Annotated in this window: 63 protein-coding genes and 2 pseudogenes (1 of these 65 only partly in view); 34 read left to right on the forward strand and 31 right to left on the reverse strand. The window is 66.7% G+C overall.

What is annotated here, in order from left to right; translation table 11 throughout:
• Positions 1-182 precede the first annotated feature (182 nt).
• The gene (yaaA, locus tag CEX87_RS21690) at positions 183-929 is read left to right on the forward strand and encodes a peroxide stress protein YaaA (RefSeq protein WP_094289082.1); all 747 of its coding nucleotides are present in this window, start codon (positions 183-185) and stop codon (positions 927-929) included.
• An 11-nt stretch (positions 930-940) separates the two neighbouring features.
• Here the strand turns inward: yaaA and CEX87_RS21695 are convergent, their stop codons facing one another.
• On the reverse strand, positions 941-1,450 hold the full coding sequence (locus CEX87_RS21695) for a hypothetical protein (RefSeq protein ID WP_064394156.1): 510 nt from the start codon (positions 1,448-1,450) through the stop codon (positions 941-943).
• A 96-nt stretch (positions 1,451-1,546) separates the two neighbouring features.
• Positions 1,547-3,178, reverse strand: a complete 1,632-nt coding sequence (locus tag CEX87_RS21700) for a fatty acid--CoA ligase (protein ID WP_094289112.1) — start codon at positions 3,176-3,178, stop codon at positions 1,547-1,549.
• A 97-nt stretch (positions 3,179-3,275) separates the two neighbouring features.
• Here CEX87_RS21700 and CEX87_RS21705 point away from each other — a divergent pair, with 97 nt between their 5' ends.
• From CEX87_RS21705 to CEX87_RS21715, 3 genes are all read left to right on the forward strand, one after another.
• The gene (locus tag CEX87_RS21705) at positions 3,276-3,653 is read left to right on the forward strand and encodes a hypothetical protein (RefSeq protein WP_064393795.1); all 378 of its coding nucleotides are present in this window, start codon (positions 3,276-3,278) and stop codon (positions 3,651-3,653) included.
• Positions 3,654-3,737: 84 nt separating this feature from the next.
• Positions 3,738-4,586, forward strand: a complete 849-nt coding sequence (locus CEX87_RS21710) for an acyl-CoA thioesterase domain-containing protein (protein ID WP_064394155.1) — start codon at positions 3,738-3,740, stop codon at positions 4,584-4,586.
• Between the two features lie 38 nt (positions 4,587-4,624).
• Positions 4,625-5,548, forward strand: a complete 924-nt coding sequence (locus CEX87_RS21715; protein WP_064419206.1) for an alpha/beta fold hydrolase — start codon at positions 4,625-4,627, stop codon at positions 5,546-5,548.
• 31 nt (positions 5,549-5,579) lie between these two features.
• Here CEX87_RS21715 and CEX87_RS21720 read toward each other — a convergent pair whose 3' ends face one another.
• The 3 genes and pseudogenes from CEX87_RS21720 to CEX87_RS21730 all read right to left on the reverse strand — a co-directional run bounded on the left by CEX87_RS21720 (position 5,580) and on the right by CEX87_RS21730 (position 7,274).
• Positions 5,580-5,801, reverse strand: a complete 222-nt coding sequence (locus tag CEX87_RS21720; RefSeq protein ID WP_064393793.1) for a hypothetical protein — start codon at positions 5,799-5,801, stop codon at positions 5,580-5,582.
• A 74-nt stretch (positions 5,802-5,875) separates the two neighbouring features.
• Positions 5,876-5,980, reverse strand: a pseudogene (locus CEX87_RS21725) (2OG-Fe dioxygenase family protein); the annotation flags it as partial.
• Positions 5,981-6,014: 34 nt separating this feature from the next.
• Positions 6,015-7,274, reverse strand: a complete 1,260-nt coding sequence (locus CEX87_RS21730; protein ID WP_094289086.1) for a competence/damage-inducible protein A — start codon at positions 7,272-7,274, stop codon at positions 6,015-6,017.
• 58 nt (positions 7,275-7,332) lie between these two features.
• Between CEX87_RS21730 and CEX87_RS21735 the strand changes: the two genes are divergently transcribed.
• A complete protein-coding gene (locus CEX87_RS21735) occupies positions 7,333-7,719 on the forward strand; it encodes a PaaI family thioesterase (protein WP_094289088.1) in 387 nt (128 codons plus the stop codon).
• A gap of 149 nt (positions 7,720-7,868) precedes the next feature.
• Here CEX87_RS21735 and CEX87_RS21740 read toward each other — a convergent pair whose 3' ends face one another.
• Complete coding sequence (locus CEX87_RS21740; RefSeq protein ID WP_064393791.1) at positions 7,869-8,603, reverse strand: glucose 1-dehydrogenase; 735 nt, start codon at positions 8,601-8,603, stop codon at positions 7,869-7,871.
• Between the two features lie 77 nt (positions 8,604-8,680).
• On the opposite strand from CEX87_RS21740, the gene CEX87_RS21745 reads away from it, so the two are divergent.
• The 5 genes from CEX87_RS21745 (at position 8,681) to CEX87_RS21765 (ending at position 12,594) form a co-directional block, all read left to right on the forward strand.
• Positions 8,681-9,757, forward strand: coding sequence for an NAD(P)H-dependent amine dehydrogenase family protein (locus tag CEX87_RS21745; protein WP_064393790.1), 1,077 nt, complete (start codon positions 8,681-8,683; stop codon positions 9,755-9,757).
• Positions 9,758-9,769: 12 nt separating this feature from the next.
• Positions 9,770-10,546: an HAD family hydrolase gene (locus CEX87_RS21750; RefSeq protein ID WP_094289090.1), complete on the forward strand. Its 777-nt coding sequence runs from the start codon at positions 9,770-9,772 to the stop codon at positions 10,544-10,546.
• A 161-nt stretch (positions 10,547-10,707) separates the two neighbouring features.
• Positions 10,708-10,983 (forward strand): VOC family protein, encoded by a 276-nt coding sequence (locus CEX87_RS21755; protein ID WP_233151471.1) that lies wholly within the window; start codon positions 10,708-10,710, stop codon positions 10,981-10,983.
• 45 nt (positions 10,984-11,028) lie between these two features.
• A complete protein-coding gene (locus tag CEX87_RS21760) occupies positions 11,029-12,162 on the forward strand; it encodes a nitronate monooxygenase (protein WP_064393787.1) in 1,134 nt (377 codons plus the stop codon).
• Positions 12,163-12,261: 99 nt separating this feature from the next.
• Entirely contained in the window at positions 12,262-12,594 is a 333-nt protein-coding gene (locus tag CEX87_RS21765) for a DUF6766 family protein (protein WP_064393786.1), read from the forward strand.
• On the opposite strand, the gene CEX87_RS21770 is transcribed toward CEX87_RS21765, so the two are convergent.
• Positions 12,578-13,135: a TetR/AcrR family transcriptional regulator gene (locus tag CEX87_RS21770; RefSeq protein WP_064427741.1), complete on the reverse strand. Its 558-nt coding sequence runs from the start codon at positions 13,133-13,135 to the stop codon at positions 12,578-12,580. The genes CEX87_RS21765 and CEX87_RS21770 overlap by 17 nt on opposite strands.
• 57 nt (positions 13,136-13,192) lie before the next feature.
• On the opposite strand from CEX87_RS21770, the gene CEX87_RS21775 reads away from it, so the two are divergent.
• Positions 13,193-13,810 (forward strand): DUF2867 domain-containing protein, encoded by a 618-nt coding sequence (locus CEX87_RS21775; RefSeq protein WP_064427740.1) that lies wholly within the window; start codon positions 13,193-13,195, stop codon positions 13,808-13,810.
• Entirely contained in the window at positions 13,807-14,367 is a 561-nt protein-coding gene (locus tag CEX87_RS21780; RefSeq protein WP_174522745.1) for a hypothetical protein, read from the forward strand. Before CEX87_RS21775 ends, CEX87_RS21780 begins: the two co-directional genes overlap by 4 nt.
• Here CEX87_RS21780 and CEX87_RS21785 read toward each other — a convergent pair.
• Positions 14,283-14,858, reverse strand: a complete 576-nt coding sequence (locus CEX87_RS21785; protein ID WP_064427739.1) for a hypothetical protein — start codon at positions 14,856-14,858, stop codon at positions 14,283-14,285. The two genes, CEX87_RS21780 and CEX87_RS21785, sit on opposite strands and share 85 nt — an antisense overlap.
• Before the next feature lie 250 nt (positions 14,859-15,108).
• Here CEX87_RS21785 and CEX87_RS21790 point away from each other — a divergent pair, with 250 nt between their 5' ends.
• Positions 15,109-16,398 (forward strand): cytochrome P450, encoded by a 1,290-nt coding sequence (locus CEX87_RS21790; protein ID WP_064418642.1) that lies wholly within the window; start codon positions 15,109-15,111, stop codon positions 16,396-16,398.
• A 235-nt stretch (positions 16,399-16,633) separates the two neighbouring features.
• Here the strand turns inward: CEX87_RS21790 and CEX87_RS21795 are convergent, their stop codons facing one another.
• The gene (locus CEX87_RS21795; protein ID WP_064418641.1) at positions 16,634-16,921 is read right to left on the reverse strand and encodes a hypothetical protein; all 288 of its coding nucleotides are present in this window, start codon (positions 16,919-16,921) and stop codon (positions 16,634-16,636) included.
• A gap of 111 nt (positions 16,922-17,032) precedes the next feature.
• On the opposite strand from CEX87_RS21795, the gene CEX87_RS21800 reads away from it, so the two are divergent.
• From CEX87_RS21800 to CEX87_RS21820, 5 genes and pseudogenes are all read left to right on the forward strand, one after another.
• Positions 17,033-17,809 carry a helix-turn-helix transcriptional regulator gene (locus tag CEX87_RS21800; protein WP_064427751.1) on the forward strand — a complete coding sequence of 259 codons (777 nt, stop codon included), beginning with the start codon at positions 17,033-17,035 and terminating at the stop codon, positions 17,807-17,809.
• Positions 17,810-18,009: 200 nt separating this feature from the next.
• Positions 18,010-18,429, forward strand: a complete 420-nt coding sequence (locus CEX87_RS21805) for a lipoprotein LpqH (protein ID WP_064425708.1) — start codon at positions 18,010-18,012, stop codon at positions 18,427-18,429.
• An 11-nt stretch (positions 18,430-18,440) separates the two neighbouring features.
• Positions 18,441-18,812, forward strand: a complete 372-nt coding sequence (locus CEX87_RS21810) for a nuclear transport factor 2 family protein (protein WP_064418638.1) — start codon at positions 18,441-18,443, stop codon at positions 18,810-18,812.
• 52 nt (positions 18,813-18,864) lie between these two features.
• A pseudogene (locus tag CEX87_RS21815) lies at positions 18,865-19,585 on the forward strand (FadR/GntR family transcriptional regulator).
• Entirely contained in the window at positions 19,582-20,271 is a 690-nt protein-coding gene (locus CEX87_RS21820; RefSeq protein WP_064393776.1) for a sterol desaturase family protein, read from the forward strand. Before CEX87_RS21815 ends, CEX87_RS21820 begins: the two are co-directional and overlap by 4 nt.
• Here the strand turns inward: CEX87_RS21820 and CEX87_RS21825 are convergent.
• Both CEX87_RS21825 and CEX87_RS21830 read right to left on the reverse strand, forming a co-directional pair.
• Positions 20,268-20,999, reverse strand: coding sequence for a L,D-transpeptidase (locus tag CEX87_RS21825; RefSeq protein ID WP_068201664.1), 732 nt, complete (start codon positions 20,997-20,999; stop codon positions 20,268-20,270). The two genes, CEX87_RS21820 and CEX87_RS21825, sit on opposite strands and share 4 nt — an antisense overlap.
• 328 nt (positions 21,000-21,327) lie before the next feature.
• Positions 21,328-22,713, reverse strand: coding sequence for a DUF7159 family protein (locus CEX87_RS21830; RefSeq protein WP_082962259.1), 1,386 nt, complete (start codon positions 22,711-22,713; stop codon positions 21,328-21,330).
• 221 nt (positions 22,714-22,934) lie between these two features.
• Here CEX87_RS21830 and CEX87_RS21835 point away from each other — a divergent pair, with 221 nt between their 5' ends.
• Positions 22,935-24,401 (forward strand): peptide MFS transporter, encoded by a 1,467-nt coding sequence (locus CEX87_RS21835; RefSeq protein WP_068201666.1) that lies wholly within the window; start codon positions 22,935-22,937, stop codon positions 24,399-24,401.
• Between the two features lie 19 nt (positions 24,402-24,420).
• Here CEX87_RS21835 and CEX87_RS21840 read toward each other — a convergent pair whose 3' ends face one another.
• Positions 24,421-25,371 (reverse strand): threonine ammonia-lyase, encoded by a 951-nt coding sequence (locus CEX87_RS21840; RefSeq protein WP_068201668.1) that lies wholly within the window; start codon positions 25,369-25,371, stop codon positions 24,421-24,423.
• Between the two features lie 44 nt (positions 25,372-25,415).
• Between CEX87_RS21840 and CEX87_RS21845 the strand changes: the two genes are divergently transcribed.
• From CEX87_RS21845 to CEX87_RS21860, 3 genes are all read left to right on the forward strand, one after another.
• Entirely contained in the window at positions 25,416-25,793 is a 378-nt protein-coding gene (locus CEX87_RS21845) for a thiol-disulfide oxidoreductase DCC family protein (RefSeq protein WP_064418632.1), read from the forward strand.
• A 215-nt stretch (positions 25,794-26,008) separates the two neighbouring features.
• Positions 26,009-27,844, forward strand: a complete 1,836-nt coding sequence (locus tag CEX87_RS21855) for an MFS transporter (RefSeq protein ID WP_068201670.1) — start codon at positions 26,009-26,011, stop codon at positions 27,842-27,844.
• Positions 27,841-28,080, forward strand: coding sequence for a DUF1660 family phage protein (locus CEX87_RS21860; protein WP_064418630.1), 240 nt, complete (start codon positions 27,841-27,843; stop codon positions 28,078-28,080). The genes CEX87_RS21855 and CEX87_RS21860 overlap by 4 nt, the downstream gene beginning before the upstream one ends.
• Here CEX87_RS21860 and CEX87_RS21865 read toward each other — a convergent pair.
• Positions 28,077-28,964 (reverse strand): cyclopropane mycolic acid synthase family methyltransferase, encoded by an 888-nt coding sequence (locus CEX87_RS21865; RefSeq protein ID WP_064393768.1) that lies wholly within the window; start codon positions 28,962-28,964, stop codon positions 28,077-28,079. The two genes, CEX87_RS21860 and CEX87_RS21865, sit on opposite strands and share 4 nt — an antisense overlap.
• Positions 28,965-29,162: 198 nt before the next feature.
• On the opposite strand from CEX87_RS21865, the gene CEX87_RS21870 reads away from it, so the two are divergent.
• Both CEX87_RS21870 and CEX87_RS21875 read left to right on the forward strand, forming a co-directional pair.
• Positions 29,163-29,372 (forward strand): hypothetical protein, encoded by a 210-nt coding sequence (locus CEX87_RS21870; RefSeq protein ID WP_064418629.1) that lies wholly within the window; start codon positions 29,163-29,165, stop codon positions 29,370-29,372.
• A 67-nt stretch (positions 29,373-29,439) separates the two neighbouring features.
• Positions 29,440-29,784, forward strand: coding sequence for a hypothetical protein (locus CEX87_RS21875; RefSeq protein WP_064393766.1), 345 nt, complete (start codon positions 29,440-29,442; stop codon positions 29,782-29,784).
• An 18-nt stretch (positions 29,785-29,802) separates the two neighbouring features.
• Here the strand turns inward: CEX87_RS21875 and CEX87_RS21880 are convergent, their stop codons facing one another.
• On the reverse strand, positions 29,803-30,684 hold the full coding sequence (locus CEX87_RS21880; RefSeq protein ID WP_064394152.1) for a TIGR03854 family LLM class F420-dependent oxidoreductase: 882 nt from the start codon (positions 30,682-30,684) through the stop codon (positions 29,803-29,805).
• A 118-nt stretch (positions 30,685-30,802) separates the two neighbouring features.
• Here CEX87_RS21880 and CEX87_RS21885 point away from each other — a divergent pair, with 118 nt between their 5' ends.
• Complete coding sequence (locus tag CEX87_RS21885) at positions 30,803-31,243, forward strand: SRPBCC family protein (protein ID WP_369816266.1); 441 nt, start codon at positions 30,803-30,805, stop codon at positions 31,241-31,243.
• 25 nt (positions 31,244-31,268) lie between these two features.
• Here CEX87_RS21885 and CEX87_RS21890 read toward each other — a convergent pair whose 3' ends face one another.
• Entirely contained in the window at positions 31,269-32,228 is a 960-nt protein-coding gene (locus CEX87_RS21890) for an alpha/beta hydrolase (protein WP_064418627.1), read from the reverse strand.
• A gap of 265 nt (positions 32,229-32,493) precedes the next feature.
• Here CEX87_RS21890 and CEX87_RS21895 point away from each other — a divergent pair, with 265 nt between their 5' ends.
• The 3 genes from CEX87_RS21895 to CEX87_RS21905 all read left to right on the forward strand — a co-directional run bounded on the left by CEX87_RS21895 (position 32,494) and on the right by CEX87_RS21905 (position 35,571).
• On the forward strand, positions 32,494-32,997 hold the full coding sequence (locus CEX87_RS21895) for a Cif family virulence factor (RefSeq protein ID WP_068201671.1): 504 nt from the start codon (positions 32,494-32,496) through the stop codon (positions 32,995-32,997).
• Positions 32,998-33,096: 99 nt separating this feature from the next.
• Entirely contained in the window at positions 33,097-34,371 is a 1,275-nt protein-coding gene (locus CEX87_RS21900) for a cytochrome P450 (RefSeq protein ID WP_094289114.1), read from the forward strand.
• Positions 34,372-34,470: 99 nt separating this feature from the next.
• The gene (locus CEX87_RS21905; RefSeq protein WP_068201673.1) at positions 34,471-35,571 is read left to right on the forward strand and encodes an Rv2629 family ribosome hibernation factor; all 1,101 of its coding nucleotides are present in this window, start codon (positions 34,471-34,473) and stop codon (positions 35,569-35,571) included.
• Between the two features lie 13 nt (positions 35,572-35,584).
• On the opposite strand, the gene CEX87_RS21910 is transcribed toward CEX87_RS21905, so the two are convergent.
• From CEX87_RS21910 to CEX87_RS21925, 5 genes are all read right to left on the reverse strand, one after another.
• Entirely contained in the window at positions 35,585-36,283 is a 699-nt protein-coding gene (locus tag CEX87_RS21910) for an HAD family hydrolase (protein WP_068201676.1), read from the reverse strand.
• Positions 36,280-36,738, reverse strand: a complete 459-nt coding sequence (locus CEX87_RS21915) for a hypothetical protein (RefSeq protein WP_068201678.1) — start codon at positions 36,736-36,738, stop codon at positions 36,280-36,282. The genes CEX87_RS21910 and CEX87_RS21915 overlap by 4 nt, the downstream gene beginning before the upstream one ends.
• A gap of 259 nt (positions 36,739-36,997) precedes the next feature.
• Positions 36,998-37,396, reverse strand: coding sequence for a hypothetical protein (locus CEX87_RS21920; protein WP_064394150.1), 399 nt, complete (start codon positions 37,394-37,396; stop codon positions 36,998-37,000).
• Between the two features lie 65 nt (positions 37,397-37,461).
• A complete protein-coding gene (locus CEX87_RS27260) occupies positions 37,462-37,626 on the reverse strand; it encodes a hypothetical protein (protein ID WP_156617011.1) in 165 nt (54 codons plus the stop codon).
• 181 nt (positions 37,627-37,807) lie between these two features.
• Positions 37,808-38,719: a dienelactone hydrolase family protein gene (locus CEX87_RS21925; protein ID WP_068201680.1), complete on the reverse strand. Its 912-nt coding sequence runs from the start codon at positions 38,717-38,719 to the stop codon at positions 37,808-37,810.
• 126 nt (positions 38,720-38,845) lie between these two features.
• Between CEX87_RS21925 and CEX87_RS21930 the strand changes: the two genes are divergently transcribed.
• Positions 38,846-40,666 (forward strand): N-acyl-D-amino-acid deacylase family protein, encoded by a 1,821-nt coding sequence (locus tag CEX87_RS21930; RefSeq protein ID WP_064393759.1) that lies wholly within the window; start codon positions 38,846-38,848, stop codon positions 40,664-40,666.
• Positions 40,667-40,682: 16 nt separating this feature from the next.
• Positions 40,683-41,099 carry a nuclear transport factor 2 family protein gene (locus CEX87_RS21935; RefSeq protein ID WP_174522744.1) on the forward strand — a complete coding sequence of 139 codons (417 nt, stop codon included), beginning with the start codon at positions 40,683-40,685 and terminating at the stop codon, positions 41,097-41,099.
• Positions 41,100-41,134: 35 nt separating this feature from the next.
• Here the strand turns inward: CEX87_RS21935 and CEX87_RS21940 are convergent, their stop codons facing one another.
• The 4 genes from CEX87_RS21940 to bfr all read right to left on the reverse strand — a co-directional run bounded on the left by CEX87_RS21940 (position 41,135) and on the right by bfr (position 45,799).
• Positions 41,135-42,505, reverse strand: a complete 1,371-nt coding sequence (locus CEX87_RS21940) for a type I glutamate--ammonia ligase (RefSeq protein WP_082693815.1) — start codon at positions 42,503-42,505, stop codon at positions 41,135-41,137.
• A gap of 20 nt (positions 42,506-42,525) precedes the next feature.
• Positions 42,526-43,008 (reverse strand): carboxymuconolactone decarboxylase family protein, encoded by a 483-nt coding sequence (locus tag CEX87_RS21945; RefSeq protein WP_064425493.1) that lies wholly within the window; start codon positions 43,006-43,008, stop codon positions 42,526-42,528.
• A 61-nt stretch (positions 43,009-43,069) separates the two neighbouring features.
• Entirely contained in the window at positions 43,070-45,121 is a 2,052-nt protein-coding gene (locus CEX87_RS21950) for an MDR family MFS transporter (RefSeq protein ID WP_064418620.1), read from the reverse strand.
• A gap of 192 nt (positions 45,122-45,313) precedes the next feature.
• Complete coding sequence (bfr, locus tag CEX87_RS21955; RefSeq protein ID WP_064418619.1) at positions 45,314-45,799, reverse strand: bacterioferritin; 486 nt, start codon at positions 45,797-45,799, stop codon at positions 45,314-45,316.
• Between the two features lie 241 nt (positions 45,800-46,040).
• Between bfr and CEX87_RS21960 the strand changes: the two genes are divergently transcribed.
• Positions 46,041-46,673, forward strand: coding sequence for a hypothetical protein (locus tag CEX87_RS21960; protein WP_064418618.1), 633 nt, complete (start codon positions 46,041-46,043; stop codon positions 46,671-46,673).
• Between the two features lie 10 nt (positions 46,674-46,683).
• Complete coding sequence (locus CEX87_RS21965) at positions 46,684-46,881, forward strand: (2Fe-2S)-binding protein (protein ID WP_064393752.1); 198 nt, start codon at positions 46,684-46,686, stop codon at positions 46,879-46,881.
• 7 nt (positions 46,882-46,888) lie between these two features.
• Here the strand turns inward: CEX87_RS21965 and CEX87_RS21970 are convergent, their stop codons facing one another.
• The 6 genes from CEX87_RS21970 to CEX87_RS21995 are packed head-to-tail and all read right to left on the reverse strand — an operon-like array spanning position 46,889 to position 50,770.
• A complete protein-coding gene (locus CEX87_RS21970; RefSeq protein ID WP_064418617.1) occupies positions 46,889-47,656 on the reverse strand; it encodes an enoyl-CoA hydratase/isomerase family protein in 768 nt (255 codons plus the stop codon).
• Between the two features lie 16 nt (positions 47,657-47,672).
• On the reverse strand, positions 47,673-48,116 hold the full coding sequence (locus CEX87_RS21975; RefSeq protein ID WP_064418616.1) for a TIGR03618 family F420-dependent PPOX class oxidoreductase: 444 nt from the start codon (positions 48,114-48,116) through the stop codon (positions 47,673-47,675).
• Positions 48,113-48,838 carry an EthD domain-containing protein gene (locus CEX87_RS21980; RefSeq protein WP_064418615.1) on the reverse strand — a complete coding sequence of 242 codons (726 nt, stop codon included), beginning with the start codon at positions 48,836-48,838 and terminating at the stop codon, positions 48,113-48,115. The genes CEX87_RS21975 and CEX87_RS21980 overlap by 4 nt, the downstream gene beginning before the upstream one ends.
• Positions 48,839-48,864: 26 nt before the next feature.
• Positions 48,865-49,233, reverse strand: a complete 369-nt coding sequence (locus CEX87_RS21985; protein ID WP_064418614.1) for a hypothetical protein — start codon at positions 49,231-49,233, stop codon at positions 48,865-48,867.
• Entirely contained in the window at positions 49,230-49,937 is a 708-nt protein-coding gene (gene scnC / locus CEX87_RS21990; RefSeq protein WP_064425486.1) for a thiocyanate hydrolase subunit gamma, read from the reverse strand. The genes CEX87_RS21985 and scnC overlap by 4 nt, the downstream gene beginning before the upstream one ends.
• Positions 49,934-50,770, reverse strand: coding sequence for an SH3-like domain-containing protein (locus CEX87_RS21995; RefSeq protein WP_064425485.1), 837 nt, complete (start codon positions 50,768-50,770; stop codon positions 49,934-49,936). Before CEX87_RS21995 ends, scnC begins: the two co-directional genes overlap by 4 nt.
• A 425-nt stretch (positions 50,771-51,195) precedes the next feature.
• On the opposite strand from CEX87_RS21995, the gene CEX87_RS22000 reads away from it, so the two are divergent.
• Positions 51,196-53,142 carry an FUSC family protein gene (locus CEX87_RS22000; RefSeq protein WP_094289092.1) on the forward strand — a complete coding sequence of 649 codons (1,947 nt, stop codon included), beginning with the start codon at positions 51,196-51,198 and terminating at the stop codon, positions 53,140-53,142.
• On the opposite strand, the gene CEX87_RS22005 is transcribed toward CEX87_RS22000, so the two are convergent.
• Positions 53,114-53,740 (reverse strand): PaaI family thioesterase, encoded by a 627-nt coding sequence (locus CEX87_RS22005; RefSeq protein ID WP_068201685.1) that lies wholly within the window; start codon positions 53,738-53,740, stop codon positions 53,114-53,116. The genes CEX87_RS22000 and CEX87_RS22005 overlap by 29 nt on opposite strands.
• 107 nt (positions 53,741-53,847) lie before the next feature.
• Between CEX87_RS22005 and CEX87_RS22010 the strand changes: the two genes are divergently transcribed.
• Positions 53,848-54,102 carry the start of a tetratricopeptide repeat protein gene (locus CEX87_RS22010; RefSeq protein WP_068201898.1) on the forward strand. It continues 1,428 nt past the right edge of the window, so the window shows 255 of its 1,683 coding nt (coding positions 1-255); its start codon is at positions 53,848-53,850; its stop codon lies beyond the right edge, outside the window.

Raw genomic sequence — 54,102 nt, forward strand, 5'->3', positions numbered from 1 at the left:
GCCGCCGCCTCCGCCGCCGGGCGATCCGTTCGCCCCGCCGCCGCCTCCGCCGCCGGCTCCGATGCCGGGCGCCCCGTTGGCGCCCCCGCCGCCGCCTCCTCCGGCCGACCCGTTCGCGCCGCCGCCGCCGGCTCCGATGCCTCCGGCCTGAGCGTGACCCGCGCCCGGATAGCCTCTGCGGCGTGATCGTGCTTCTTCCGCCCTCGGAGACCAAACGGGTCGGAGGCGACGGGCCCCCACTGCGGCTGGAGTCGCTCAGCTCGCCTGAGCTCGGGCCCCTACGCGCCGAACTGCTCGACGAGCTGGCAAAACTGGCCGCCGACCGGCCTGCATGCCGGCGCGCCCTGGGGCTCTCCGCATCACAGGACGCCGAGATCGAGCGCAACGCGCAGTTGCGCGTCGCGCCGACGTTGCCGGCGATCAGCCGCTACACCGGCGTCCTCTACGACGCGCTGGACGTCGGATCGCTTCGCGGGGCCGCCGCAGCGCGGGCAAGGGCACGGCTGGCCGTCGGCTCTGCCTTGTTCGGACTGCTGCGCGCCGACGATCCGGTCCCGGCCTATCGGCTCTCGGCGGCGTCGAAGCTTCCCGGCCGGCCGTCATTGGCGACGAGGTGGCGCCCACTGCTGGAACCCGTGCTGGCCGACTGGGCCGTTGACGACCTGGTCGTCGACGTCCGCTCCGGTTCGTATGCGGCGCTCGGCCGGCTGCCCAATGCGGTACGGGTGGACGTGGTCGCCGAGCATCCAGACGGGCGCCGCAGCGTGGTGACCCACTTCAACAAGGCGCACAAGGGGCGACTCGCCCGCGTACTGGCGAGCTCGCGATCCGAACCCGCGGATGCGGCCGCGGTCGCAGCTGTGGCGCGGCGCGCGGGTATGCGGGTGGAACGCCGCGGAGACGAGTTGACCGTCGTCGTCGCCGCCTGAGCGGACCGCCGTCAGATCTTGACGATCATGTCGCTGGTGTAGAACTCCTTGGGGTCCTGGGAGAACGGGTCGGGCCGCGTGATCCACACCCACGCCCCCGTCGCTCCCGGTTCGATGCTGTCGTGGAGGCTGACGGTGCCGTGACCGACACCGTTGGTTTGCAACGGAGCCATGGCGACACCGGGATCGCTGCCGAGGCACGGCGCCGACGACGGCCGCGGAACCTGAATGAGCCGGACGTCGTAGCGCGTGTTGGGTATGGCCACGTCGAGCGTGACATCCGCGGACAGATTCGACCCGCTCGACCTGATGACGCTCGTGCCCCGCCCATAGCCGGTCGGGCCGTTGTAGTCGGTCTCGCTGAAATCGCAACGCCGCGACACCTGGTTCATCGGGACGAAGGTGTCATTGGCCGCCGCGATACCGGCGGTCAGTAACCCCAGGGGTGCCGCTGTCGTGAGCGCGGCGGCCGAGGCCATCAGTCGGATCGATCGGCGCATGTCTTCGTCCCCGTTCCTCATCCGCGGTGTGTAGCCACCGGATTGACCGTCGTCGCTACCGTAAACCACCCGCCACCCGCGCCGGAACGGTTCGCCGGGTGTTCGGCGCCTGGGCGATCAGTCCCGGCACTCGACGACGTCGTAGGCGCCGTCGGCATACCGCGCCCTGATCAACTTCTTGTCGAACTTGCCGACGCTGGTCTTGGGCACCTCCTCGACGAATGCCCAACGCTCCGGCAACCAGAATCGGGGCACGTTGTCGCTCAGATGTTTCCGCAATTCGTCGGGGGTGACGGACGCCTCGTCGTCGAGAACCACCGCCGCCAACGGCCGCTCCTGCCATCGATCGTCGGGCACCGCGACGACCGCCGCCTCGTACACGGCGGGGTGGTCCATGATGCGCAGCTCCAACTCCACCGACGAGATCCACTCCCCACCGGACTTGATCACGTCCTTGGCTCGGTCGGTCAACGTGATGAAGCCCTGCGGATCGATCTTTCCGACGTCGCCGGTGCGCAACCACCCCTCGTCGAACTTGCTCGAGTCGGCGTTGAGGTAGTACGACCCGGTGATCCACGGGCCGCGAATCTCGATCTCGCCCACGGCTTTCCCGTCGCTGGGAAGGACCGCGCCCTGGTCGTCGACGATGCGGATCTCCACACCGCACAATGCGCGGCCGGCCGCGGCCCGCAACGCCCAGTGGTCATCGCCGGTCACTTCCGGTGGCGGGACCGCAATCGCCGCGAGCGGAGAGGTTTCGGTCATACCCCAGCCCTGCCGGATGACGACGCCGAAGCGCTCCTGGTACTCCTTCATCATCGCCAGTGGGACCGCCGATCCGCCGCAGCAGACGTTGCGTAGCGACGAGATGTCCCTGTCCGGGTTGGCGTGCAAGAAGTTGAGCACGTCGTTCCATATCGTCGGCACCGCAGCCGACACCGTCGGGCGGTGCAGCTCGATCATGTCGACCAGCGGAGCGGCCTGCAGAAACCGGTCGGGCAGCAGCAGATCCGCGCCGGCCATCACCGACGCATACGGCTGACCCCACGCATTGGCGTGAAACATCGGAACGACCGTCAACACTCGGTCACCGTCGGCCAGACCGATGCCGTTGGCGGAGCACACGGCCATCGAGTGCAGGTACGTCGACCGGTGGCTGTAGACGACGCCCTTCGGGTTTCCGGTCGTGCCGCTGGTGTAACACATTGCGGCGGCGCTCTTTTCGTCAAGATCCGGCCAGTCGTACTCGAGCGGCTGCTCGGCGATGAGGTCGTCGTACCGAATCACCGTGGGGCCCGCGTCGGCGAGCTCGGAGATGTCGCCCTCCCCCACCACGACCACGGTGTGCACGGTCGTCAGCCGCGGCAGGATCGGTGCGAACAACGCCACGAGCGACATATCCACCAGCACAACGGAATCCTCGGCCTGGTTGGCGATGAACGCGACCTGATCGCCGCCCAGGCGGATGTTGAGTGTGTGCAGCACCGCGCCCATGCACGGCGCGGCGAAGTACGCCTCGAGGTGTTCCTGGTTGTTCCACATGAACGTAGCGACCCGTTGCCCCTCGGTCACTCCGAGCGCACGCAGCCCGTTGGCCAACTGGGCCACCCGGGTTCCGAGCTCGCCGAAGCTGATCTCCCGCGAACCGTCGGGCGTCGCGGTGATCACCTTGCGGCCGGAGTGCCACCCCGTGCCGTGTCGCAGGATCGTGGTCAGGGTCAGTGGAAAGTCCTGCATCGTGCTGTCCATCGGCACCTCCCGTGCGGCTGGCTCGATAGCGCCATGATGGTCCATGTCCTGGCGTTTCGACAGGAAACCGGGTATCGCGTCGCTAGCATCTGCGGTCATGGTCCAACCGAGCTATCCGCCCGCCTACCCGATGCCGCGGCCCCCGAAGCGGCCGGTGTCCGGCGCGGACATCGCGGCTTCGATAGTCGCCCTGGTGATGACCGCCGCGATGCTCGTCGTCGGTGCGGTGTTCGGGCTCTTCTCCCTCGCGTTCCTGGATCACTGCCCTCCCGAGAGTTGTAGCGAGGCGGGCGCGGTCGGCGCGATCATCAACGCGCTGTTGATCGCCGCCGCCATCGGTGTGGCCGGGTTGATCGTCACGGTCGTGCAGCTGGTGCGGCGTGCGCGTGGCTGGCCGTTCGCTCTGGGAACTTTCGGGCTCTGCCTGGCCACGCTCATCGTCGGCGGCTTCTTCTACACCTTGGCGGTCGGCTGAAACACCCGAGCGCCGCGGCGACTTGGCCTACCGTTGGTCGCGCGCCGAGCACACCCGCCGGCGTCACCTCAGATGGGAGGCTGCGTGTTACGCGATATCCGGGAGTTGACCGATTCACCGGAGGAGTACGCCGAGGAACTGCGGAGGCGGTGGGGCGGGCTTCTGAGCTATCGCTACATCGGCCGCAGTTACGCGCAGATGGACCTCGTCGAGGAGGACAACACGGTCACCGTGCGCCGCGATATGCGCGACGCCGCGGGTGGGCTGCTGTTCGCCGTGCTGGGCATCTCAGCACCCGAGAGCGGCCACATGTCCGACCTGGAGGCGGTGCCGAACCCGGTCATCCACTCCTGCCAGATCCTCGATCCGGGCCTGGGCGTGCGACGCTTCGAGGTGGTATCCGAGGAACTGAGGGTCGGCCGCCAGATGGGCTACAGCCGCGCGAAGATCGTCGACGCCGACAACCCGGATCGGGCGCTCGCGCTGATCGAGGGTCAGGGGGTCAGCATCGGCATCCCGCCCGAGGGACTGGAACGAATGGAGGCCAATCCCCTCGAGATCGTCGACTCCCCCGACCTGCCGCCGCTGTGGCAGGTGTTCGGCGGCCATCGTCGACCAGACGGCCGCTGGGGGCTGCCCGAACTGTCGGTCGAGGTCGCATCACCCGATGCGGCCCTGCACGTCGGACCGCAGTTCGTCATCCTCGAGACCGCCGCCATCGACGCCGCGGCCGCGGCCGCGGGAACCGACCGTCTCCACGGCGTGTCCTGCCATGTGATGTTCATGGCGCGCGGAAAGGCTGGCCCATTCCGGGTGGACACCGAAGTGGTGCGCGCGTCCGCCGACACGATCGCGGTGCGGGTGCTGATGCATGACGAGGGCGTCGACGACCGTGTCACCACCGCGGCGTCATACGTGTTTCGGATGGCCTGATCGCAATCAGCGGCCGGGCACCATGAGACACTTCCGCCATGGTTGTCGCAATCGCCCGCCCCAAGCTCGAGGGCAGCGTCGCTGTCGGTGAGGATCGACGTATCGGCTTCGCCGAGTTCGGTGACCCGCAAGGCCGCGCCATCTTCTGGCTGCACGGCACCCCGGGTGCCCGCCGCCAGATCCCGATGGAAGCGCGCATCTATGCCGAGAAGGCGAACATCCGCCTAATCGGCCTCGACCGGCCCGGCATCGGGTCCTCGACCCCGCATCGGTACGAGCGGGTCGTCGATTTCGCCGTCGATCTGCGCACCATCGCCGACACCCTGGGCATCGACAAGATGGCCGTCGTCGGCCTGTCCGGTGGAGGCCCGTACACGCTCGGGTGCGCGGCCGCGCTGCCGGACCGTGTGGTTGTGGCGAGCGTGATCGGCGGTGTCGCCCCCACCGTCGGCCCCGACGCGATCCCCGGTGGGCTGATGGGCAACCTCGGCACGCGCGTCGCGCCGCTGCTGCAGTACGCGGGAATTCCGATCGGCCTGCTGGCCTCGGCGCTGATCCGGTTTATCAAGCCGGTCGCTTCACCGGTCGCCGATCTGTACGGCCGGGTGTCACCCGAGGGGGACCGCCGCCTGCTGGCCCGCCCGGAGATCAAGGCGATGTTCCTCGACGATCTGCTCAACGGCAGCCGCAAACAACTGGCCGCACCGTTCTCCGACATCGTGGTCTTCGCCCGCGACTGGGGCTTCCGGCTCGACGAGATCGCGGTGCCCGTCCGGTGGTGGCACGGCGACGCCGACCACATCGTCCCGTTCAGGCATGGCGAGCACGTCGTGTCGAAACTTCGCGACGCCGAGCTGTACCCGATGCCGGGCGAGAGTCACCTCGCCGGCCTGGGCCGCGCCGAGGAGATCCTGCAGACGACGATGAAGGTCTGGGACGAACAGAAGAGCCAGCGCTCCTGACCGCTCAGCCCAGCGTTCCTGACCGCTCAGCTCAGCGTTTGAGCCAGCCGGACACCGTGGACAGGTCCCGGCTGTAGGCCATCAGGATGTCGTCGTGGTACAGCGCACCGCCGCTGATGGCGTCGTTTCCCTGCCAGATCACGTGGATACGCACCGGGCTGCGCGTGTAGTAGTCGGTACGGTCCGCCTCCCTGCGGTCCCATCCGACCTCTACGGCGCGTTCAGACATCTGCTCGCGCGCGTTCTCCGCCATCGGTACTCCTCCTGTGTCGGACCCGTACGTTAGCCGATCCGCATGGCACCGCTGCAGGAGGCTGCGGACGCGCATCAGTGCTCTGGCACCGCGAACGTGACCACGAGGACGTCGCGGCGCGCGGGTCGGGACGGATCGATGGGCAGGATGGATGTCACGCCATGAAGCGTACGACGGTCCGGATTACCCCGCCGATTTCGTGAACATCAGACGTCAGCTCAGTGCGCGGCGCAGCAAGTGCATGGCCACTGTGGTGGACCGCTCACGGATATCGGCGCGGTCACCGGGCATCCGCATCGATCTTGTGACCGCAGTACCGTCCGCCAGCTTCAGGCTGAAACACACGGTGCCGACCGGTTTCTCCTTCGTCCCGCCGCCCGGCCCGGCGATGCCGGTGATCGCGACCGCGGTGTCCGCGCCGAACCGGTTCAGCGCTCCGTCGGCCATCGCTTCGGCGACGGGTTCGGAGACAGCGCCATGCTTTTCGATCAGCGCGGGGTCGACGCCGAGCAACCCGGACTTGGCGTCATTCGCGTAAGCCACCACCGCGCCCGCGACGTACGCCGACGAACCCGCGAGGTCGGTCAGCCGCGCAGCCAACAGACCGCCGGTGCACGACTCCGCGGTCGCGATGCGCCGCCCGGTCAGCAGCCGGGCGACCTGGTCGTCGATTCGCGAGCCGTCCTCGGAGAAGACCGCGTCGCCATGACGATCGCGCAGCAACGCCATCAGGTCGGCGTAGGTCTCGGCGGCGTCGGGTTCGAACCGGGTGACGACCTCGAGTTCGCCGCGCCGCAGGCAGGTGGTGATCTCGAGCCGATCGAAGCCGTCGACCTCGCGTTCGGCGTCGCGCAGCGTGTCGGCCAGACCGGACTCCGGAAGCCCGAACATCCGCACCATCTCCTGGCGATACACCGTGCGGCCCGCTATCGCCTTCTGCACGGCGGCGGTCTGCAACGCCAGCGGCCACATGGGCTGCAGCTCGCGCGGCGGGCCGGGCAGCACGACGACCGTCGGCGAGCCGGGAACTACCACACCCGGTGCGGTGCCCACCGGATCGATGACGTCGGCGCCTTCGGGGATCAGGGCCTGTTTGCGGTTGGCCACCCGGATCGCTTCGGCGTCGACGTCCGGGAAGCGTGCCATCAGCCGCGACACGATGTCGGCGATCTTCTCCTCGAGTCGGTTGTCCAACATCAACTCTCGGCCGCTGAACCGAGCCACGGTGTCGACGGTCAAATCGTCGGCAGTGGGCCCCAGGCCGCCGGTGGTGATGATGAGGTCCACACCCTCGTCGGCCAGGAAACGCAGCTGGGCCTCGATGTCGCCGCGCCGGTCGCCGCACATCGTGATGTGTGCCAGTTCGACACCCAACTCCAGCAGCCGGTCGGCCAGCCAGGGTCCGTTGAGGTCTTGGATCCGGCCGGTGAGAACTTCCGTACCGGTGACGACGATGCCCGCGCGTGCGCTCACGATTGATGACATTACGCACCCGACACAGCGGCGGCGCACGGCGGTAATGTCGTTACCCATGACCGCGCCCAAGTCGCTTCGCGAGTTGTTCGACCAACTCGGCCTGACCGAGGTGCCGTCACCCGAGGGCACCGTGACGATGGAGATGCCGGTCGACGAGCGGACCACCAACACCGCGGGCGGTCTGCAGGGCGGCTTGATCGCGACGATGGCCGACGTGACGGCGGGTCAACTCGCCTCTCGAGTCACCCCGTTCGGCCACGCCATCGCCACCACGGACCTGTTCATCCGCTACCTGCGGCCCATCAAGATCGGGCCGGCGAGGGCGGTCGCGCGGATTCTGCGTACCGGGAAACGTTCGGCGGTCGTGCAGGTCGACATCTACCGCGGCAACGACGACGAAATCGGAGCGACCGCGACGGTGAACTTCGCCGCCGTCGACTGACCTGACCCGGACCGCGCCCGCCGACTAGCCCCTGGCCGACCAGACCCCTGGCCGACCAGACCCCTGGCCGATTGTGGGGTTATGTCACGCTCGCGGCGCGGAAGACGTGCGGGTAACCCACGTTCGGCGCCAGATCTACTGTGCGAGATCTACTTGTGCGGGACGTCGTTGGTCAGGCCGCCGTCCATGACGTACTCTGCGCCGGTCGAGTATCGGGACTCGTCGCTGGCCAGGAACACCACGAACGTGGCGACCTCCTCGGGCTGACCGGGCCGGCCCAACGGAATCCGCAGCATGTTGTCCGGGAAGTGTTTGGTCATCGGGGTGCGGATGAAGCCGGGATGCACCGAATTCACCCGAATGTTGTGCGACCCCAGCTCGAGTGCCGCCGACTTGGTCAGCCCGCGCACCGCCCACTTGGAGGCGACGTACGGGTGCACCATCACCGCGCCGCGCAATCCCTCGATCGACGAGATGTTGATGATCGACCCGCCGCCCGCGGCCTTCATCGCCTCAACCGAATGCTGCATGCCGAGGAAGGTGCCGGTGAGGTTGACGTCGATGACCTTCTGCCACTTGGCCATGTCGAACTGACCGATCTGCCCGAGCGCGACCGTGCCCGCGTTGTTCACCAACACGTTGAGCTTGCCGAATTCGTTGACCGCGGTGGCGACCGCGGCCTCCCACTGGTCGGCCTGGGTGACGTCGAGGTGCACGTAGCGGGCGGACTCGCCGATCTCCTCGGCCAGCGCCTTGCCCTTCTCGTCGAGGATGTCGCCGATTACCACCTTGGCACCCTCGGCAACCAGTGCACGGGCATCGGCCGCGCCCATCCCCTGCGCTCCGCCACTGATCAGAGCCACCTTGTCGTCCACACGTCCCATGGGGCGTCAGGCTACCGCACCCCGCGCAGAACTAGAACCTGTTCCAATTTGGCTGGCCAGCACGCATACTGCTGGCCATGGCTATTCGGGTGGCGCTCATCGGAACCGGCAACTGCGGCAGCCTCGCGCTGAAGCAACTCATCGACGATGCGCGGTTCGATCTCACCGGCGTCTGGGTCGCGTCAGAGGCCAAGGTGGGCAAGGACGCCGGCGAACTAGCCGGCCTCGACGTCACCACCGGAGTGACCGCGGTCGATGATCTCGACGCGATCATCGCCGGCGCACCGGAGTGCGTCGTCTACTGCGCGATGGGCGACACCCGACTGCCCGACGCGATGGCCGACGTGCGCAAGATCCTCGCGGCGGGCATCGATGTGGTCGGCTCCGGTCTCGGCGTATTGCAGTACCCGTGGCGGGTGATCCCTGACAAGTACATTCAGCGAGTCGAAGACGCTGCCCGAGAAGGGAGTTCGACGGTCTTCATGACGGGCGTCGACCCTGGCTTCGTGACCGACCTGCTCCCCTTCGCGCTCGCCGGAACGTGTCAGAGCATCGAACAGATCCGCACGATGGAGATCGCCGACTACGCGAGCTACGACGGCGCCACGGTGATGTTCGATGTGATGGGTTTCGGCAACGAGATCGGTGACCTCCCGATGCTGTACCAGCCGGGGGTGCTGAGCATCGCCTGGGGCACCGCGATCCGGCAGCTCGCCGCGGGTCTGGGCATCGAGGTCGACGAGATCAAGGATTCCGTCGAACAGGAGCCTGCTCCCGAGGACTTCGACGTCGCGGTCGGCACGATCAAGAAGGGCACGGTGGCCGCCGTGCGCTTCTTGATCGAGGGCATGGTCAAAGGCCGGCCGGCGATCGTCGTCGAGCACGTCACCCGGTTGCGCGGCGACCTGCGACCGGATTGGGCCCAACCCGCACAGCCGGGCGGTTCGTACCGTGTCGAGATCACCGGCGAACCGTCCTATGTCATGGACATCTGCCCGACCAGTCGCAACGGCGACCACAACTACGCGGCGATCCTGGCCGCGGCCGGCCGCATCGTCAACGCGATCCCGGACGTGGTGGCGGCCGCGCCGGGGATCCGGACCACTTTGGACATGCCGCTCGTGACGGGCAAGGGGTTGTACTCGGCTCAGTAGGCTGACGAAGCTATGAGCCTGCAGCCGGCGATACCCAAACGCGTGGACGCGGTAGCCGAAGTCGCCGCGAGCCCGCAGGGTCCCCGCGTCGGAGCGTTCTTCGACCTCGACGGCACGCTGGTCGACGGCTTCACGGCCACGGCACACGCCGCCGACCGCATCCGTCGCAGACAGGCGCGCATCGGCGAGGTGCTCGGTGTGGTCGAAGCGTCGCTGCGATACCGGTTGGGCCGCATGCAATTCGAGCGACTTCTCACCCGCGCGGCCGGTTATCTACGCGGCGAGTCCCTGGCCGAACTCGACGAGCTCGGCGAGCGGCTCTTCGTCGAACGGGTGGCGGCGCGCGTGTTCCCCTACATGCACGAGATCGTCCAAGCCCACCAGCAGCGCGGTCACACCGTCGTGCTCAGCAGCTCGGCGCTGACCATCCACGCCGAGCCCGTCGCCCGGTTCACCGGGATCGACCACGTGTTGTGCAACCACTTCGAGACCGACGACGCTGGGCTCCTCACCGGCCGGATCCGGAAGCCCGTCATCTGGGGAGCCAACAAATCGACCGCGGTGCAGCGTTTCTGTCAGGCCAATGACGTTGAGCTGCATCGAAGTTACTTCTACGCCGACGGCGACGAGGACTCGGTGTTGATGGCTCTGGTCGGCAATCCGCGGCCGGTGAACCCGCGCCCCGGGCTCGCCGCGATGGCGGCCGAAAACGGGTGGCCTGTGTTGCAGGTCGAGGGGTCGAGCAACCGCAGGCGGGTGTCGTTGCGCCGGTTCATCGGTTACGACTGAGCGCGCCGAGCGTCGGGAATATGACGGGATCTGGGCCGAATCGCGTCATAAAGCCGACTCTCGGCGAAGGATTGGACCGGTGACCGCAAAGTTCAACGACGTCGCCGCGGTCGTCGCGACGCGCGACTTCGGGCGCGGCCCGGTCCTGGTACTGCGAGGTCATGGGGCGCGGCCCCGACCTCGAGCCGATCGAGGGCGTCGCCGAGTGGCAGATCGCCGCGACGGCGTGGCTGCAGCTGGTGGCGGACCACTCGCGGGCGGGCCGGTCGGCGGTCCGGATCGGGGTCGACGATCTCGACGCACAGATCGCCGAGTTGGCGGGGGTCGGCATCGACACCGGAGAGGTCGTCGTGATCGCCGATCTGGTGAAGGTCGTCGACGTCGTCGACCCGGACGGTAACGAGGTCTCTTTCGTGCAAGACCTCGGTGCGTACTAAACTAGAACACGTTTCAATTTGAGCGGTGACCATCAAGGAGCAGGTATGCGCACCCCGATCTGTAACGACCTCGGCATCGAGTATCCGATCTTCGCGTTCACCCACTGCCGGGACGTGGTGGTCGCCGTGAGCAAGGCCGGCGGTTTCGGCGTGCTCGGCGCCGTCGGATACACCCCGGAACAGCTCGAAATCGAGCTCAAGTGGATCGACGAGAACATCGGCGACCACCCGTACGGCGTGGACATCGTGATCCCGAACAAGTACGAGGGCATGGACTCCGCCGATATGGATCCGGAGGTGCTCAAGAAGACGCTCAACGATCTCGTCCCGCAGGAGCACATCGACTTCGCCAAGAAGATCCTCTCCGAGCATGGCGTTCCGGTCGATCACAGCGACGACGACGCGTTGCAACTGCTCGGCTGGACCGAGGCCACCGCCACCCCGCAGGTCGAGGTCGCGCTGCGGCATCCGAAGTGCACGCTGATCGCCAACGCGCTCGGCACTCCCCCCGCCGACATGATCAAGCACATCCACGACGAAGGCCGTAAGGTCGCCGCGCTGTGCGGGTCACCTTCGCAGGCGCGCAAACACGCCGACGCCGGGGTGGACATCATCATCGCCCAGGGCGGCGAGGCCGGCGGGCACTGCGGCGAGATCGGCTCGATCGTGCTGTGGCCGCAGGTCGTCAAGGAGGTCGCGCCGGTGCCCGTGCTGGCCGCAGGCGGCATCGGCAGCGGCGAGCAGATCGCTGCCGCGCTGGCGCTCGGGACGCAAGGCGCCTGGACGGGTTCGCAGTGGGTGATGGTGGAGGAGTCGGAGAACACTCCGGTTCAGCACGCCGCGTACGTCAAGGCCACCAGCAAGGACACTGTGCGCAGCCGGTCGTTCACCGGTAAGCCCGCGCGGATGCTGCGCAACGAGTGGACCGAGGCGTGGGAGGACCCCAACAACCCCGAGCCGCTCGGAATGCCGTTGCAGTACATGGTTTCCGGGATGGCGGTGGCTGCCACCCACAAGTACCCGAACGAGTCCGTCGACGTGGCGTTCAACCCGATCGGTCAGGTGGTCGGGCAGTTCAGCAAGGTCGAGAAGACCGCGACGGTGATCGAGCGCTGGGTGCAGGAGTACCTCGAGGCGACCGGCAGGCTCGACGAGATCAACGAGGCCGCCTCGGTCTAGAAGTGGCTCGCCGCACGGACGATGGCGCCGGTGTAGGCGCAGTCCCTGCGCGTCGATGTACTGAGCGTGGCCCGCTGATCTTGGGGTACTCGGGTACCCATGACGCACATAAGACGGTGGGGGGCCGTATACATACTGCTCCTGCTGTTCGTCGGCTCGTGGCTCGGCCAGTTCTTCACCCAACTGGCCGAGTTCACGAGCACCCAGCAGCAGCATGGGCAACCGTTCATATGGGGTGAATACCTCCACCAGTTCTTCGCGAGCACCTTCGAGAACTGGCAGAGCGAGTGGTTGCAACTGATCTTCCAGGCGATCTTGCTGCTCGGTGCCAAGCACTGGTTGTTCAAGGTCGACGCTGAGGATCTGGAGCGCATCGAAGCCAAGATCGACGACATCAAAGACCGGTTGGGCCTGCCTACACCCCCACCGTGAGAAGCCGCTGGGTGGCCCGTTCCACCACTTCGCGTCGGGTTAGTCCGGCGTGGTCGGCGGCGATGAAGTGACCGCCGATCGCCAGCGAGAAGGCGAGCATGGCGCGAGCCTCGACATCGGCGGCGTCCTCCACGAAAGTGCCGATGAGAGCACGCAGGTACTCCATCCGGCGGTTGTCGACGCGACGAAGGCGCCGCGCCACCGCGCGGTCGCGGCGAGCCCAGTCGCGCACCGCCAGGTCGACCGGGAGGAGCTCTTTGGAGAACGTGAGCAGGCCCGCCTTGCGGACCTTCGCTCTGGCGTCGCCACCCTCGGACTCCACACGTGCGAGCACATCGTCGGTGCTCCGCCGTTCCCACGACTCCAACAGTGCGTCGAGGAAGTCCTGCCGATTGGTGAAGTGCCAATAGAAGCCGCCACGCGTGACGCCCAACGCTTTGGCGAGTAAATCCACCCGAACGGCGTCCGGCCCACCCGCTGCCAACGCCTCGAGTCCGGCGTCGATCCACCCGTTCCGTGGTGTGCGGATTTGAGCGACCATTCCTATCCCCTTCGTTCGGACCTTGACGGCGTTACGAATTCAAGCATACAGTGATGTATGTTTGGCGCTGAGCGGCTCAACAGCAGCGAGCATGTCGCTCGGCCCTGGCGGATCCACGAAATCGCCGAGGGCTTCGAGGTTCTCGACGTCTGGGCGTTGCCGACACCGGGACGGCGCGATGACTTCGACGAACTCGTGACGCTGTGGCGCACATTCGATCCCGCGCGGACCTCCCCCGTCGTGCGCTTTCTGTTCGCCACCCGGTGGGCGCTGGGCAGGTTGTTCGCGCTCGACACGCCAGAGGCGAGCACGGGGGTACGCGTCCCTACCCTGCGAGACCGGCTCATTCCCGAATTACGAGAAACTGCAACGAAACTCGCTGTTGATCACGCCCATTTTCAGCCCCTGTATCGCATCGACGACGAGTTCGCGATGGAGATCGCCAATCGAACCGTTCACGGGGTGCTGCACGTCGGCTGGGCCGTTGACGCCACGGGTGTTTACCGCGCGCAGATGGCGGTGCTGGTCCGGCCCAACGGGGTGATGGGCCGGATGTATTTGCGCGCGATCGCTCCCGTCCGTCACCTGGTCGTCTACCCGCTGATGCTGCGCGACATCGGCCGACTGTGGCGCAGCAGGCCGGGTGCGACACGACACGAAGGCAGTGAACCATGACGAGAAGCCACGCCTCCGATCGTCGTGTTCGGCAGATCTCTCCACCCGAAGCGTTGCTCACCGCGAGCGCACTCGGGCGCATCGACTACGCCGACGCGTTCGAGGTCGACACCGAGCATCCACCCGAGCGCAGCGCCGAAGAATGGCTGCGGACAGTTTTGGAGGACGCTCCGCTGCACACCAGGATCCGGCTGTTGTCGGCGTGGTCGGCGATCGGGCTCAAGCTGCGGACGCCGGGTTCGGCCGGGTCGATACTCGGGTGGGACATCCGCGCCCGCGACGCCGATCTCGTGGTGGTCGGGACCCACTCACGGATCGGGATGCCGGCAGAACTGGTCCTGCGTCGCGAGCACGGCGGATTGCTGTTCGCGACGCTCGTCCGTCACAACAATGCCTTCGTGCGGGCTGTGTGGGCCACGATCGAGACGTCGCACGTCCAAACGGTCCGGTCGCTTCTCGAACGAGCCCGCCGCTATGGCGCGGGTGCCGGTGGAGTAGGCGCGGGCGGTGCGGGCGCTGTCGCGGGCGCGGGCGATGCGGGTGCGACCGGAACGTAGGGTCCGGGGTTCTGGTCCGGAATCGGCGTGTTCATGCCGCGCTGTGCGAGACCCATGATCAACGCTTCCTTACCGCTGATCTCATGCCTCTGGACGGCGTACCACAAGTCCTTCAGGTAGCTGACGTTCGGGCTCTCGTTTCCTCGGCCGGTCGGGTCCAGCACGGTCCCCGGCGGCAGCGCCTCCGGGCTCGCGAGATGCGGGACGGGCTCGGGCGGGGTGGCCGGTGCTTCGGCTTCTTCAGGCGCGGGCGGCGGTGCCGCGGGCGCAGGGCGCATCAACGCCAAGGGATCCGGGGCGGCTGCCGGTTGTGGGGCGGGCGCCGGCGCAGCGGCTTCCAGAACCGGTGCGCTGCTGGGCGCTGCGGGCGGCGGCGGCGGAGGAACCGGCGCGGCAGGTTCGGCGAGGGTCTGCGGCGCAGTGGCCATGAGTGCCGCTGCGATTGCCGCGCCAAGCAGCGAAAGCTTCTTCGGGTTGATGACGATCCTCACCGCTGCCCCCTTCCCGGGTTACCGCCGAAAGACCGGAGCACGGTCCTTCGACGGCGTCACTGTTGGTTCGAACAGTTTCGCAGAATTGTTACAGGAGTGCTCGTCGTGACGAAGAGGTCAATTTCCGCGCCGCAGAGAACACGTTCCACTTCTCTTTTCGTTGGACTTTCCCGAACCCGCCTCACCAGCCCTTGACCGTGGTGTAGCAAGGCGGTGAGGGCACTAGACGACGTCATAGAGGGATGCAGCCATGCCGACTCCGAACCTTCCGCCCGGATTCGATTTCACCGATCCAGATATCTACGCCGAACGCCTGCCGGTCGACGAACTCGCCGAGCTACGGAAGGTGGCGCCGATCTGGTGGAACGAACAGACGAAAGGAAACCTGGCCTTCGGGGACGACGGTTTCTGGGTGGTCACCAAGCACAAGGACGTCAAGGAGATCTCGCGACGCAGCGACGTCTTCTCCAGTAACAAGAAGACCGCGCTTCCCCGCTATCGTGACGAGGCCGATCCCGAATCGCTCGAGGGCGGCAAGGTTGTCCTGCTCAATCAGGACGCCCCGCACCATACGCATCTGCGCAAAATCGTCTCGCGTGCGTTCACCCCGCGCGCGGTCGAATCCCTGCGCGCCGAACTTCGCGAGCGCGCGGCCAAGATCGTCAAGGCGGCCGCCGCCGAGGGCTCCGGCGACTTCGTCGAGCAGGTATCGGCCGAGCTTCCACTGCAGGCGATCGCGGGGCTGATGGGTGTGCCGCAGGAAGATCGGATGAAGCTGTTCCATTGGTCGAATCAGATGGTGGGCGATCAGGATCCGGAGTACACCCGCAACGACCCCACCGCCGCTTCGGTAGAGCTGATCATGTACGGCATGCAGATGGCCGCGGAGCGCAGCAAGAACCCGGGCGAGGATCTGGTCACCAAGCTCGTGCAGGCCGACGTCGAGGGGCACAAACTCACGGACGACGAGTTCGGCTTCTTCGTCATCCTGCTGGCGGTGGCGGGCAACGAGACGACGCGGAACTCGATCACCCAAGGCATGATGGCGTTCACCGAATTCCCCGACCAGTGGGAGCTTTTCAAGCGGGAACGACCCGTCACCGCCGCCGACGAGATCGTGCGCTGGGCCACCCCAGTGACGTCGTTTCAGCGCACCGCGCTCGAGGACACCGAGCTGTCCGGTGTGAGGATCAAGAAGGGCGACCGGGTTGTCATGTTCTACCGGTCGGCCAATTTCGACGAAGAGGTCTTCGACGACCCCTACACCTTCAACATCCTGCGAGATCCCAACCCGCACGTGGGATTCGGCGGTACGGGTGCGCACTACTGCATCGGTGCGAACCTGGCCCGTATGACGATCGACCTCATCTTCAACGCGATCGCCGACGAGATGCCGAACCTGCGGCCGCTGAGCCCACCCGAACGGCTCCGGTCCGGCTGGCTCAACGGCATCAAACACTGGCAAGTCGACTACGTCGGCGCGGACACGGCCGTCAGTGGTCGGGCGCCGGTCGGCGCCCGTAGCGAGCCCGCGCCGTGACGCCGTCCCCCGATCGGTGGACACACCTTTCCACCGGGGAAGGGTCCGATCGGCGGACGCGCCGGGTCGCAGCGCATCGATACCGTCAGTTCGGCACCTGAAAGAGACGGGTGTCTGGTTCCACCCGGACGGGATCGACTACCAAGCCGGGTCTTGTTCGCAAGACCGGACCGTGAGTTGTCCATCGGGGGCATGCCTTACCCCACGGTCTGTCCCGTCCGGGCCCCACTGCGTATCAGTAGTCGATGATCGAGCGCCAGTACTCCTCCGGTATCTCGCCGTTCGACTTCAGCACCAGGGCCAGACCGGTCGCCATCGCGATGCCGAGCAGGCCCAGCCATAACCCGAAGACGCCGATGGCGATCCAGAGCGCGGTGGTGACGGCAGGCCACGGCGACAGCATCACCAGCACGGGCGCGAAGAAGAAGCCGGCACCGATGTACCACGCCGACCCGGCGCGGTCGGAGATCAGCACGAAACGCAGCCACCGCGGGATGGGCGTCGTCGCGGGTAGCGCTGCCATGATTGCCTCCTTCTGTTCGATGGCACTGACAACGCTGCTCTCCTGAGGTAACCGGCGCAATTACCTACCAGGTAGTGGCCCGGGCGCGTGGGGGCGGCCACACTGGCCACCATGACCTCCGCGGCTGTGCAGACCCAGACGTTCGGTGCGCTGTTGAAGCAGTGGCGTGGTCGCCGTCGGCTCAGCCAGCTTGATCTCGCCGTCGCCGCCGATGTGTCGCCCCGGCACGTCAGCTTCATCGAGACCGGACGATCCACGCCGAGCCGGACGATGGTGCTGCGGCTGGCCGAGGTGCTCGACGTGCCGCGTCGTGAGCAGAACCAGCTGTTGATGGCGGCAGGTTTGGCGCCGGTGCACCCCGAGCGGTCCCTCGATGACCCGGACATGGCCGCAGTCCGGGCCGGTATCGATCGAGTCCTGTTCGCCTACAACCCTTTTCCGTGTGTCGTGGTGGACCGCCGATGGCAGATCGTGCGGGCCAACGAGGGTGCCGGCGTGCTGATGGACGGTGTCGCACCAGAACTGCTCGAACGACCGAACGCACTGCGCATCGCCTTGCATCCCGACGGCCTGGCGCCGAGGATCAGAAACCTCGCGCAGTGGCGGCATCACCTCATCGAGCGCCTTCGGCGTGAGGTCGCGGTCAGCGGCTCCGATGAGCTGTCGTCGCTCTTGGCTGAAATCGACTCCTACCCCGGCGGTTCCGACGGCTCATCGGAGCTGGGCAGCGTGGCGGTACCGCTCGAGCTCGCCACACCCGACGGGCGCCTGTTGAGCTTCCTGTCCACCGTGACGACGTTCGGCACCGCGCTCGACCTCACCGCCGCCGAGCTCTCGATCGAGGCGTTCCTGCCCGCTGACGACGCCACCGCCGCCGCTTTGCGGTGAGAACCGGCGATTATCGGATCCTGGAGGGCATCTCGATCGCCGCGTTCATCGGCGCGACCAACCGGATCGGCATCGCGCTGTCGGTCCCGCCCATTTCCGGGTACACGGGTATCCCCGGCCGCCGAGGGCCGGAACACGCCGGACCGGTAGTCGACCGAACCGCGCATATGCGGCCGCAAACACCAATAGAGTCTGGCGTCATGGACATCCGACTCGTTGCGGCGGCCGCGGTCATTCTCGGTGCCGGGGTCGCGGGCTGCTCCACACCGCCCGCGGCACTCGGTGGGACGACCGCGAAGGTAACCATCAACGGCGAGAGCACAGGTGGACCGCACGCCGTGTCGTGCACCCAGTCCGGGTGGCTGTGGACGATCGAGACCCCCGATGAGAACAAAGGCTTCACGGCCAGCGTCGGCACCGGAGACAAGGTCACCGTCGAATCGGTGACCTTCCACGACTTCGGCGGCTTCACCGGCAACTTCTGGCAGGGGAACATCGGCGAGGCCGAGGTCGAGGGTGACGGCGGCACGTTCACCATCACCGGGTCGGCGGATGGTTCGTTCACCGACAACCCGAGTAACGCGGTGACGGCCACCTTCCGCATCGAAGCCAACTGCTGAGGGTCTGCGTCGTGCATGAATTTCGTCGGGCGGTCGAGTCCGGGGATCTCGACGCCGTCATCGCGCTGTGCCGCGACGACATCGTGTTCCGCAGCCCCGTCGTCTTCACGCCATACGAGGGGCGCGATGCGCTGCGAACGATCCTCGCGGCGGTGATGGAGGTCTTCGAGGATTTCCGTTACGTCCGTGAGATCGGAGCGGCCGACGCCCGGGACCACGCGCTGGTGTTCCAGGCGAAAGTCGGCGACAAGGACATCGAAGGCTGCGATTTCGTTCGAACCGATGAGGATGGGGCCATCAGCGAGCTCACCGTGATGGTGCGCCCGTTGTCGGCGACCCTGAGCCTGGCCGAGACGATGAAGGAGCGGTTGGCGGGAGCCTGATCCACTGGTCTGACCACTTGACCTCTGTCCGGTCCGGTGGCACGCTGGCCACATGGCCCTGCAACCGGTTAATCGGCGCTCCGTGCCCGAGGACGTGTTCGAACAGATCGTTTGAGGTGCTCAGCGGGCAGATGCAACCCGGCGAGTCCCTGCCCAGCGAGCGCAGGCTGGCCGAGGTCCTCGGCGTCTCCCGGCCCGCCGTTCGGGAGGCGCTCAAGCGACTCACCGCAGCAGGCCTGGTCGAGGTGCGGCAGGGTGACGCAACCACCGTGCGCGACTTTCGGCGCCACGCGGGTCTGGATCTTCTTCCGCGGCTGCTCATTCGAGCCGGCGAACTCGACCTGTCCGTCGTCAGGAGCATCCTGGAGACGCGGTTGCACAACGGGCCCAAGGTCGCCGAACTGGCCGCCGAACGCAGCGGTCCCGCTCTGGCTGAAGCGCTCGATCAGACACTGCGAGATCTGGACACCGAGGACGATCCCGTCGCGCAGCAACGCCATGCCCTGGCCTTCTGGGACCACATCGTCGACGGGGCCGACTCGATCGCGTTCCGGCTGATGTACAACACGCTGCGAGCCACCTACGAACCCGCGCTTCCCGCCCTGGCCACCGTGATGGCCGCAGAGGTCGGAAGGCCACACGCATACCGCGAGTTGGCCGACGCGATCACCGCACACGATCCGTCGCGCGCCCGGCGGGCCGCCCAGGACCTCCTCGAACCGGCGACCGCTGCGCTACTGGACGCTCTCGACAATCTGAAGGATCAACGATGACCACGACCGCACGGCGCGCACGCAAGGACTTCACGCTCACCGATGCGCTGCGCCAATTCTGGAAACACCCCTCCCCCTGGATGATCGGCGCCACCCTCGTCGCCGCGGTGATAGCCCGTATCGCTGTCGGCGACTGGCAGCTCACCGATGCGATGGTGCCGGTGGTGATGCTCGCGTTGTTTCCGTTCTTCGAGTGGATCATCCACGTCTTCGTTCTGCACTGGAAGCCGAAACGGCTGGGCTCGTTGACGGTCGACCCGCTGCTGGCGCGAGAGCACCGCGCGCACCACAGCGATCCGCGCGACGTTCCGTTGATCTTCATCCCGTGGAAGTCGTTGGCCACGTGGGTGTTGCCGTTGACGGTCGCGGTCGGACTCTTGGCGTTCCCGCGGTTGGGTATGGGGCTGACATACCTCGTCTGTATCGGAACTCTCGGGCTGGTCTACGAGTGGACGCACTACCTGATCCACAGCGACTACAAACCGAAAACCGCTCTGTATCGCGCGATCTGGCGCAACCACCGGCATCATCACTTCAAGAACGAGCACTACTGGTTCACCGTGACCAGTTCGGGAACTGCCGACAGGGTGCTCGGCACCTGTCCCGACCCGGCCGCGGTGCAGAACTCACCGACCGTGAAGAACCTGCATGCCGATGCGCAATTGGTCGGTGCGCCCGGCGATTAAGCCTGGACGATGACCGGGTCGCCGATGCTCACCATGTCGTAGTACCACGCCGCGTTGTCCGGACTGAGATTGATGCAGCCGTGGCTCACGTTCTCGTACCCCTGCGATCCCGTCGACCAGGGTGCCGAGTGCACGTACACGCCGCCCCAGTTGATGCGGACGGCGTAGTAGACGGTGAGCTTGTAGCCTTCGGGATCGTCCAGCGGAATGCCGATGGTGCGGGAATCCATGATCACCGGGCTCTGCTTCTCGAGCACCGTGAACGATCCCTTGGGTGTCGCGAAGCCCGGCTTGCCCATCGATGCGGGCATCTCACGCATGGTTTCGCCGTCGACGCTGACGGTGAAGGTATGGGCGTCGATGTCGGCGACCGCGAGCACCTCCGAGCCGGTCTGGAAGTTGGCCTTGGCATCGCCCGCCATCACGGTGATGGTGGAATGTGCCGGAAAGAACTTCTCTGGAGTCCACTGCAGCACACGGTCATCGGGCCAGGCGAAGGTTCCCTGCTGGGTTCCGAGCGGCATCGTCGGCGCGGAGACACCGAACGTGCGCTCAGCGGCCGCCCGGTCGGCGATGGGCTGCTTGAACGTCACCGTGATCGGGTGCGCCACACCGACCGTCTGGCCGGCAGGCTGAATGCTGGCTACTGCGTTCGGTGTTGCGATGCCCGCTGAACTAGTCGGGGCGGAGACCACGGCGAGCACCGCGAGGCTCGCCACCGCGAGCATATTTCGTAGCTTCAGCACACTTTTATCCTAATTCGTCTCGTGGAGTTCCCCGGGCAATCGCAAGGCGGGCTCGCGCGCGCATGTCGCAGCACGGGCGGATACCCACTCCCCACGCTTATCGAACGCGCTGCTCAGAACGTTTCATACCGGATCGGCCTCGGACGAGGTCGTGATTCGGTTGGCGGCTGGCAAATCCCCGCCGAAGACGGGTTCAGTGCCCCCAGCACACCATCGGTTCGCGGTTCGGCAACCGGGTCGGGCCATCCTGATCGCTGCGATAGCCGTTATGCGGGTGGCGTCCCGGATTGTCGGGTAGACCCTCGGCGAGTCACCCGGGCGGCAGCGGTGCGGGTTCCGGGGCCGGGGGTGCGACGTCCACGGGCGGCGCAGCGGCGACCGCCTCGGGCGGTGGCGGAGGCAGCGGCGCCCTCGGCGGTGGAGCCAACGCGGGATCGACGGGCGGAGGTGCCGGTGCCTGTTGGAGCGCGGGGTCGTTGTCGCCGACGTCGGAGAACCGGTCCCTGATCCGCTGCAACCAGCCTCGGCGCTCGGGCACCGGAGTGGGCTCGGCAGGCACCAGACCGGGCGCCATCGATTCCGGCGGCAGCGCCGGCGCTCCCGGCGCCGGCGCTCCCGGCGCCGGCGCGACGGGCGCCGGTGCGACGGGCGCTTCAGGTGGCGGTGCGGCGGGCAGCGGATCCTCCACCGCTGCGGGGACGTCGACGACGGCCACGGGCGGTTCCTCCGGCGGCACCGGAATCGCGGCCGGCGGCGGCGCGGGTGGTGCCGCGGGCACAGGCGTAACGGCCGGGCGGGGCGCGGGCGCTGCCGCGATGTCGGGCGACGATTTCGCGGCCGGGTTCGGCTCGGCGGGCGTGGTGTCCTTGCCCGGCGCCAGTTGCATGCTGATCGCCGCCGAGACCGATACGACGAATGTGACCGTCCCCGCGGCCAGCATGGCCAGCGGCCCGGTATGTGCGGGCTGTCGTCGAGGCCGCCTGCCTGCGCGCTCGAGCGGCTGCTCGGTCTCGAACGCCGGCGGACCGCTGTCGGCCGCCGCGAGCGCAGCGCCGCGCGCCAAGGCCAACTCGGCTTCGGCGGGCGCGAACACCGGCACCGACAACACGGTCTCCAGCCGGGGCATGATCGCGTCCAGATCCGCGCCCGACCCCACCAGCACCAACGCCTCGGGCCGCCAGTCGACCCGGGTGAACACCGTGTTCAACCAGCGGATCAACGATTCTTCGCTGTCGATCGAGTGGCTGACCGCGGTCTGCACGGCCCCCTCGCGGGTGTTGACGACCAGCGCAATGACCGCGTCGTACTCGATCACGCACACCGCGGTGACCTCGTTGCCGATCAACTCGGCCACACCCCACGCCAAGGCCTCCGACGCGTCAGGCAGTTGCACCGCCACCGCGTTGTCGAACCCGCATTCGCGCAGCGATCGAAGGAGCAGCGACGCTTCGGCTTGGGCGTCGTCGCTCCACGTCACACCGATGGTGTGCAACCGGTGACCGCGGCTGGCGGCAAGCGCTTCGGTGCGCAGCACCGCGGCTGCGGCCTCATCGGAAGCGTGTCGCGGAGACGACCGGCGGGTCGGCAGGATCTCAATGGCTTCGCGGTCGACGGTTGCGCCGTCGGCTCCCTGCCCTTCGACGAGGACAAGACCGACGGCCGACGGTGTCACCGACAAGCCGAGTACGGCGTCCACTCATACCCCTTCGGACGTCCACTTACCGGGGTGACCGTAACAGCACGGCGCAGCGCCGGCTCCCCGGGGAGTGGCCGCTGCGGTGAAAGCTGCTGCCACAGGCCAGAATCGAAATGTGCTGTGCCGCTGAACCTCCTGCAAAAGAAGGCCGAACAGCTTTGCCGGGTCGATTGTTCGCTATCGGGCGCGGCGCACGCGTCGCCGTGGCAATGTGAAGACCCATGGCAGGAGTCCAGCAGGCGCAGGGCGGGCCCAGCGGTCGCACGGTACTCGGTCACCCGATCGGCTTGGCGAACCTGTTCGGAGTGGAGCTGTGGGAGCGGTTCTCCTTCTACGGGATGCTGACGATCCTTGGCTACTACCTCTATTACTCGGTGACCGAGGGCGGCCTCGGGCTCCCGCAGAGCACCGCCACCGGCATCGTCGGCGCGTACGGCGGACTGGTCTACCTGTCGACCGTGCTCGGCGGTTGGATCGCTGACCGGGTCCTGGGCATGGAGCGCACCGTCTTCCACGGCGGCGTCGTGGTGATGTTCGGTCACATCGCCCTGGCCGTCATCCCCGACCTGGCGGGTGTGACCGTCGGGCTGGTGCTCGTCGCTCTCGGTTCGGGGGCGCTGAAGGCCAACGCGTCGTCCCTACTCGGCACGCTCTACGCCAAGGGTGACCCGCGCTGCGACGGCGGATTCACGTTGTTCTATCTCGGTATCAACCTCGGCGCCTTCGTCGGTCCGCTCATCACCGGGTTGCTGCAGACCCACGTCGGCTTCCACTACGGATTCGGCGCCGCCGCGATCGGAATGGCCTTGGGCCTGGCACAGTACGTCGTCTTCCGTCGAAATCTTGGCGACCACGGCCGTCACATACCGAATCCCCTGCCGCGCAGCGCAATCGGTCGGCTGGCGGCCATCGCGCTGGCGGGAGCGGTGGTCATCTGGGTGGTGTTCGCGACGGGCTTGGTGACGCTGGCGAACCTGTCACATGTCACGACTGGCATCCTGGTCGCGGCGTCGGTGACTTATTTCGCCGTGATGCTGAGAAGCGCCAACGTCACGACCGTCGAACGCGTCAGGGTGCGCGCGTTCATCCCGCTGTTCGTGGCGAACGCCGTGTTCTGGTCGCTGTTCCAGCAGATCTTCACCGTGCTCGCCGTGTACTCCGACGAGCGAATGAACTGGTCTATCTTCGGATGGACCGCGCCGTCGAACTGGATCGGTTCCATCGAACCGGTGTGGATCATCACGCTGTCACCGCTGTTCGCGGCGATGTGGACCAGGCTCGGCGACCGCGCCCCGACCACCCCGCGCAAGTTCGCGTACGGCGTGATCGGAATGGGCGTGGCGTTCCTGCTGTTTCTGCCGATGGCGGGCACGACCGGCCGCGCGGTGCCCGCGCTGTACATCGTCGGTGTGATGGCGGTGTTCGCGATCAGCGAGCTGATGCTGTCACCGATCGGATTGTCGGCGACCACAAAGCTTGCGCCCGAGGCGTTCCGGGCCCAGATGATGGCGCTGTACTTCTTCTCGGTCGGTATCGGCACGGCGATGTCCGGTGTGTTGGCCGGTTACTACAAGGCGACGCACGAGTTCGCTTACTTCGGGATCATCGGTGCGGTCGCGGTAGCCGCCGGTGTGGTGGTGTTCGCGCTCGCGCCGTGGATCAGCCGCCATATGGAGGGGGTTCATTGATCGCGGCGTCCCCGCACGCCTAGCCGGCCAGAATCTCCTGCAACAGGGCGGGTTCGATGTTGCCGCCGGAGAGGACGACGACCGTTCGGCCCGCCGGGCTCGGCCCTTTACGGTAGGCGGCCAGCGCGACCGCCCCGCTCGGTTCGCTCACCAGGTGTGCACGTTGAGCGAGTTCGCGTACCGCCGAACGAATTTCGTCTTCGGTCACGGTGACGACGTCATCGAGCACCCGTTGCAGGTGGGCGAACGTCAATTCGGAAGGTTGCGAGCGTAACCCGTCGGCGATGGTGCGGTTGCGGTCCTCGATGGACCAGTCGACGCGATGTCCGACGCTCAGGCTCTGGGCGGTGTCGGCGGCCAGTTCCGGTTCGACCCCGATCGCCTTGGCATTCGGGCACATCGCCTTGATCGCCGTCCCGATCCCCGAGGCGAGGCCGCCGCCGCTGACGGGTATCAGGACGGTGTCGACGCTCGGCAGATCCTCGGCGATCTCCAGCCCGATCGTGCCCTGGCCGGCGATGATGTCGGGGTGGTCGAACGGCGGTATCAGGACACCGCCGGTCTCCTCGACGACCTCGGCGGCGACCCGTTCCCGTTGTCCCGCACCGCACAACACCACCGTCGCCCCATGGCTTCGAGTGGCCGCCACCTTCACATCCGGTGTCTCCTGCGGCATCACGATGTGGGCGGGTATCGCGTACACCGCCGCCGCGTAGGCCACCGCCTGCGCGTGGTTCCCGCTCGAATATGCCACCACTCCCCTGGTGCGTACGGATTCGTCGAGGTGGCCGATCGCATTGAACGCACCCCGCACCTTGAAAGCCCCGATCGACTGCAGGCTCTCGGGCTTGACCCACAACGGCCGATCGTCGTCACCGGCCCACGGGGCGGGAAGCAGCGGTGTGCGCAGCACGAAGGCCCGGATCCGCGCGGCCGCCTGTTCGATGTCGTCGAGCGTCACCAATTCCACCCCACCAGTGTGCACCGCAGGGAATCCGGAGAGACAATGGCGATATGGCTGGAACCTTGTTCTTCGACGGCAACTGCGGGATGTGCACCCGCGCCGTCTACTTCATCCTGAAGATGAACCGAACGGGTGGTCTGCGAACCGCGCCGCTGCAGGGCGAGGGCGTCGCCGAGCGATTGGGCATCCCCCAGTCACAGATCCTCGACGCCGCGCGGTGGCACGACCGGTCCGGCGATGTGTACGACGGCGCACAGGCGGTGAACGCCGCGGTGGCGGCCGCGTTGGGAACCCGGATCCCGCTTCTCGTGTACCGGATCCCGGGGATCCGTGCGTTGCAGGACGCGGTGTACCGGTATGTCGCCAGTCATCGCCACCGCTTCCCGGGTACGACGCCGTACTGCGAATCGCATCCTGTCGGCTGTTGACGCCGATGCGGCCGCCTCGGCTGCGTTGCACCGCGGCCGCGGGTTCCTCGAGGCCGGCCGGCTCACCGCGGTCGGATTCAAGCACGACCGATGGCTTGACACGCTGCTCCTTCAGCGAAGCCTCCTCGCCTGAGGGAGACTTCGGCCGCCTCCGGATGTTTTTCGGCAAGTTGGGTACTCCCTAGCCGATTGGGCCACGGTCGAGGAGGCTGCCGATGAGTTCTGGGGTGCAAACCGGCACGATCACCACGCAGGTTCCGAGCCGGTTGGATCGGTTGCCGTGGTCGCGATTCCACTGGCGCGTCGTCATCGGACTCGGTGCGGTGTGGATCCTCGACGGCCTCGAGGTCACCATGGTCGGCAACGTCGCCTCTCGGTTGACCGAGAGCGGCAGCGGGATCGAGTTGACCGCAGGTGAAATCGGTATCGCCGCCGCGATTTACATCACCGGCGCATGCCTGGGTGCGCTGTTCTTCGGGCAGCTCACCGACCGGCTCGGCCGCAAGAAGCTGTTCCTGCTCACCCTCGCGGTCTACCTCGCCGCCACGGTGGCAACGGCTTTCGCGTTCGCGCCGTGGTACTTCTACATAGCGCGGTTCTTCACCGGCGCGGGTATCGGCGGTGAATACGCCGCGATCAACTCCGCAATCGACGAGTTGATCCCCGCGCGTGTCCGTGGCCGCGTCGACCTGATCATCAACGGTTCCTACTGGCTGGGCGCCGCCGGCGGTGCGGCAGGCGCACTGGTGCTGTTGAACACCGCGATCTTCCCGGCCGACATCGGTTGGCGCATCGCGTTCGGTATCGGCGCCGTCTTTGGCCTCGTGATTCTCGTCGTGCGGCGAAACGTCCCGGAAAGCCCGCGGTGGTTGTTCATTCACGGTCGCGAGGACGAAGCCGAACGCATCGTCGGCGAGATCGAGCGCGAGGTCGAACGCGAGACTGGGCAGACCCTCGAGGAACCCGAGGGCACGCTGACCGTGCGTCAGCGCAAGGCGATTCCCTTCCGGGAGATTGCCCACGTGGCCTTCACGAAGTATCCCCGCCGGGCCGTGCTCGGCCTCGCGCTGTTCATCGGGCAGGCGTTCCTCTACAACGCGTTCACGTTCAACCTGGGCACCCTGCTGAGTGGTTTCTACGATGTTGCGTCGGGCACCGTCCCGATCTTTTACGCGCTCTGGGCGTTGAGCAACTTCGCCGGCCCGATCCTGCTCGGCCGGTTCTTCGACACGATCGGCCGAAAACCGATGATCGCGTTCGCATATCTGGGTTCGGCGAGCGTGGCTGTGGCGCTGACCGTGCTGTTCGTGTCTCAGACGGGCGGGGTGTGGGTCTTCATGACCGTGCTCGGTGTGTGCTTCTTCCTCGCCTCATCGGGAGCCAGCGCCGCATATCTCACCGTCAGTGAGATTTTCCCCATGGAGACGCGGGCTTTGGCGATCGCGTTCTTCTACGCGGTCGGCACGGCCATCGGCGGTATCACCGGACCGCTACTGTTCGGCCAACTGATCGAATCCGGCGATCGCGGGCTCGTCGCGGTCAGCTTCCTGATCGGGGCGGCGGTGATGGCCGTCGGGGGCGTCGTCGAGCTGATATTCGGTGTGAAGGCCGAAGGTCAGAAACTCGAAGACCTCGCCATGCCGCTGACGACCGCCGACGAAGACGAGGAGAGGTCCGAAGCGCCTTCGGAGCGTGACGAGGAACGCGCGGCCCGCCAGGCGCGCATCGCCGAGCGCACCGAACGTGAGCGGGCAGCCAGCCAGGCGCGGCGCTACCGGCCCGGCCCGGCGGCGGGCTGGTATGGGGCATGGCGTGAGCCGCCGACGCCCGGTGTGCCCGAGTCGGCGCTCGACCACGAGATCGAAACCATCGCGCGCGCGGTGAGCGAGCACGAACCGATGTCCGTGCGTGAACTGCACAGGGCGGTCGGTGCGCGGTATTGGGGACCCGGCGAGTTCCGCAAGGCGATGCGGGCGGCGTTGGCGGAGAACCGAATCGCCCGACATCCCCGTGGCAAGGTCGGTATGCCACCGGAAACATCACAGCAATGACTTTGGGCTGCAGCATATTCGGGCACAATCCGACGTTCCGCGCTGATGGCCGCATCATGCGGTGGAAGTGCGAGCGGTGTGGTGAGGCGCAGGGCGCCAAGGAATACGCCACCGCCGAAGACGCGCACAGATACGCCAAAGCGTTCAACAAACGCGATACCGACGACCTCGGGAAGCGCGCGCCACTACTCGGCCTGCTGCCGTTGCGGCTGTGGCGGGCACTGCGTCGGCGTTAGCTCTTGGTCAGGGTGAACTGACAGACGTCGGTGTAGCCCTCGCGGAACAGGTCGGCGCAGCCGGTCAGGTACTTCATGTACCGGTCGTACACCTCTTCGGACTGAATCGCGATCGCCTCGTCCTTGTGGGCCTCGAGCGCGGCGCTCCAGTGGTCCAACGTGCGGGCGTAGTGCAACCGCAACGGCTGGACCAGGCCCACCTTGAATCCCGCTTGGGTCGCGTGCCTCTTGACCGCGACGGGCTGGGGCAGATCCCCGCCGGGGAAGATCTCGTCCATGATGAATTTGAAGAACCGGAGCTTGGTCATGGTCAGCGGCAGACCGCGCTCCGCGAACTCCTCATCGTCGGGCTTGACGATGGTGTGCAGCATCATCACTCCGTCGGCGGGCAGCGCGTCGTACGCCATCTTGAAGAACTCGGGGTAGCGGTCGCGGCCGAAGTGCTCGAACGCGCCGATCGACACGATGCGATCGACCGGTTCGTGGAACTGCTCCCAACCCTGGAGCAGGACCCGCTTGCTGCGGGGACTGTCGATGCCGTCGAGCACCTTCTGCACGTGGGCCTGCTGGTTCTTGCTCAGCGTCAGGCCCACCACGTTGACGTCGTAGCGCTCCAACGCCCGTTTGATCGTCCCGCCCCAACCGCATCCGATGTCGAGCAGCGTCATACCCGGTTGCAGGCCGAGCTTGCCCAGCGAAAGATCGATCTTGGCGAGCTGGGCTTCCTCGAGGGTCATGTCGTCGCGCTCGAAAAAGGCACAACTGTAGGTCTGTGTCGGGTCCAGGAACAGCCGGTAGAACTCGTCGGACAAGTCGTAGTGCGACTGCACATCCTCGAAATGCGGTGTGAGGTCCTGGGCGGTATCGGTGGATTTTTCTGGCACGGTCAGCCCCTGGCGTCGAATTGGGTCAGGTCGAAGCTCCGCACGGTTCGAGAGCCTCCCCCGTCGCAGGCAGTTTACGCACAGCACCTGGATGCAGCCGTCATTGCCCTGGTCAAGCGTGTGTATCGCCGCATGGCTGTCGTCCGCACTAAAGTTGGACCCCATACGGGTAACCCTCAACGAGAACGGAGACCGATCATGAGCACACCTGACGGCCTCGCGTTCGGCGATGCCATTCCCGAAGCCGACGTGGCGGACCAGCGCACCCCGGTGTACCCCGACGACCAGGACACCTGGCAGGACGCCTCGGCGATCTCCCGCGAACGCACGTGGGACGCCAACGAAGCTGATCTGGTCGATCAGGCGATCGAGGTGCCGATCCCCGACGACGACCTGCCGCTGGAATAACCCACCGCGTCGCGCCTCGTCGCGAGATCCGCTGCCCCGCTCGCCTGCGGGTAGTAAGCATGACGCCATGGATCTACGTCCGGAATTGCTCGAAAGCCTCGACTTCGATCCCAACGCCTCGCGTGTCTTCGGCGAGCCCTACGAGACAGCCGACGGCACCACCGTCCTCCCCGTCGCTGAAGTCCGCGGCCGAGCCAGGCGCGGCGGTGAGCCGAACGTCAAGGTGACGAGCAGGCCGGCCGGTGTGTTCGTCATCAAGGACGGCGATGCGGTATGGCGACCAGCGGTCGACGCGACCCGCATCACGCTGGCCGGAATCCTGGTCGGGCTGGTGACCTCAGCGCTCGCCGGGGTGGCGATGGTGCGACGCCCGCCCTGGCCCGACCTGTACGGCGACATCTCGTCGCGATGAGGCGGTGCACGGCGACGGTCAGTTCTGCCGTGGGAGCAGCTCAACGACGAACTGGTCGACGAATTCGGCCATCGCGATGCGCCCCGCTGGACGGATGACGAATTTGGTCAGGCCGGCGTCCAGGTAGGCGTCGAGTTGCCGGTGCAGCTGCGGCCAACCGTCGGCGATCAGCTCGGAGGGGTCGACATCGGGCCGGCGCCGGCTGATCGCCGCCAGCATCTGCGGCGACGCTGCGCCGTCGGCGACGGCCAGGTTGATGCCGAAGTGGTCCGGCTCGACCTCTCGCCCGGCATCCTCGGCCGCGCGCTGGATCGCCTGTCGGGCTCGACGCGCCTCGGCGGGAGTGACGAAGCTGCCGAGCCAACCGTCGCCCAGGCGGCCGATACGCCGGAACGCGGCGGGGGCCGACCCGCCCAGCCAGATGTCGAGCGGCTTGACGGGCCGGGGTGCCACCGCCGCCGACGAGACCGTGTAGTAGTCGCCGTCGAACGAGACGTCGTCGTGTTCGAGCACCGCACGAAGCAGCCGCAGCGCCTCGTCGAACACCGCGGCGCGCGCCCCGTCGGGCACCACGAAGATCTCGCGTTCTGCGGCGATGGCGGACCGCAACCCGAAGACCGGGAGCACCCGTTTGGGCGCTAACGCCGCGAGTGAGGCCAGCTGCTTGGCGACGAGCACCGGGTGCCGTCCCGGTAGCACCGCGACCGACGTACCGACCTTCAAGCTGCGGGTGCGCGCCAGAGCGAAAGCCATTCCGACGAACGGATCGACGGCCTCGGAGTACACGAGTTCGGAAAACCACAGCGAGTCGACGCCGGTGTCTTCCAGCTGGTCGACGATGTCCGGCAGCTGTTGCGGCCCGATGTCGGCGCCGAGCCCGATCCCGAATCGAATTTTCACGTCGCCGACATCGTACTTGCGCGTGCTTTCGGGGCGGCGTCGGTGCACGGGGCGCTAGGGTTCTCGAAAACGCTTGCCAGAGAGCGAGGAAACGGTGGACGGAGCGGTGACGGTGTCGATGGCGGCGCCGGCGGAGCGGATCTGGGACCTGATCGCCGACGTGCGAAACACCGGCAAATTCTCCCCCGAAGTCATGGAGGCCGAGTGGCTCGGTGGTGCCACCGGTCCCGCGCTGGGGGCCCGGTTCCGGGGCCACGTCAAACGTAACGAGATCGGGCCCGTCTACTGGACGACGTGTGAGGTGACGGCCTGCGAACCGAACCGGGAATTCGGCTTCGCGGTGCTCATTGGAGACAAGCCCGTGAACAACTGGCACTACCGGCTCACCCCCGTCGACGGCGGTACTGAGGTCACCGAGTCTTTCCGGCTCAACGACTCGCTGCTGATGAAGCTGTTCTCGGTGTTCGGAGGCCAGCTTCGGCGCAGGCGCAACATCCGCGACATGCGCAAGACGCTCGAGCGCATCAAGGCGGTGGTCGAGGCGCCCGAGGGTAGCTGAGCAGGAAACGTTGTCCGCCAGCGGATTACAGGCTGCGCAGGCGCCGGACGCGATCGCTGATCGCCCGCTGCGAGACGCCGGCGTTTCTGGCCAGGGCCTCGAACGCGTGGGGGCAACCCGGGTACACATGCAGTTCGGTGGGCACTCCGGCGTCGGCCAGTCGGGTCGCATAGGCGACGTCTTCCTTCCGGAAGATGTCGAGATCGCCCACGTCGATGTAGGTGTCGGGAAGTGCGCTCAGGTCCGTGGCTCGGGCAGGTGCCGCGTACGGCGACACGGAGGCCGATCCGGCGTCCTCACCCAACAGTGCGCCCCACCCGGTGGCGTTGTCGTCGTACGTCCACGTCAGGTACGGCAGCAGGCCGGGATCCGGTGTCCCGGGGCGGTCGTCGAGCATCGGATAGATCAGTAGCTGCTGTGCGACTGCCGGGCCGCCGCGGTCGCGCGCCAGCAGGCACACACCCGCGGCGAGGCCGCCGCCCGCGCTGTCGCCCATGACCGCGACCCGGTCGGGTTCGATGCCGAGCGTCGAAGCGTTGCCGGCCAGCCAGCACAGTGCCTCATAGCAGTCCTCGGCCGGTACGGGGTGCGGGTGTTCGGGAGCGACCCGGTAGTCGACCATCAGCATCGGCACCCCGGAGGCTGCTACGTAGTCCCGCACTGCGAGGTCGTAGAGGCTTCCGACGTGTTCAAGGCCGAAAATCATTCCGCCGCCGTGCAGGTACAGCGCGGCGCTGCCCGGCTGCTCCCCCGCCCGCTGATACCAGCCGAGCGCCAGCGTTGCCCCGTCATCGGTAGTCAGCGAGTGCCGCGTGACCTCCACGCCGGTGGCGGGCCCCCGTTGGCCCGCGACGGTGTCGAACATCCGGTGACCGTTGACGCGCCGTAAGTCGACATCGCCGACAGGGGCGGGGTCGACGTCGCCGACCGCGGCAAGCAGCGGTGCCATCTCCTCCAGCACTTGGGCGTCGATACCGAGGGGCATGCGGGCACACTATCGCGGCCCAGCGTGGTCGCGATGTGAGTTCGACGCATTGACTTTGCCTCGGACGTGATGTCGCTGCGGCATTGATTCCCTTGTGCTGCTTGACTTCTGGGAACCAACTGTCGGTTTGGCGAGGCGTACTCGAACCGCGTGAGACAGGATCTGCTCGCAGATGCGGACTTTGACGGTGTGGTCAATCCGCCCCGGTGGGGCCGGCGCATTTGGTAGAACAATGCCAGTTGCGCCGCGAGCCGAGGAGCCTGCAATGGGTCAGTGGTCACGTGAGGAGATCGACGAGGCGTTTCACGCCTATCAGGACGCGGTCGTCGACATCGGCAAGACGTGGGACTGGTCGAGCTATGCCGATCACTTCACCGAGGACGCGACCTACGTCGAACATGCCCTCGGCAACATGGCGGGCAGGGAGACCATCCGTGACTGGATCGTCTCGACGATGAACATGTTCCCCGGCAGCGAGATGCCCTTTTATCCGGTCGAGTGGTACTCGATCGACGTCGACAAGGGCTGGGTGATCAACCGCAACGTCAACACGATGAAGGATCCCGGCGACGGCAGCGTGCACGGCACCCCCGTGATCACCGTTCTCAGGTACGCCGGCGACGGGAAGTGGAGCTACGAAGAGGACGCCTACAACCCGATGAACTTCCTGGTGATGGTGCAGGGCTACATCCAGCGCTGTCACGAACTGGGCACCATCTCCGACGACGCCCGCGTGTTCGCCAAGAACATGAACTGGCAGTTGTCATAATCCATTTGGCCACGTGTTCGGGATTCGGCTTCTGCGGTCAATAATCGGCCTACCCTCGGGCGGGTGGACACCGCGACACCGCCCACCTTCGGCGCGCACATGATCAGGGTCAACGGCACACCTCCGCCCGAGGTGCCGTTGTCCGAGGTCGACCTGGGTTCCTGGAAGTTCTGGGTGCAACCCGACGACTTCCGTGACGGCGCATTCGCCACGCTGCGCCGCGAAGCGCCGGTCTCGTTTCACGCACCGCTGGAAACCCCCGGTGTGGCCGAAGGTCCCGGCCACTGGGCGATCACCAAGTTCGACGACGTCTGGTACGCCAGCAGACATCCGCATATCTTCAGCTCGAGTCCGAGCGTCACCATCAACGACGCGAACCCGGAATTGTCCGAGTACTTCGGCTCCATGATCGTGACCGACGACCCACGACACCTGCGGCTGCGCAACATCGTCAGCCGGGCCTTCACCCCCAGGGTGGTCGCACTCACCGAGGCCTCGGTCAGAGATCGCGCCCGGCGCCTCGTCGAAGAGATGATCGCCGAACATCCCGACGGACACGGGGAGGTCGTCGCGGAGTTGGCCGGACCACTGCCGCTGCAGGTGATCTGCGACATGATGGGCATCCCCGGGGACGACCATCAGCAGATCTTCCACTGGACCAACGTGATCCTCGGCTTCGGGGACAAAGACATCGCGCAGGACTACGAGGAGTTCGTCAAGGTCGCGATGGACATCGGCGCCTACGCGACCGCACACGCCGAAGACCGGCGCGCCCACCCCCAGGAGGATCTGACGACCGCGCTGGTCGAGGCCGAAGTCGACGGAGAACGTCTGACATCGGCCGAGATCGCGTCGTTCTTCATCCTGTTGGTGGTGGCAGGCAACGAGACCACCCGCAACGCGATCAGCCACGGCGTGCTCGCGCTCACCCGCTATCCGCGCGAACGCGAGCGGTGGTGGGCGAACTACGAGACCGTTGCCCCCACCGCCGTCGAGGAGATCGTCCGGTGGGCGTTCCCGGTGAACTACATGCGCCGCACCTTGACCGAAGACTGCGAACTCAGCGGCGTCACGATGTCTGCCGGAGACAAGGCCACGCTCTGGTACTGCTCGGCGAACCGCGACGAAGACAAGTTCGCCGACCCCTGGACGTTCGACGTGACACGAAGCCCCAATCCGCACGCCGGATTCGGCGGCGGTGGAGCGCATTTCTGTCTGGGCGCCAACCTAGCCCGGCGCGAGATCAGCGTCGTCTTCGAGGAACTGCACCGGCAGATACCCGACATCGCCGCCACCGAGGAACCGGCGCGGTTACTGTCGCCGTTCATCCACGGGATCAAGCGACTGCCGGTGTCCTGGACACCGCCTCGCTGAGCTCGTCACGACTGGGTCGCGCCGCAGGCGGTGACATGGTTCGCAGCCCGGTTGGCCGATCACTTGTGTCGTCAGGCGTTCCATGGGTAACCAACGGCCATGCATCCCGAACACTTTCGTACCCTGCTGACTTCGAACGGCCCGTATGCGTCGGTGTACTTCGACGATTCCCACAACACCGCCGACGCGGCGGCCCAGATGGACCTGAAGTGGCGCGCGCTGCGTGAGCAGCTCGAGGAGCAGGGCGCCGATCCGGCGGTGACAGAGAGCATCGAGCAGGCCATCACGGATGCGGCTCCTCCGGTCGGGCCCAGTGGTCGCGCGGTCGTGGCCAGCGCCGACGGTGTCCTGGTCAACGAACACCTCATTCGGCCCATCGAGCCTGTCGTCCGGGTGTCGGCACTGCCCTACATCGTCCCGGTCGTCGAGCACGGCCTCGACCGACCGACGTACGCCGTGGTGATCGTGGACTACGAGGGCGGCGACATCACGCTGTACCGCGAGGGCACCGCGGTCTCGGACACCGTCGACGGGGATGCCTACCCCGTGCACAAGGCTTCGGGCGCCGACACCCCGGGATATGGCGATCCGCAGCGGACCAGCGATGAGGCGCGCCAACAGAACATCCGGGCGGTCGCAAGCCAGCTGACCACGCTGGTCGACGACGCCAAACCCGAAGTCGTATTCGTCGTCGGCGAGGTTCAGTCGCGCACCGACCTGATTGGGGAACTACCCGAGCGAGTCGCTTCGCTGGTGGTCGACGTGGGCGTCGGGGCGCGGCACAGCGGGTTCGACGACGCCGACCTGCAGCACGAGATCGACCAGGAGTTTCAGCGTCGCCGCGTGGCGGCGATCGACGAGGCCGCACAACGCTTCACCGCCGAGCTCGGGCGCGGCGAGGGCATGGCGACCGAAGGGCTGGACGGCGTGACGGCGGCCTTGCGGGCGGGCGCCGTCGACACCCTGATCATCGGAGACGTCGGCGACGCGACCGTCGTGGCCGGCGATGACCTGGCCACGATCGCGCCGAACGCCAACGTCCTCTCCGAGCTGGGCAAGGCCCCGAGCCAGACCCTGCGGGCCGACGAGGCGCTGCCGATGGCGGCGATCAACACCGGAGCCGCGTTGATCCGCACCGACGAGCGCATCGATCCGGCCGACGGCGTCGCCGCGATCTTGCGCTACGCGCTGCCCCGCTGACGCCGGGCGCGGCTCAGCGGGCGCCGACGATATTGGCCAGCGCGGCGATCGGTGTGTCGTCGAGATGCTGGCAGAGTTCCAGCGCGTGCCCGAAAACCCGCTGTGCTCCGGCCTTTTCGAGCTCACTGCGGGAGACTCCCCCGCTGAGCACCGCGATGCTGTCGACACCTGCGCGTTTACAGGCTTCAACATCCCAGATGGTGTCGCCGACGAAGACGGCATGCGAGGCCGTCACCCCTGCGCGTTCGAGAGCGACCTCGACGATGTCGGGCTCGGGTTTGGCGGTGTCCACATCCTCCGAGGAAGTCACCGCGTACACCAGGTGGTCGCTATCGAGCACCTCGCGCAGCACCGACAGCTCCTCTTCCGGTGCCGAGGTCGCCAACACAACCCGGATGTCGAGCTTGTGCACCGCTTCGAGCAGTCCGCGTGCGCCCGGCAGTTGCCTCAGGTGCGGCGCCAACTCCTTGTAGTAGCGCGAATGCAAATCCTTGGCCTGGCTACGGGTCTCCTCGTCAGCCTCTGCTCCCAGCGTGTTGACCAGTGTCGTGCCATCCATCCCGATGGAGCGGTGGATGCGCCAGGCCTCGACCGGGTGACCGGCCTCCTCAAATGCCCGGTACCAGGCATGAACGTGCAGGTAGTTCGAGTCGATCAGCGTCCCGTCGATATCGAAGAGGACGGCCGATGCGGTCTTGGCTTGCTCGGTCACGAGCGGTGGTGCTGCTCGGGGGCCCGGTTCGGCTCGGCACGCGTGGTTCGATCGTCTCGCACGCCATCGGTTTTGGTGGTCGACGGATCGGCGACCGAGTCGGACGTTCGCGTCTGCGGGTCCAGGGCGTCGGCGCGGGCGCGTTGTTCATCGAGTTCGTCGCGCTTGGTGTTGACCGCGTTGCGGTGCGTGTGGGCAGCATCCTGCAGCCGGGCCGCCTCGGCGGCTTTCGCCTCTGCTTCGGCTTGTGCGGCACGGGCGCGAGCCTCGGTTTCCTGCGCGACGGTCTCGCGCTTGCGGAGATGATGCGACTCTTCGTCGACCTCCGTGCGGAGCCGATCGGCTTCCATGCGGCGGCGCTTGTTGCGCGCGTTGCGCGCCAGGAGCGCCACCGCCACGATCGCGGCGATCAGAACGATGGCGACGATGATCCACACGATGGCGTTGTTATCCATGTCGGCTCCTCTGGTCTGTCGAGCCGGCTCGTTGACGAACCCGCTAATTCTGCGTGTGCCCGGGCAGCCATCCGGCTAAACGGCCGATGGTCAGACAGTTAGGGGCGGCCGCCATAGGGACAGCGCTCGCTGAGTCGATGGCGGCTCGCCCGCAGCTGTCTGGCAGGGATTTCGGCCCCCCGGCCGACGGAATTACCCGCTTGAGCAACCAAAAGCGTTGTTGCGGAGCGGAGCTCAGGATTCCCGTTGTTGGGCGATGCTAGAGCGTCGCGGTCAACGGTCCGGACGGCTCGCAGACCGGCTCGGGCGGATTGCCCGAGGTGGAGCAACCCCGACCCGTCGCCACGTACGTCGCGCCCGGTTGATACGGCGAGTAGTACGCCCGCGCTGTCAACAGCCCGTTGTTCTGCACACAGTTCTCCGGCCCCGCGTTGCCCTGGAGTTCGACGCAGGCGATCGACTGATACGGGGTGCCGCCGTCGCAGTTCGACGGCGACATCGTCACCGCCACCATGTCCGTTCCTGATACGTGCACGACGTGCGGGGCGGAGAGGGTGAAGGAGCAGGGCGGCTCGTCCGGGTCCGCGGCTGCCGTCGCGGTGACCGACGCACAGCTCAGCGCGACGGTGAAGACCCCGACCATCAGCGACCTGATCATCTCCGGATCGTAGGCCAAGGCCACACGTGCGCGTGCCCCCTTTCGGCGACCGTGCACCATCCCTGTTACGCGAGCGTGCGGGTCTGCTGACGACACGCCGCGTTAGATCCGCACTTTGCGCACCGTCGCGGGTCAACGAGCGTTCGGTACTCGGCGACGAGGCGATCGACCGCTGTGCGCAGGACACCCGAGAGCGGGCCGTAGAAATCGGCGATCTGCACGACGCGCATGCGCTGAATGTGACCGTGGGCTGTGTGCTGGCGTTGACGAGTCGGTGGCGGGCAGACGAACTACCGGTGACTGTGCGGACGGTGGCGGGGTTTGCGCACATTCGTCGGCCCGCGACGGTGCGCAAAAGGCTGATTTTCCGCGGCGTGTCGTGTGCAGGCACGCACGGTCGCGGGAATGGGCTCAGGCGACGTATCGGGTGAACCAGTCCTGCACACGGTGCCACGCGTCGGCCGCGGCGGTCGCGTTGTAACGCTCGCCGGTGTCGTTGAAGAATGCGTGGTTGGAGTCGGGTTCGGTGACCAACTCGAAAACCAGACCGGCTTTTTCGAGCGCCGCCCGCGCGACGGGTTCGGTGGCGTTCACCCGCTGATCCTGGGCCGCATAAATCCCCAGCACGGCAACGTCTTTCGATCCGGAGAAGTCGGGGTTGTCGGGTGTGGGCCCGTAGAACGGGACCGCCGCCGACAGCCGAGGCTCACCGGAGTCCAACAACCGCCACACATAACCACCGCCCATGCAGAAGCCGACCGCCGCGACCTTCTTGCCGGGAACGCGTCGTTGCAGTTCGTCGATGCCCGATTTCAGATCCGCGACCCCTTCCTCTGGCGGGATCTTGCCCAGCGCCGCGGTCGCCTCCGCGGGATCGGCGAACGTCGATGTCCCGCCCTTCGCCGAGAGCAGGTCGATCGCCAGCGCTGAGTAGCCGATTCCGGCGAAGCGACCCGCCACCGAACGGATGTAGTCGTTGAGCCCCTTGTTCTCGTGGATGACGAGCACGCCGCCGCGGACGTCCGGCGCCTGGGCCCAAGCGGCCTGCAATTCGCCGCGAGGCCCAGCCCAGCTGACCGGTGTGGTCGCCACCTCTGTCTCGCTGCCGGGCGGCGGGGCGCTGGCCATGACGGCGCCGCTCGACGTGGCCGGGGCGTCGGCCGTCGGCTCCCGGTTCTGGCCGCATGCGGCGAACAACGCGGTGGCGCCCGCGGTGCCGACACCGAGCAGCGCCAACCGGCGCAGCGCCTCCCGCCGCGACAGCAGACCGTCGACGTGGTCGGTGGCGATCTCTTCGGCGATGTACCGCTGGAGGGGGGTCATCCCAGCGAGTATGCCCCGATACGGACACCGCCGGAACCCTCGCACGAGGCAGCGACATCGTCGGATACATGCACGTCAGCGAGCACAGTAGACAAATCCACGAATCTGTTCACAGATTTCGTTGACATGGCAATCGCCGGGCTGTTCTATGGCGGGGTGAGCTACGACACGATCATCCGCAACGGCCTCTGGTTCGACGGCACCGGCGCTCCGTCGGCGATCCGCAACCTCGGTATCCGCGCGGGGCGTGTGGTGGCGGTCAGCGAAGACGATCTCGACGCGACCGGTTGCCCGCAAGTCATCGACGCGACCGGTAAGTGGGTCATGCCCGGCATGCTCGACATCCACACCCACTACGACGTCGAAGTGCTCAACGGTCCCGCCCTCGCCGAGTCGCTGCGCCACGGCGTGACCACGGTGATGCTCGGGTCCTGCTCGCTGTCGACCGTGCACGTCGACGCCAGCGACGCCGGTGACATCTTCGGTCGGGTCGAGGCGATCCCCCGTGACCACGTGATCGCCGCGGTCGAAGAGCACAAGACCTGGTCGAACTGCGAGCAATACATCCAAGCTCTGGAATCCCGGCCGCTCGGCCCCAACATCGCGGCATTCATCGGTCACTCCGACATGCGCGCCGCGACCATGGGACTCGACCGCGCCACGCGTAAGGACCAGCGCCCCACCGAGGCCGAGCAAGCTCAGATGGAGTGCTGGCTGTCGGAGGCGCTGGAGGCCGGATTCGTCGGAATGTCGTCGCAACAGCTGCTTTTCGACAAGCTCGATGGTGACGTGTGCCGGTCGAGGACCCTCCCGTCGACCTACGCCAAACCGCGCGAGCTGCGTCGGTTGAAGGCGTTGCTGCGACGCGCAGGCCGGGTTCTGCAGTCCGGCCCCGACATCGAGAACCCGCTCAACCTCGGCTCACAGCTGGCGCAGTCGCTGGGCCTCATCCGCAATCCGCTCAAGACCAGCTTGTTGTCGGCCGCGGACGTGAAATCGAACCCGTACAGCATCCACGCGCTCGGTCCGGCCGCGCGGCTGGTCAACAGGCTCGGCGGCAACTTCCGTTGGCAGCATCTGCCGGTCCCTTTCGAGGTTTACGCCGACGGCATCGATCTGGTGGTCTTCGAGGAATTCGGCGCGGGCGCGGCGGCGCTGCATCTGCGCGACGAGGTCGAGCGCAACGAGCTCATGCGCGATGCGGCCTACCGGCGCCGATTCCGCAAGGAGTACGAGAGCAAGCTCGGCATCCGGGTGTGGCAGCGCGACTTCTTCGACGCCGAGATCGTCGCGTGCCCGGACACATCGATCGTCGGCAAGTCGTTCGGTCTGGTCGGTCAGGAGCGCGGCGGTGTGCATCCCGTCGACGCCTTCCTCGACCTGGTGCTCGAACACGGCACGGCACTGCGATGGCGCACCACGATTTCCAACCATCGCCCCGAGGTGCTCAAGAAGCTCGCCGCCGATTCCGGCATCCAGATGGGCTTCTCGGATGCCGGTGCGCACCTGCGCAACATGGCGTTCTACAACATGGGTCTGCGGTTGCTGCGCCACGTGTACAGCGCCGAACGCGCCGGGAAGCCGTTCATGACGGTCGAACACGCGGTGCACCGGCTCACCGGTGAGCTGGCCGACTGGTATCGCCTGGACGCCGGGCACCTGCGTATCGGCGACCGCGCCGACATCGTGATCGTCGACCCCGCACACCTCGACGATTCGCTGGACCGCTACGCAGAAGAGCGCGTCGACCATTACGGCGGGCTGTCGCGCATGGTCAACCGCAACGACGACACTGTCTCGGGTGTGTTCGTCGGCGGCCGCGCGGTCTTCCTCGACGGCAAGCCGACGCATCTCGTCGGCAAACGGCGGACCGGACGGTTCCTGCGCGCAGCGCACAAGGCGCCCGCGCTCGTCGAGCAGGAAGGGGAATTGGCCAGTGTCGGTTGAGGATACGGTTCTGGGCATGTGGAAGGCGCTGTCGGCGCGCGACTGGGAGGCGGTCAAGACCTTTCTGTCCGACGACTGCATCTACCTCGACGTGCCCGTAGGTCCGGCGGCCGCTGCGCGTGGGCCGGAGGACATCGTCAAGCGGCTCAAGATCGGCTTGGAGCCGTTGGCCTCCTACGAGAACTTCACGGGGTTGCTGGTCGACAACGGTGCGGACGTGATGTACGAGCATTCCGAGGAATGGCACTGGGCCACAGGTGAATCGGCCGTACTGAAATTCGTCAGCGTGCATCGCGTCGAGGACGGCAAGATCACGCTGTGGAAGGACTACTGGGACATGGGCGCGCTGGCCAACAACGCGCCGGCCACGTGGATGGACGACTTCGCCAACGCCGACATGTCATGGGTGTTCGACGCGACCGGACTGATCTGACGCAGCCCTGAGGGCGCGTGGCAATGCGCGGAAACCTAGACGCTCCAGGCTAATCGGAACTTCTCGGCGGCCTGCTCGGCGCTGAGGTCGCCGAAGTTATCGTGCTCGTAGCGGCGCACCGCGACCACGGCATCCACGACCGCATCGCCGAGGATGGACCGCATCAGAGAGGAGTGCTCGAGTGCGTCGATCGCCTCGGCCTGGTTCTGGGCCATCATCACGATGCCGGCGCACTGTCGTTGCTCATCGGTCAGCATTGCGGGATCGACCGTCGTCTCCGGCGGTAGTGCCAGCTGGCGTTCGATCCCGTGGAGGGCGAGCCCGAGGATCGCCGCCGTCGCCAGATACGGATTGGCCGACGGGTCGACGACCTTGACCTCGACGTTGGCCCCCGACGGGTTGCTGACGCCGCCGATCAGGAAACGCACTGCCGCCTCGCGGTTCTCGGTGCCCCAGCAGACCGAAGCCCCCGACCAGAGGCCCGGTTGCATGCGCTGGCTGGACAACAGCGAACCGGCGAGCACGCCCTGAGCCTCGGGAAGGCCGGCGAGCAACCCTGCCACCGCCGACTCCCCCTCGGGTGTCAAACCGTTGACACCGTCTCCGTCGGAGAACACGGGGGCGTCATCACGCGTCATCGAGAAGTGCTGATGCGAACCCGATCCGACCTCTCCGGCGAACGGGACCGGGGACAGGCTTATCCGCATCCCGTACCGCCGCGCGACCCGTCCGATGATGATCCGCATCAGCACCAGGGCGTCGGCCGCCGCAACGGGCGGCAGGGGGGCCAGCGAGATCTCGAACTGGTTGACGCCGTACTCGGGGTGGAACTGTTCGATCGCGACGCCCGATGCGGTTGCCGCGTTGGTGACGTCGCGGACGAACCCCTCGAACTCCAAGACCCCGGCCAGGCCGTATTGGGCCCACAGGTGCGACGGCAACCGGTTGCCGTCGGGTCCGACGAGCATGAACTCCATCTCGTGGCCCACGACCGTGCTGATTCCCGCCTCGGACAACCGATCCGCGACCCGGCCGAGGGCGCCACGGGTGCAGTAGGCGTCCGGGGTGCCGTCCTGATTGAAGAAATTGCTTGGCGCCCAGGCCAATCCGTCACCGAGGATCCGCAATGCGCCGAGGTCGATCCGGATCCGCTGGTCCCCCACCACGCCGATCTTGTCACCAAAGACGATGCCGCTCTGGTCGATGGCGAAGACGTGCCACACGGGGCTGGCCCCGAGCCCTGGGTCGGCGAAGGTGCCCATCCGGCGCAGTGGCACGGTTTTGGCGAGCGTGAGTCCGGCGGCGTTGATGATCGTCCCGATGAGGGTGGCAACCCCGTCGGCCTCGAGCTGGGCGATCGCCGCCGCCGCGAGTGGTTTGGCTGTCGTCGAGCTCACCGCAGCCATTGTGCGCGCCTTGTCGCGAGTTACAGCGTGATCTTGCAGCTTTGGCCGATGTCGAGTGTGCGCAGCATGCGGCCCATGCCCAGCCACATCGCACACGACAGCGCCAGATCGGTGAGCAACTCGTCAGAGAATTGCTCGCGGCAGCGCTGCCAGAAGTCCTCGTCGTCGCGCAGGCCGGTGTGGTCGCTGGCGAACCGTTCGGCGAACTCTGCGGCGATCCGCTCCTGCGCGGTGTAGCCCGGCCAGGTTCGCCATTCGGCGGCGTGGTCGTAGAGGTCCTCGTCGACGCCTGCCGCCAGACCTTCGGAGTCGCGGGTGTTCTGGCACACCACGCATTCGTTGTCCAGAGCGATGACCATGCGCGCCAGTTCGCGAACCCGCATCGGCAGCCGGTTCTTCGTGTAAACCGCATTGGTGAAGCCGGCCATCGCGATGCCGATATCCGGCGACATCGTCACCCAGGCGGCAGCGTCATCGTCGGCGAAATCCCCAATTCGACTCATGGCCGCATCGTACGCTCGCCGCCGTCGAATTGGAACGCGTTCTAGTTTCGGACCTGCACGATCACCTGGTGGTGACGAGCTGGGCGCGGTCGTCGGTCCAGTCGCGCTGCAGAAGCATTCGGTGCGCAATGCGCTCCAATGCGGCCTCGACCTGGAACCGGTCCGGACGCCCCTCGAAGGACGGCGAGGTGCCCAACTTTTCGACGATGCGGCCCACGATCGCCGTCGAGATGGCGTCGACCTGCCGGATCCCGTTCTGCGTCAGCCAGAGCCGTTCGTCGGTGCGAAGCGCCAGGCCGCGTCGCACCAGATCGTCGAACGTCGGCTCGATGATCTCGTGCGGCACCCGGAGCCGTTCGGCGATGTCGGTCAGCGTCGCCGAGCCGAACACCTGGTTCTGCCGGTAGATCTGAAGCAGCGCCCACATCTGGCTGACGTCGAGGTCGCATCCGGGTTCGCGGGCCAGGCTGCGCAGCCGGATCTCCGGCGAATCCCGGAACAACCGGCCGACGGCCACTTCGAGGATCTTCTCGGGCGATTCGGTGCTCGGCATCCCAAAGCCCTCGCCCAGGTCCGAGGCCGACACCGTCTCCACCTCACGCAGCTGTACCTCCTTGAGGAACAGCGAGACGACGAAGCCGACGATCGCCACGGGTACCGCGAACAGGAACACGCGACCCAGTGAGTCGGCGTAGGCCTCGACGATCGGCGCGGCCATCTGCGGGCTCAGCGTGTGAAGCAGCTGTGGTGACTCCGCTGCGCGCGCCGGCGCACCGCTGGTGGCCAGTGCCGGTCCGATCCGGTCGGCGAGGAAGTTGGCGAACAAACTGCCGAAAATCGCTGCGCCGAACGAACTTCCGATGGTCCGGAAGAAGGTGACCCCGGAGGTGGCCACGCCGAGGTCGCTGAAGCTCGAGGTGTTCTGCACGACGAGGACGAGCACCTGCATGCACAGTCCGATCCCGGTGCCGAGGATGAACAGATACAGCGACTGCTGCCAGGTCGGTGTCGCCGCATCCATACCGGAGAGCAACAGGAACGCCACCGCCATGGTCGCGGTGCCAGCGATCGGGAAGATCCGGTATCTGCCGGTGCGCCCGACGATCTGGCCGCTTCCGATGGAGGTGATCAGCATGCCGGCGACCATCGGCAGCGTGCGCAGACCCGACGTCGTCGCCGAGACGCCGTTGACGAACTGCATGAAGGTGGGCAGGAACGTCAACGCGCCCAGCATGGCGAATCCGACGATGAACCCGAGGATGCAGCACACGGTGAAGACCGGGCTGGCGAACAACCGGATCGGCAGGATCGGTTCGGCGGTGTGAAGTTCGACCCACACAAAGACGGCCAGGGCCGCGAACGAGCCCACGAACAACGCGATGATGGGCGTCGAGGACCACGGATACGTGCTGCCGCCCCAACTCGTGGCCAACGTCAACCCGGAGGCGCCCAGTCCGACGAACACGATGCCCGCATAGTCGATGACGGCCTTCCCGGATTTGGCCAGCGGCGGGATGGCCACCGCCGCGACAGCGAGCACCACGAGCGCGACCGGCACGTTGATCCAGAACGCCCACCGCCAGGTGAGGTGGTCGGTGAAGAATCCGCCGAGCAGCGGCCCGATCACGGTGGTGACACCGAACACCGCGCCGAGGGCGCCCTGGTAGCGACCGCGATCGCGCAGCGGGATGACCTCGCCGATCAACGCCATCGCGGTGACCATGATGGCGCCACCGCCGACGCCCTGCAGCGCCCGGGAGGCGACGAGCATGGTCATCGAACCGGCCATCCCGCACAGCACCGAACCAGCCAAGAAGAACAGCACGGCGACGCCGAAGACGTTCTTGCGGCCGAACAGGTCGCCGAGCTTGCCGACGACGGCCGTGACGATGGTGGACGCCAGCAGGTAGCTCGTCACCACCCACGACTGGTGGCCCGCACCGCCGAGGTCGGCGACCACGGTCGGCAGTGCGGTCGCCACGATCGTCTGGTCCAGAGCGGCCAGCAGCATCCCGAGCAGCACCGCGACGAAGATGGCGTTGCGGCGCCGCGGGCCGATCTCACTGCCGCCGGCGGCGGGATCGGCGGCCGTTGTCGTGGCGTGGCTCGTCACTGCTTCCCTTCCGATGCGAATCCTTCAGCCATATCGTTAGGAAAGCTATGAAAGTTACGCACCGGGTGAGGGTTGCCGCCGCGAGAGTGCACAAAACGCTGTAAAAGCGCGGTGTGTCCTGTGCAGACGCGCACGTTCGCGCCACCTGTAAGGCCCACGTGGAGGCAGTGCGCGGGAGTGGGCGGGTGTGCGCTACAACGCGGTCGGCGGGCGCGACACACACTGGGCCGCGTAGAGCTCGTCGCCCAGCTTGTCCATCAGTTGTAGCTGGGTCTCGAGGTAGTCGATGTGCTCCTCCTCGTTGGAGAGGATCTTCTCGAGCAGAGTCGCCGAGATCGCGTCGCCCTTTTCGCGGCACATGATGATGCCCGGGCGGAGACGCTCGAGCACCTCGTACTCGATCGCGAGATCGGCCTCGAACTGCTCACGCAGGGTCTGGCCGATCCGCAGCGAGAACAGTCGCTGATAGTTGGGCAGCCCGTCGAGGAGGAGAATTCGATTGGTTATGTCCTCCGCGTGATTCATTTCTTCGAAGGACTCTTTGCGCGTGTATTCGGCGAGTTCGGTGAAGCCCCAATTCGCCTGCATCTTGGAATGCAGGAAATACTGGTTAATGGCCGTCAGTTCGCTCGTCAATTGCTCATTGAGCAGTTTGAGGACGTCCGGATCGCCTTGCATGATCGCTCCTAGGCACTTGAGGGCTGGTCAAGACTCGCTGTCGGTCGTGCACCTTCAACGCTAGTGCAGTTACGCCGCGCAAGCGCGCTTTAAAACCTGCGCAACGCGTGTTTTTGTGTGGATTCTCAACCGCTCCGGCGACTCGAGGCGCAGATCCGGGGCCTAGTCTGGACTGCCTAGGCTAAGTAAGGTTAGACTGCGCTAACCATTGGCGAGGGCACGAGCGAGACGGGAAGAATCGATGGGTCAGTTCGATCTGCACTCATTGATTTTGGCGTGTGATTTTCGCGTCGCCGATGTCGAGCGAATGTGGAAATGGCTCAAGAAGCGTCGCGATAATCTGCAATCAATCGGCGCCCATCATGTCGTCGTATACGAGTCGATCTGGGAGCCCAGCCGCGTCCTGGTGACAATTGGAATCCGAAATGCGCGATCAATTCGTGACGTCCTTCGGTCATCGGCGGTTTTCGAGTGGTTCGACATCGCCGGCGTCGATGACATCCCGCCGATCTTCGGTGGCGAAGTGGTCGAGAAGATCGACCTCTACCCGCCCTCGCCCGCCGATCACGTCGGCCGGGTGGTCGTGGGCGTCATGTCGTCGGTCGAGGACGTGTCGGCCCTGATGGTCAAGATTCACGACGGCGTCGAACGCTTCAAGCGCGGCGGGGTGCGCAAGATCTGGGTCTACCGTGCCCTCGACGACGGGCAGGAAGTCATGATCCTGCAGGAGATCGAGGATGAAGCCGCCGCACGGCAGTGGATCGATCACCCGGACGCGGCCGCGGAGTGGATGACGAACTCGGGACTGGGTCCGTATCCGAGCCACTTCATCGGTCGGTTCGCCCACCTGATGAGCATCGACGGGCAGGGGTGACGGGGGCGCGATGTTTGTCTGCCTGTGTATGGGAATCACCAGCCACGACGTAACCGAATGCGTGGCCAACGGCGCCCGGACGTCGAAGCAGGTCGCCGAGGCCTGCGGCGCCGGCGGCGACTGCGGGAGGTGCCGGCGCACCCTGCGGGCGATCATCGCGGCGCACTGCGAAGCCGACGACGCGGCGCCCAGAGCGGTGAATCACTAGCCTCGCGTCACTGGTCGCGTTTGCCGGTGAAGTCGGCCAGCGCACTCGCGTTCGCCGCCGCGCCCATCAACACCGCGAAATGTTCGTTCTCCCTTGCCGTCGCGGCGTCGATTCCCTCGCGGGTCGGCGCCGTCATCGTCTGCTTGACCGCCATGAGGCTGGCGATGGGCCGCGAAGCGAGGACTTCAGCGTGCCTGCGCGCCTCGGCCAACAACTCCTCGGGTGGACACACCTTCCAGGCCAGGCCCATCCGGTGCGCCTCGGCCGCGTCCACCCATTCCGATGACATCAACAGCCATGCGGCGTTCTGCCGACCGATCAGCCGCGGCAACAGATACGACGACGCCGCCTCGGGCGCCACACCCAGGCTCGTGAACGGCGTCTTGAGTCGCGCGTCGGCCGACATGAAGACCAAGTCGGCGTAGCCGAGGATCGTCGCCCCGATGCCGACGCCGACGCCGTTGACGGCACAGATCAGCGGTTTGGGGAAATCGGCGAGCGCGTCGATCATCGTGGTGAAGTGGCTGCCCTGTTCGTTGAACGCGGGATCGGTGATGCGCCTTTGCATCTCGTTGAGGTCGTTGCCCGCGCTGAACGCGCGCCCCTCCCCGGTCAGCAGGACGACCGCGACCTCGTCGTCGGCGGCCGCGTCCCTCAGCGCGGTCGCGGTCGCGAGGTACAACTCCTCGTTGAACGCGTTGAGCACGTCCGGCCGGTTCAGGGTAAGCGTGCGAATCCGGTTGTCGTCGGCGATCCGCAGGGTCGTTTCAGCCACCGCAGCAGATTAAGCGTTAGCCGTTGCTGTAGACCCGAGTGGGTGCGACGAGTACCACGGTGCGGCGCTGCTCTGCCATCACGCGGTCGTATTCCGCCCAGTCGTCGTGGGTTCCGCCCGCGGCTTGGAACACCTCCCGCAGTAGCAGCCGCAATCTGTCGGGTTCGGTGAGCCACGGTCGAGGATCGTCCGGCCCGGCGAGCTCGGCGTTGCCCTCGACGGTCGCCCACTGCCACCCGCGGCGGAAGGTCACCGCCAGCTGCGGGCGCGCGCGAAGGTTGGCCAGCTTGACCTTGCCGTAGGTGACGAAGCCGAGCACCGGTGCCCCGGTGTCCGGATGTGTCAGCTTGCCGACGTTGACCAGTGAGGCCTGAATGGTGCCGTCGGCGCGCAATGTCGACACCACGGCCAGCCCGCTCTCGCCCGCGGCCAGCGCAACGGCATCGTCGAGTGTGGTCATGACTCTCCTTGCGCCGCAGAGGGCTTGGCGAATGGCGTCCGGTACACGTAGCGGCTGGTCGGGACCGTGTCGACGTCGCGGTTCGCGCCGAATGCCGACGTGCTGGCCACCATGCGCTCCATGCGCCTGCGCAACTCGTCGTCGTCGTCCGCGCCGAAGAACGCGTGCAGATCGGACAGCGCGGCGGAGGGGAACAGCTCCTCGACGATCGCCGAGACCGGCGGTGCGCCCGGCGTGAGGGCCCGCACCACGGCGTTCTGCGTATAGCCGAACGTGGACTGGGTTTCGATGGCCACGGGTGTGTGGTCGATGTGCCAGCGGGTCAGCCAGGTCGCCTCGTCCAGGTCGGCGGGCCTGCGGAGCAGGGCGACGTTGGCGAATCCCTCCGTCCGCTCCCCCGGCGCGCTGTCCGGCGGGGTTATCGGGACCGATTCGGTGACCAGATAAGCCGCCGCGTCGTCGGCCTCCTGCCGGAGTCTGGCCAGGGCGGCGGTGACCTGATCGCCGTACGACTGCTGGGTCCAGAGGCTGACGAAGCCGACGACCGGTGGATCCAGCGTGGTCAGGGTCATCAGCGAGTCGCGGACCGCCCCGTCGCGCACGTTCACCGTCAGACCCGGAATGCCAAGGCTCAGCAGATCCGGGACGACCTGGTCGTGCAGACGCGCACACCAGGCGTCGTCGGCGTTGGCCCGGCGCAGCGTGATGACGACTTTCTCCACGACGGGAACCTACCGCGTCTCAGCCGTCAGGCTTCCAACCGCTCGCGGATGCGGGTCAGTCGCTGCCTCAGCTCGTTCTCGTCGATAACACCTCGGGCGACCAGCGAGTGCGCCAGCGCCACCAGTTGGCTCTCGGGATAGGGCAACTGGGCGTACCGCGTCGCCGTCAACACGTCCTCTTCGTCGCGGCGCGCCTTGAAGTCGGGGATGTCGGCATCGCACGCGGCCCGGTCGAGCGCGTCGCACAGCCCGTCCAGGCTCGTCTTCCACGGCGGCACAGGGTTTTCCACCCCGTACTTCGCCGCCATCCGGGACCAGACCTGATTGCGATCGACGATCTCTTCGAGCGGGGCGACCGTGGTCTGTTCGATACCGGGATCCGGTGCGCCGCTCATGCTTCCGAGGCCGGGTGGATGGCCGGACGGGTGGCGGTGATGACGTTGGTGGTGACGCCCGGCTTGGGCAGGGCGACGCCGATCAGACAGTCACGCGTGACGATTTCGGCGAGTTGCTCCTCGGTCCAATCCTCGGTGCCCTCGGGACGCATGGGCATCACCATGAAGCGGTGCTTCTGATTGGAATCCTGCACGCGAACGGTCACCTCGTCGGGCAGATACAAACCGAACTCCGCCAGCACCTGACGCGGCCAGCGCACCATCCGTCTGCGGTAGTTGGGCGTGCGGTACCACTCCGGTGAGTTGCCCAGGATCGGGCGCGGATAGCAGGAGCACAGCGCGCACACGATCACGTTGTGCACGTCGGGTGTGTCGGCGAGGATCTCGAAAGCCGTGAAGTCACTGGGTGTTCCGAACCCGGTCGGCTCCATCCAGTCGACGCCGACCTCCTTGCTGGCGGTCATGGGTTCGGCCAGCGCGAGCTCCTTGAACTCGGGATCCAGCCATGCCCTGGCGACGAGCGCGGCCGCGGGCGTCGGGCCGATCTGTTCGGCGAACTCGGTGAAGCGGCGATGCTCCTCGGCGGTGAAGATGCCCTTCTCGATGCACAGTTCGCGCAACGCGATCTCGAGGACCTCGAAGTCGGTGATTTCGTCGACCATCGGCGCCACCGTGCGATCGTGATCGTGATCGTGGTGTGTCATGAAGCGGCCTCCAGCCAGTGCTCGGGGATTTCGGTCTGTATGACGTCGTCGCCGGTGCCGGTGTAGCCGTGCCACAACTCCGACATGTTGAACCGCACGACGTAGAACCATTCCGGTTGGGCAGGTCGGTCCCAGGTTTCGTCCTCGGCCGCAGGGCTTTCGTAGGCGACGGTCGCGATCTCGCCGCGTGCGCCGCGCACGTATTCGGGTGTGCGGGTGTAGAAGATCACCGGTAGTTCGCGCACGAGCACCGCATCGCCGACTTTGAACCTGGGTTCGTCGGCCTGCCCGGCATAGACCTGCGGGTCGCCTTTGCCCACCGCGTGTTTGTGGTGGGCATTGCGCTTGACGTCTGCTCCGTCGCCTTCGAACTTCGGCATGGCTTCCAGCTTCTTGCCCGCCAGCCCACCTTCGTAGCGGGCCTTGACCTCTGCCATCCGCTCACTCAACTCGGTCAGGCCGATGTGGTGCTTCTCGACGAGCACGCGGGCGACGGCCAACAGCCAGCGGCCGTAGTACGGCAGCCCCAGATACTCGGCTCGGCCCACATCGACGTTGCCGATGCGGCGGCGCTCCTCGGAAAGCCAGATGCCGCGCCAGGCCAGCACTTCGCAGATGACATAGGTCATGTGCTCCCAGAGTTCGTACTGTTTGTTCTCGTACTTCATCGGCGCATCCGGTTCCCCGCCGACATCGTGGACGGGTTTCAGATATGCGGTGATCCGGTTGTGATCGAGCAGATCCGGCGTCGGCGCATCCGGTAGTTCGGGATAGGCCGATTTCAACCGGGCCACCAGATCGAGTTGAGCTGCTCGCTCGGCCGCGGTGCTCATGACGATTCCCTTCGTTGCCCTGGCCGAGCCACCGTCGACGTGCACGGATCAACTCGGTGGTTCCCATGAGACGGGGTGCTCGTGATGCGGAACGGCGGGCCGGCATCGGTCGTCGATTCGCGCGCGACAGCGGTATGCGCCACCGGCACCTCCGATGCTGTCGCCCCACCCCGTCGGCTGACTCTAACGCCCAACCCGCGTCGTCGCAGGCGAATCGACGACACCGACCAGGTCTCGCCGGGAACGGGGTTGTGCTGGGGCACATGAGGTTTGAGCTCGCGGTGCCGGGCTGTCCGGCGGTGGCCGGTTACTTCCCCGCAACATCGATAAATTGACGCGTGTGATGTCCCTGCGATGCCGCGCGCAAGCGTCAGAATGAGTACGTGAGCACCCGCAGCAGGGTCATCGATGCCCTCCGTCCGACCATGTCCGAACCATGGGCGGTGGTCAGGAGCCTGCTCGGGGTGTTGGCGATGGCCTCGATCGCGCTGCTGTGGGACTCCGGGGCCACCGCGGTCTGGGCCGCCGGCGCGGGTGCGGTCGCCGGCGCCGTAGCCCTGCAGGACAGTCCCGGCGGGCGGATCGCCCGAGTGCTCATCGTCGCCGTGCAAATGGGCGCGGCCGTTTTCTTCGGGTCGTTACTTTCCTCGTTCGACGTCGTGTTCATCGTCGTGCTGGCGCTTTGGTGCTTCGGGGCCGGTCTGCAGTGGGCCGTCGGGAACAACGCGGGCATGGTGGCGGCCGCGGGCGGAGCGCTGTTCGTGATCGCGCCGCCGCTGTCGCCGTCGGTGTCGTCGGTCCTCGTCCCGACCGTCCTGACGATCGTCGCCGGTGCCCTGCAGGCGGGGTTGATTGCGCTCTGGCCGCCGCAGCGATGGCGCACTCAACGCGAGGCGCTCGCCGACGCATACGGCGCGTTGGCCACGGATGCGCGTCAGCTCGCCCACGATGCGGAGACGCCCGCCGGTGCGACGCTGAAGCCGTCGTTGCGCGATGCGTTCATCGACACCCAGGCGGGCCGACGACCCGAGGCGTACCGAGGTGGGCACCGGTTGCCCGAACGGATCATGGCGACGCTGCGCATGCTGCGCGGCACCCCGGTCGGCGTCCGCGACGACGTCTCCCGGGTGCTGGCGGCAGCGGCCGAGGTCCTCGACGCGATCGCCGACCACACCCACGTCGCGCGGCGTAACGCCGAGCACGGTCTGGTCCGGCTGGACGCCGCGGCGGCCGCACTGGACGAGCCGGAAAGCCCTGAGGTAAAGCGGCTTTCCCAGCAACTGCATGAAGCGGCGGAGTTGCGGTTTCCCGATCTGTATCGGCCCGACCTGATCAGCCCCGCGCGCGGGGCGCTGACCTCCGTCCGTTCCCACATGAGCTTGACGTCACCGCTGTTCCGTCACGCCGTCCGGCTGTCCTCGGCGGTCGCGCTCGCCGCATGCGCGGACCGACTCGCTCCCGTGGCGCACGGCTACTGGATCGCGCTGACCGTGCTCATGGTGCTGCGCCCGGAGACCGCTCACACCTATACGCGCTGCATCGGCCGGCTTGCGGGCATCGCGACGGGAGTCGTCGTCGCGTCGGTGATCGTGATGGTGGCCCATCCCACCGGTCTGGTCGCCGCCGCACTTGCCACGCTGGGCCTCGCCGCGACGTATGCCGCGACCAGGACGGGATACATCGCGACCAGCGCTGCCGTGGCTGCTTCTGTCGTGTTCTTCCTCGAAATCGACGCCATCACCTCTGGTGCGACGCTCGAGGACCGGTTGTTCTCGATCGTCGTCGGCGGCGGGCTCGCGGTCGTGGCGCACGTCGCGTTGCCCGACCACGCGCTGACCCGGCTGCATCACCGCGCCGGGGAGCTTCTCAAAACCGAGATCGATTACGCCGCAACGGTGGTCAGGGCTTATGTCCATCCCCTCGATCGTCCGGCCGACGCGGTGTCATCGGCGTGGCAACACGCGTACCGCGCCCGCGCCGGTTTCGAAGCCGCATCGGGTGCGACCCGGATGGAGTCCCGCGAGCTGCGCCGGTGGCTGCGGTCGTACCGCACGGCGCTGAACGCCGTCACCATTTCGTGCACCGCGCTGGAGGCCAACCTGCCGAACCGGCCACCGCCCACGTTGACTCCTGAGTTCGTCGCCGCTGTCGACGATTTCGTCGATGCGCTGCGAGGGGCCCCGCCGAATCCGGGGACACCGTGGACGGTGGACATCGCGGCCGTGACGGCGGCCCATCAGCAGGTCCGCGAGAAGGCCGAGGGGCTACCCGGTGACAACGGGGCCGCCCGCGTGCTGGTCGCCGAGATCGGCGCGATCACCCGTGCCTTGTCGGGGATCGCCGCTATGCGCGAGCCCACTTCGGCTCGATGAACACACCCTCAGCTTCCACCGTCACACCCTCGTCGTCGGCGAGATAGCCCGTCGCATAGGACTTGATGCCTTCGGACCTCGTGGTCGTCGCCTCGGCGTGCAACCGCCCGAGGCGCGTCGGGCGCAGATACCGCAGCGTGATGGTCCCGGTGAACCGGGGGTTGATCGAATTGGCGGCGACCTCGCCGAGGATGTGGTCGAGGATCAGCGCCGAGATCCCGCCGTGCACATGTCCCGGTGGGCCCTCGTAGGCGGCGCCGAGTTCGAAGTCGGCGTACACGGTTCCGTCCTCAGCGCGCTCGATGGTCAACGGTGGTGCGATCGGGTTGCGCAGTCCGATCACCGGGTTCCCCCACGGCAGCCGGTCGCCGCCGGTGGTGAAGCGCACGCCGAAGGGCCCGTCGATCTGCCGTGATCGCAGAGCAGCTGTCGCGCCGTCGATCTTCTCGCGGACCGCCGCGACCGTGTCGGCGTCCATTTCGGTGCGGATCGTCGCGTCGATCAACTGTCGAACGGATTCGGCGAGCGGGCCGTAGACACCACGCAGCCGGTCGATCTCCGCTGCGGACACGTCGCCGATGTCGGTGAACTCCAGCACCCAAGAACTAGAACACGTTGCAGCGCGGGTTGTCGAATCACGCGTCTCCCTGCGCTGGAGCCGCAGAACATGCTCGGCAGCTGCGCGGGTGAATTATCGTGCCGTTCATGAGCATCTCGCTCGGCGACGAGACCTACTACGACCTCGGGTCGTATCACCGGCCGATTGACACCCCGTCGCCGCAGGCGCAGGTGTGGTTCGACCGCGGAATGGTGTGGAATTACGCGTTCAACCATGAGGAAGCGATCCGCTGCTTCGAGCGGGCACTCGAACTGGACCCGGGGTTGGGGATCGCCCGCTGGGGCATCGCGTACGCGATCGGGCCGAACTACAACAAAGGTTGGGACGCCTTCGATCCCGTC

The sequence above is a fragment of the Mycobacterium lehmannii genome (assembly GCF_002245535.1).
In the GTDB taxonomy this organism is placed as follows: domain Bacteria; phylum Actinomycetota; class Actinomycetes; order Mycobacteriales; family Mycobacteriaceae; genus Mycobacterium; species Mycobacterium lehmannii.

Bases quoted from the DNA above. Each gene is read 5' to 3' on its own strand.
- CEX87_RS21695 (WP_064394156.1), bottom strand. From the start codon at position 1,450: ATGAGGAACGGGGACGAAGACATGCGCCGATCGATCCGACTGATGGCC.
- CEX87_RS21700 (WP_094289112.1), bottom strand. From the start codon at position 3,178: ATGGACAGCACGATGCAGGACTTTCCACTGACCCTGACCACGATCCTG.
- CEX87_RS21705 (WP_064393795.1), top strand. From the start codon at position 3,276: ATGGTCCAACCGAGCTATCCGCCCGCCTACCCGATGCCGCGGCCCCCG.
- CEX87_RS21715 (WP_064419206.1), top strand. From the start codon at position 4,625: ATGGTTGTCGCAATCGCCCGCCCCAAGCTCGAGGGCAGCGTCGCTGTC.
- CEX87_RS21720 (WP_064393793.1), bottom strand. From the start codon at position 5,801: ATGGCGGAGAACGCGCGCGAGCAGATGTCTGAACGCGCCGTAGAGGTC.
- CEX87_RS21735 (WP_094289088.1), top strand. From the start codon at position 7,333: ATGACCGCGCCCAAGTCGCTTCGCGAGTTGTTCGACCAACTCGGCCTG.
- CEX87_RS21740 (WP_064393791.1), bottom strand. From the start codon at position 8,603: ATGGGACGTGTGGACGACAAGGTGGCTCTGATCAGTGGCGGAGCGCAG.
- CEX87_RS21745 (WP_064393790.1), top strand. From the start codon at position 8,681: ATGGCTATTCGGGTGGCGCTCATCGGAACCGGCAACTGCGGCAGCCTC.
- CEX87_RS21750 (WP_094289090.1), top strand. From the start codon at position 9,770: ATGAGCCTGCAGCCGGCGATACCCAAACGCGTGGACGCGGTAGCCGAA.
- CEX87_RS21755 (WP_233151471.1), top strand. From the start codon at position 10,708: ATGGGGCGCGGCCCCGACCTCGAGCCGATCGAGGGCGTCGCCGAGTGG.
- CEX87_RS21760 (WP_064393787.1), top strand. From the start codon at position 11,029: ATGCGCACCCCGATCTGTAACGACCTCGGCATCGAGTATCCGATCTTC.
- CEX87_RS21765 (WP_064393786.1), top strand. From the start codon at position 12,262: ATGACGCACATAAGACGGTGGGGGGCCGTATACATACTGCTCCTGCTG.
- CEX87_RS21770 (WP_064427741.1), bottom strand. From the start codon at position 13,135: ATGGTCGCTCAAATCCGCACACCACGGAACGGGTGGATCGACGCCGGA.
- CEX87_RS21775 (WP_064427740.1), top strand. From the start codon at position 13,193: ATGTTTGGCGCTGAGCGGCTCAACAGCAGCGAGCATGTCGCTCGGCCC.
- CEX87_RS21780 (WP_174522745.1), top strand. From the start codon at position 13,807: ATGACGAGAAGCCACGCCTCCGATCGTCGTGTTCGGCAGATCTCTCCA.
- CEX87_RS21790 (WP_064418642.1), top strand. From the start codon at position 15,109: ATGCCGACTCCGAACCTTCCGCCCGGATTCGATTTCACCGATCCAGAT.
- CEX87_RS21795 (WP_064418641.1), bottom strand. From the start codon at position 16,921: ATGGCAGCGCTACCCGCGACGACGCCCATCCCGCGGTGGCTGCGTTTC.
- CEX87_RS21800 (WP_064427751.1), top strand. From the start codon at position 17,033: ATGACCTCCGCGGCTGTGCAGACCCAGACGTTCGGTGCGCTGTTGAAG.
- CEX87_RS21805 (WP_064425708.1), top strand. From the start codon at position 18,010: ATGGACATCCGACTCGTTGCGGCGGCCGCGGTCATTCTCGGTGCCGGG.
- CEX87_RS21820 (WP_064393776.1), top strand. From the start codon at position 19,582: ATGACCACGACCGCACGGCGCGCACGCAAGGACTTCACGCTCACCGAT.
- CEX87_RS21825 (WP_068201664.1), bottom strand. From the start codon at position 20,999: ATGCTCGCGGTGGCGAGCCTCGCGGTGCTCGCCGTGGTCTCCGCCCCG.
- CEX87_RS21835 (WP_068201666.1), top strand. From the start codon at position 22,935: ATGGCAGGAGTCCAGCAGGCGCAGGGCGGGCCCAGCGGTCGCACGGTA.
- CEX87_RS21845 (WP_064418632.1), top strand. From the start codon at position 25,416: ATGGCTGGAACCTTGTTCTTCGACGGCAACTGCGGGATGTGCACCCGC.
- CEX87_RS21855 (WP_068201670.1), top strand. From the start codon at position 26,009: ATGAGTTCTGGGGTGCAAACCGGCACGATCACCACGCAGGTTCCGAGC.
- CEX87_RS21860 (WP_064418630.1), top strand. From the start codon at position 27,841: ATGACTTTGGGCTGCAGCATATTCGGGCACAATCCGACGTTCCGCGCT.
- CEX87_RS21870 (WP_064418629.1), top strand. From the start codon at position 29,163: ATGAGCACACCTGACGGCCTCGCGTTCGGCGATGCCATTCCCGAAGCC.
- CEX87_RS21875 (WP_064393766.1), top strand. From the start codon at position 29,440: ATGGATCTACGTCCGGAATTGCTCGAAAGCCTCGACTTCGATCCCAAC.
- CEX87_RS21885 (WP_369816266.1), top strand. From the start codon at position 30,803: ATGGCGGCGCCGGCGGAGCGGATCTGGGACCTGATCGCCGACGTGCGA.
- CEX87_RS21890 (WP_064418627.1), bottom strand. From the start codon at position 32,228: ATGCCCCTCGGTATCGACGCCCAAGTGCTGGAGGAGATGGCACCGCTG.
- CEX87_RS21895 (WP_068201671.1), top strand. From the start codon at position 32,494: ATGGGTCAGTGGTCACGTGAGGAGATCGACGAGGCGTTTCACGCCTAT.
- CEX87_RS21900 (WP_094289114.1), top strand. From the start codon at position 33,097: ATGATCAGGGTCAACGGCACACCTCCGCCCGAGGTGCCGTTGTCCGAG.
- CEX87_RS21905 (WP_068201673.1), top strand. From the start codon at position 34,471: ATGCATCCCGAACACTTTCGTACCCTGCTGACTTCGAACGGCCCGTAT.
- CEX87_RS21915 (WP_068201678.1), bottom strand. From the start codon at position 36,738: ATGGATAACAACGCCATCGTGTGGATCATCGTCGCCATCGTTCTGATC.
- CEX87_RS21920 (WP_064394150.1), bottom strand. From the start codon at position 37,396: ATGATCAGGTCGCTGATGGTCGGGGTCTTCACCGTCGCGCTGAGCTGT.
- CEX87_RS27260 (WP_156617011.1), bottom strand. From the start codon at position 37,626: ATGCGCGTCGTGCAGATCGCCGATTTCTACGGCCCGCTCTCGGGTGTC.
- CEX87_RS21925 (WP_068201680.1), bottom strand. From the start codon at position 38,719: ATGACCCCCCTCCAGCGGTACATCGCCGAAGAGATCGCCACCGACCAC.
- CEX87_RS21930 (WP_064393759.1), top strand. From the start codon at position 38,846: ATGGCAATCGCCGGGCTGTTCTATGGCGGGGTGAGCTACGACACGATC.
- CEX87_RS21935 (WP_174522744.1), top strand. From the start codon at position 40,683: ATGTGGAAGGCGCTGTCGGCGCGCGACTGGGAGGCGGTCAAGACCTTT.
- CEX87_RS21940 (WP_082693815.1), bottom strand. From the start codon at position 42,505: ATGGCTGCGGTGAGCTCGACGACAGCCAAACCACTCGCGGCGGCGGCG.
- CEX87_RS21945 (WP_064425493.1), bottom strand. From the start codon at position 43,008: ATGAGTCGAATTGGGGATTTCGCCGACGATGACGCTGCCGCCTGGGTG.
- bfr (WP_064418619.1), bottom strand. From the start codon at position 45,799: ATGCAAGGCGATCCGGACGTCCTCAAACTGCTCAATGAGCAATTGACG.
- CEX87_RS21960 (WP_064418618.1), top strand. From the start codon at position 46,041: ATGGGTCAGTTCGATCTGCACTCATTGATTTTGGCGTGTGATTTTCGC.
- CEX87_RS21965 (WP_064393752.1), top strand. From the start codon at position 46,684: ATGTTTGTCTGCCTGTGTATGGGAATCACCAGCCACGACGTAACCGAA.
- CEX87_RS21975 (WP_064418616.1), bottom strand. From the start codon at position 48,116: ATGACCACACTCGACGATGCCGTTGCGCTGGCCGCGGGCGAGAGCGGG.
- CEX87_RS21985 (WP_064418614.1), bottom strand. From the start codon at position 49,233: ATGAGCGGCGCACCGGATCCCGGTATCGAACAGACCACGGTCGCCCCG.
- scnC (WP_064425486.1), bottom strand. From the start codon at position 49,937: ATGACACACCACGATCACGATCACGATCGCACGGTGGCGCCGATGGTC.
- CEX87_RS21995 (WP_064425485.1), bottom strand. From the start codon at position 50,770: ATGAGCACCGCGGCCGAGCGAGCAGCTCAACTCGATCTGGTGGCCCGG.
- CEX87_RS22000 (WP_094289092.1), top strand. From the start codon at position 51,196: ATGTCCGAACCATGGGCGGTGGTCAGGAGCCTGCTCGGGGTGTTGGCG.